Origin of the sequence: Chromobacterium haemolyticum, from assembly GCF_002081825.1 — a bacterium.
GTDB classification, from domain to species: domain Bacteria; phylum Pseudomonadota; class Gammaproteobacteria; order Burkholderiales; family Chromobacteriaceae; genus Chromobacterium; species Chromobacterium fluminis.
The window spans coordinates 1-57,671 of record NZ_MUKU01000022.1; the positions used below are offsets into that span (position 1 = coordinate 1).

Sequence of the window (57,671 nt, forward strand, 5' to 3'; positions counted from 1 at the left end):
AAATACGGGCTCCGGGCGCAAAAACAGCAGCTTCAGCGACGCTGGCTGCGTCAAGTTGCTGAAAATTTTATCTGTGTGAGGGCATGCTTGGTTTTTGATTGCCTGAAGCAGGTTTCTGGAAGTCCCCTTATTGATAAAGCCGGAGAATGTTTATGGATCGCCGCCGTTTTTTGAAAACCTCGCTTGCCGGCGGAGGCTTGTTGTTGGCTGGGCCGGCGCTGGCCGCGCCGGCCGCGCCGGCCGTGGTCACCTCGGACCGGCTGCGCCCGCTGATGAGCTCCGGCATCCAGATCGGCGACGCGGGCGCGGACCGCGCCATCGTCTGGGCGCGTTCGGACCGGACCGCGCGGCTGGTGGTGGAATGGGACCGCAGCGAGCGCTTCGCCAGCCCGCGCCAGGTGCGCGGTCCATGGGCGACCGAGGCCGGCGATTTTACCGCGCGGGTGGATCTGAGCGGTTTGCCGGCCGGCGAGCAGTTGTATGTGAGGGCGCGCTTTGAAGACGCGGTCCATCCACGGGCCTGGTCCGAACCGGTGACGGGCCGCTTCCGCACCGTGGCGGAAAAAGCGCGCGATCTGCGCTTCGTCTGGTCCGGCGACACCGCCGGACAGGGCTACGGCATCAATCCGGACTGGGGCGGCATGCGCATCTATGAAACCATGCGCAGGCAGCAGCCGGATTTTTTCGTGCATTGCGGCGACACCATCTACGCCGACGGCCCGATGGCGGCGGAAACCGTGGTGGAGGGGGGCAAAATCTGGCGCAATCTGTTGACGCCGGAGGTGAGCAAGGTGGCGGAGACCCTGGATGAATACCGCGGACGCTATCGCTATAACCTGATGGACGCCAATGTGCGGCGTTTTGCCGCCGAGGTGCCGCAAATCTGGCAATGGGACGACCACGAGGTGGTCAACAACTGGTCCGACGGCAAGGATTTGTCCGCCGATCCGCGCTACCGCGAGAAGAATATTGGCGTGCTGCAGGCGCGGGCCACTCGCGCCTTTCTGGAGTACGCGCCGTTGCGGCTTCACGGCAACGGCGAGGACGAGCGGGTGTATCGCCATCTGCCGCAAGGGCCGCTGCTGGATGTCTTCGTGCTGGACATGCGCAGCTATCGCGACGCCAACGGCGCCAATCTGCAGCGGGAGGGAGAGCCGGGCGCGAACTTCATGGGCCGGGCGCAGCTGCAATGGCTGTTGGAAGGCTTGCAGGCTTCCAAGGGCGTTTGGAAGGCGGTGATGGCGGACATGCCGCTGGGCCTGCAGGTGGCCGACGGCAAGAACGCGGACGGCAGCGCGCGCTGGGAGGCGATGGCCAACGGCGACCACGGCCGGCCGCTGGGGCGCGAACTGGAACTGGCCTGGTTGCTGCGCGAGATCAAGCGCCGCGATATCCGCAACGTGGTGTGGTTCACCGCCGACGTGCATTACACCGCCGCCCACCACTATCACCCGGCGCGCGCCGCCTTCGCGGATTTCGATCCGTTCTGGGAGTTTGTTTCCGGCCCGTTGAACGCTGGCACCTTCGGTCCCAATTCGCTGGACATGACCTTCGGCCCCAAGGTGGTGTACCAGAAGGCGCCGGAGACGCAGAACTTGTCGCCCTTGGCAGGCATGCAGTTTTTTGGGCAGGTGGACATAGACGCCCGCAGCCGCGCGATGACGGTAAGGCTGAAGGACGTGGCAGGCCAAACGCTGTTCACCCAAGAGCTGGCGCCGGCTTGAGCGCCTGCGTGAACGCGCGGCCTTGCCCGCCGCGCGATTGACGCCGTTTGTTCGAATTAATAAAATACATACGTATGTATTCAATTGAGGAGAGAACGAGTGGGCAAACCCAGATCGATCGATCGCGATCAAGTGCTGGACGCCGCGGAAGACATCATCGAACGCAGCGGGGCGGCCGCCCTCACCATCGATGCTGTGGCCAAGGCCGTGGGTATTAGCAAGGGCGGCGTCCAATCCTGTTTTGGCGCAAAGCACAATCTGGTCAATGCCATGTTGGAGCGTTGGGGCAAGCACTATGACGCGTGCTTCGAGAAAATGGCGGGCGTCGCTGCCGAACAGCTGTCCAGCGTCGAGCAAGTTAAAACCCATGTCCGCATCACCGCGACGGAAGAGGCCTTGATCGCCCGCGCCGCCTGCCATCTGAGCGCCATGCTGGAGTCCAAGGACCAGAAGGATTGGGTGCGGGCCTGGCATGCCGAACGCCTGGGCAAGCTGGACGTCTCCACCGAGGAGGGCCGCCGCGCGCGTATGGCCTACCTGGCTGTGGAAGGGGCTTTCATGCTGCGTTATTTCGGCCTGGCGGATATGAGCGAGCAGGAGTGGCAAGACGCGTTCCATGACATTGAGCAATGGGCGGGGAGCTGAGCGCTTGCTCGCAGTCTCGCCCTGTTTGCGAGACTTTAGACACGCGCCGAGACGGTTTGCGGAGTTTCACGGTTGAAATGGTGAAGGGCGGTTTAAAGATGCTTAGTTGGGTGTTGTTGTTGCTTGCCAGCGGACTTGAGGTGTTGTGGGCCGCGGGCTTGAAGCGTTCGGACAGCGTATTGGAGTGGTTGGCGACCATCGTTTGCATCGTCGGCAGCTTTGCCCTCCTGGTGCTGGCTACCAAAAGAATGGGCGCGTCGACCGCTTATGTGTTTTTCGTGATCTTTGGCACCGTGGGCACTTATTTGCTGGATGTCGCCCTGTTCGGCAAGCCGCTTAGCCTGGCCGCGATGCTGGCGATCGCGGCGATCTTGTTCTCAGTGGTGCAGCTCAAGCAAGTGAAAGATTGATATGGATGGGTTTTATCTGTTGGCGGCGGGCGTGCTTGAAATCCTGGTGGTGGTGGGTATCCGGGACATTGCGTTGAAGCGCTATGCCAGGGGCTGCGCGCTGTATGCGCTGGGCTTGAGCAGCTCCCTGTTTCTTCTCTATCTGGCGATGAAAACCATAGATATGTCGATTGCCTATGCCGCGTATACCGGGATTGGCGTGGTGGGCACGGTGGTGACCGGCATCTTGTTTTGGGGCGACAAAAAGAGCTACAAGAAGCTTGCCTATCTGTCGCTGCTAGTCGCGTCCATCGTCGTGCTCAAGACCGCCGGCTAGCGCACGCTCATGGTTGGGGCCCGGCGTCAGCCCGTCGTCCAGACGAGCCAGAATGCGGTAGGCTGCGCTCACCCGTTCGGCCAGCGGATAGGACTTGTTTGCCAATAGCACGATGCCCAGCCGCTTTTCCGGGATATAGGCGACGTAAGCCGAAAAGCCATTGGTGGACCCGGTCTTGTTGATGAAGGCCCGCGCTTGCGGCGGCAGCGGCGGATCCAGGCGCTGCGCCGGCATGCCTTGATAGATGTAGGCGGGGGAATTACCGCTCAGCAACCGGGGCAGGGCCACCGGATACGGGTATTGTTCCCAGATCAGGCTTTGGGTCAATTCCCCGGCGCGGTAGTAGCCGATATGAGTGTCCTCTAGCGCGGCCTGCAACTTGGGCGCCATGGGCAACAGGCCCATATTGGCGTTGAGGAAGCGGGCCAGGTCTGCCGCGCTGGACTTGACGCCGTAGGCTTCGTCCGCCAACACGGCCGGAGTCAGCCGCGCGGGCCGGTCGTTCTTGTCGTAGCCCTGAGCGTAGTCGCGCATTCTCTGGGAGGGAACGTTGACGAAGCTGCTGTCCATGCCCAGCTTGGCGAAAAGCCTGCCTTCCACCGCCGCCGCGTAGGGCATGCGCATGCTGGCGGCGGCGATCTGGCCCAGGACCCCGATGCCGATATTGGAATAGACCCGCTGGCTGCCCACCGGATGTTTGGGACGCCAGCGCCGCAGGAATCGCCGCAACTGGCCGGCGTTGTCGACGTCGTCCGGCACGAACAAGGGCAGGCCGGAGGTCTGTGTGCCCAGGTTCAGCAGCGTGACGCGCTCCAGGCCGCCGCCGGCCAGCGCCGGCAGGTGCTGGGTCACGGGGTCGGCCAGCGAGAGCCTGCCTTCGGTCTGGGCGTAGCTGGCCAGCGCGGCGGTGAAGGTTTTGCTGAGCGAGCCGATCTCGAACAGTGTGGCGCGCGTCACCGGCCTATGGCCGACTTTGGATGCGACGCCGTAGTTGTAGACCTGGACGCCGCCGTCGACGGCGAGGCCCACCGCCATGCCGGGTATGCCGTTTTTATGCATCAGCGCGGGGATCTCCGCGTCCACGGCGGCCCGGGGCGAAGGCGCGGCGGCCAGAGCGTGGGCGGATAGCGCGGCGCAGAGCAGCGGCAGGACGCGGCGATTCATTAAGGGCATGGCGATGCCTCCTTGTCGATGAGGATGTGGAAGAGAAAGGGCGGCGCGCCGGGCGCGGCGGAGGTCGGGCTGCTGTCGCCGCCTCTACCGTTCCGGCTCGCCTGGGCTGGGGCGTGGAGTTTGTTTACGCGCTAGCGAGCAAGGGCGAGATAAGGCGTTCGCCGACGCGCGGCGGATCGTAAACCGCTTATTAGGAGCGGTTCAGCGCCAGCAGCAATTGATTGACGCCGTCGCTCATGGCCTGGTAGCGCGTCTGTTTGCCGCGGGTCAGCGCCACCCATACCGCCGTCTGCCGTTGTGGATCGATGGCGACATAGCTGAAAAAACCGCCGCCGCCGGCGGTTTTTTGCAGGAAGGGTTGGGCCTTAGGCTGTTCGCGCAAGGCCACCCAGCCCAGGCCCAACGCGTCGGCTTTGCCGGGCACGTCCATGCCGGTAAGGCTGCGCAGATCGGCGCGCTGATAGCGCATCTGGAAGGTTTGCTGATACAGGCGTTTGCGTTGCTCGTTCTGGGGCCGCATCAGGTCTTGCAGCCAGCGTTGCATGTCGGCGGCGGTGGAGTAGACGCCGCCGCTGCCTATGGCCGCGCTGGTATTGACGCAGGGGCTGGTTTCCACGCCGCGCAGCAGACGCGCGCACTGCGCGGGGCTGGGGCTGAAGGTGGTGTCGCGCATGGCCAGCGGCCCGGTGACGGTGTCGCGCAGCAAGGTCGGATAGGGTTTGCCGGCGGCGACTGCCAGCGCGTCGGCTAGATAATCGTAAGCCAGGTTGGAGTATTGGGCGCTCTGCCCCGGCGCAAATCGGCTCTTGGTCTTGGCCAGCCAGCGCCAGCGCTGTTGTTGATTGGGCCAGGCGAACACCGGCGTGTCGCGCGGTTTGACGCCCGGCAGCTCGCGAGGAAAGCCGCTGGTGTGGGTGGCCAGGTGCAGCAAGGTGATGGGCTGGCCGCCCAAGGCCTTGGCCGGCCGGGCGCCGGCCGGGGCGAACTTTTGCAGTGGATCGTCCAGCTTGAGCCGCTGATCCAGCACCATGGCCGCCAGCACTTCGCTGGTCATCAGTTTGCTGAGGCTGGCGATGCGCAGCAGGGAGTTGGCATCCGGCGTCTGACGGCTGCCGGGGCGGGTTTCTCCGTAAAAACGTTGCAGGCTGCCTTGTTTGTCTATCACCACCATCACCATGCCCACCGCCTGGCTGTCTTTGAAGATGCGCTCGGCGTGCTGATTAAGTTGGGCGATGGGCATAGCGGCCTGGCTCGCGGCCGGCAGGGCGGCCAGGGCCAGGCTGAGGAATCCCTTTGTTCTCATTGATAATGCTTCCCTTGGGTGAGGCTGCGCATCGTCGGCGCTGTCGATGGCATGCATTCTATGGGCGGCGGAGGCCGCCGGCATAGCGCGCAATCTGTAACGGCTGTAACTGATTAAGCCGGCCTAGTCCCAAAGTACAGGCGTGTTCGGTTTTTGAGGTGCTATCAATGGCTAGTTGAAGTCCCTATCGCCGCCATTATCGGCCCCGCCTCGTCCGCGCCAAGGCGCCCGCCCCTGATTGACGACTTAGTGGCTGTTTATTCATCCGCTTCGCCCGCGCCGCTGCGCGGGGGAGGAGAGATTCATGCGCCGTCACGCGACCATCATGTTGAACAAGGGGTAGAACCGCTGGCAAAACCCGCTTGAACGTCCAAGCCTGCAGCCCCGCTGCGGCGCGGAGCGTTGTCGTTTGCGCAGGTTTTGCCAGCTGCTGTTGCCGTATGGAAGACGCCGGCTTCGCGTCGGCGTTGGGGCAGCTGACTTACCTTTCGGAGGAAAGCGTCATGCCATCAGTCAATCAGTTTGCTTATGTGCCCAATACCAGCACCTACAAATTCGCCTATGGCGGGTCCATTCCCAATATGGCGATCGCCAATATGCCCAACGACACCAATTGGGCGCGTTGGACCATGCTCAACGACGGCGAGTACTACCGGATGTATTTCTTCAAGGGCAGCAGCGCGGATACCCTGTATCAGGCCGCGTTCAATCCGGCCACGTCCAAGTACGAGTTCGGCTTCCACTCCATCCCGGAGTTGAAGATCACCGGCGCACCGCCGGACGCGGACGCCAGCAGCGTATCCATGCTCTACGACGGCAGCACCAGCACGTATCGGCTGTATTTGCGGCGTTTGGGCGCGCCCACGGTGCTGTACCAGTTTGGCTTCAACCGCTCCACCAACCACTATGAGTACGGTTACAACTCCATTCCCACCTTGAACGTCACCGGTGCGCCCGGGGATACGGATTTCCACCGTTGGTCGATGTTGTTCGACGGCAGCACCTATCGCTTATACGCCTTCAAGGTGGGCAGCGTGGACACCTTCTACCAGTTCGGCTACAACCCGCAGACCCAGGCGTATCAATACGGTCACGATTCCATTCCCATCCTGACCCTGGTGGGCACGCCGGCCAACAGCAATCTGACCAGCATGTCGATGTTGTTCGGCCAGGGCGATTACCGCTTCTATTTCCAGACCTTGTGAGCGGAGCGGGCAAGGGCGGCGGACGGCCGGGATGGCGGTCCGCCGGGGGGCCAACTTGTTCGAAGCCCGTGGATGTTGAACAGGTTCTTAGCTCGCGAGATCGTAAACACGTTCTCAGGCTCGCAGGTCCACGATGGGCGGCGTTTTGCTGGTGATGGGGTCCAGCCGCCATTGCTCCCGCGCCGCCGGTCTGAGCGCGAAGGAGCAGGAGTCCGTCGCCAGGCCCAGCAAGGCCGTCAGGCGCGAGCGCAAGGTGGCCTCCGCTGCGGCGTCCAGCGGTGCGGCCAGCAGCAGGGTCAGCCGCTCGCGGCCGGCTGGGTCGCGGTCCAGTTGGATCTGGAAGCCTTCCTCCGCGCCGGCCAGCCTCGCGAAATCGTCCAGTTCGTAAGTGGTTTCATTGAGGCGGAAGGAGCGGCCGTCGCGACCGCGCAATTCCAGCCAGCGTTCTCCGTCGCGCTCCACCCAGCGGCCGATGTCGCCCACGCAGTAGCGAAACACCGGAAAGCGCCGTCGCCAGGCGTTGCTGACCGCAATGCGGCCGTAACCGGCGGCGTCCGGCTGCAGGATCTCCGCCGCCACCCGCGGCAGCACCCGAAACAGGCCGGGGCGACGGCTGGCGTCGCTCCAGGCCCAGATGCCGGTTTCCGCGCCGCCGTACAGAGACCAGACCTGGCCCGCACCCAAGGCGGCGCGCAGCCGGACCATAGTGGAGGCGTGCAGGGTTTCGCCGGCGTACAGCAGTTGCGGAATCTCCAAGCGCTGGCCCGCGGCCTCCAGGTGGGCGGCGAACAGCGCCAGCCGCGACGGGGTGCCCAATACATGGCTGGGGCGGAACTGCCGCGCTGCGGCCAGGATGTCGGCGTCGGCGGCGTGGGCGCTCATCGGCAGGGTGGTGGCCTGGCAGCGCTCCAGCACATCGTCGACAATGGCGGCGGTGCGGTAGAGGTTGGCGTAGCCAAACAGGTTCAGGGCGATGCTGGCGGGGCCGAACACCCCGTCGGCGCGCAACCGGTCCGCCAGCGCCTGCCGCTGGGCCAGGTTTTCCGCGATATCCACCGGGAAGGTCAGCGCCGCCTGGGTGCTGCCGCCGGAGCGCACCAGATAGAGCCCGGAAGCCTCCCGTTCCGGCGCAAACGACGCCAACGCGGCTTGCAGAGCCGCTTTTTCCAGCGGCTGCGCGGCGTCGACGCAGTCTACGCCGCGGTAAAGCGCTTGGTAGAAGGGGTGGGCGCGGGCCAGCTCGAAACACTCTCGCAACAAGGCTTGCTGACGAGCCGACGCGGAAGGCTGGGTCAGAGGCGCGTTCATGCCGGCAACCTCGCCGCATCCGTTTGCGCTAGCCCCAGCTGGATCAGCAGCGGGCGATGGCGGGCCAGGAAGGCGCGCCGCTGCGCCGCGTCCGGCAGCGATTCCTGCGCATAATCCAGCCAGCGCTGCGCCAGCATGCGAGCCAGGCGCAGCTCGTCCGCGTCCTGGCTGCCGGCATAACGCAGCACGGTGGGTGGGGTGGCCAGCAGCCGCCAATCCCGGCATGGCCGGTGGGACAGGCTGTCCGCCAGAATGCGGAAGCGAATCAGCGGAGCGGACAGCACCCCGGCGCGTCCGCCGTGCGCGACGATCTCCTTCAGCACCCGATACCAGAAATCGATGCCCTCGTTCAAGCGCGCGCCGGCCACGTAGCGCTGCGTCAGCAGCCACTGCCGCCGCGCGGCCACATTGCTGGCCCGGCCCATGAAGAAATCAGGGTGGCCGGCGGTGCGCAGCGGGCGCGGAAGCAGGAAGACTTCGTCCTCCAGGGGCTCCCACTCGGCGCGCAGCGCGTCCGCTTGCGGGAAGCGCTCTTCCTGCGGCGAGCTGTCATAGCCCAGCACCGCCAGGTCCAGCCGGTGCTCGTTCATTTTTTGCTCCAGCAAGCGCAGGCAATCCGGACGGTAGCAGTCGTCGGCGTCCAGAAAGCTCACTAGTTCGCCGCCGGCCCGCGCCAGCCCGGCGTTGCGCGCCGCGCCGGGGCCGCTGTTGCGCGGCAGCCTCAGCAGCACGCTGCGGGTATGAGATAAATCCTGAGCGTGGTGGCGCAAGGCCTGCTCCGCCGCCTCCATGCCGTTGTCGGTGCTGGCGTCGTCGACGATGATGATCTCGTCCGGTGCTTTCTCCTGCGCCGCCAGCGAGGCGATGGTTTCGCCGATATAGGCGCGTTTGTTGTACAGCGGAATAATGACGGAATGCCGCATGAAGCCCCCTGTGCGCGAAACCGGTTCAGGCCGCCGCGGCGGCGGAGTACAGCTTGCCGCGACGTTGGTGCAGATTGATGATCAACTCGTCCGAGCCGCGAAACACTCCGGGGCCGTAGCTTTCCGCATCGCGGCACAGCTGCATGCCCACCAGCCGGATGAGCTGCCGGCTTTCTGGGTCTTCGAACTCGCTTTGTTCAATGTAGTTTTGAAACATGTACTGTGGCCATTGCCCCAGCACCAGTTCGCGCCAGGCGGCTTCGCCGCAGGCGGAGCGCACCATCGAGCCCAGACCGCGGCCGCCGCTGCTGGGCTTGGCGATGAAGTCGCCGGGGAGCGCCAACAGGGCTTCGGCCTCTTCCCGCGAAGCCGGCGCGAAGGAGGGAATCAGAAAGGGGCGAAGGGAGGCGTAATCGTCGGCGTCCAGGCAGTCCCGCATGATGTCCTCGCGGTTCAGGACCGCCAGAGAGCGCTTGTCGTGCACCAGGATCAGCGTGCGGATGTCGTTGAAATAAGCGCCGCCGTCCAGCAACTGGTCCAGCACCGCGTCCGGCAACAGCGGCAGTTCGCTACGGTCCATTTCCAGAATGCAGCGGTCCACTGCGCGGCCGTCCAGCCACAGCTTGCCGTTGCGGACGCTGAGCGCTTCCGGCCGGGCGGACAGAAAGTGAACGCCGTCGCGCCGCAGCGTTTCCGCCAGTAGAAAAATCTCGGTGCCGGGCTCGCGGGCGTGTACAAGGGCCACCACGCAGCCGGGCGGGTGCCATTGACGCAGTGTTTGCAAGAAGGCGTCGTCTCCGGCCGCCTGGCCCAGCCAGTGGCTGATCATCCAACCGTTCATTGGATAGCGCGCGCCCACCTCGCAGATGCGCGGCAGGCCGCGGCGGTCGTAAATGAAGTCCGGACGGTAAAAACCCACGCGGTAAGGCCGGCCGTGAGCGTGCAGCAGCAGCGCCTCCATTGCTTTGGGCAACTGATAAAGCGCTCGGATGCGCGGGTCCAGGAAATAGCGGCCGACGATGGCCCGGAACGCGGCGTCCAGCAGCGCGCTCAGACGGCGCAGGCGGCTCAGATAGCCGGCGGACACCTCCACGCGGGCGCGCGCCAGCTGCTCCGGGGCGAACAGCGGTGGCGTGTCCGGCGGCCAGGAGGGCGGCGCGGCGTCGGCCTGGTCCGCCAGCCGCAAGAGCGGCGGTTCGCTTCCGCTCACAACACTTCCGCCGGGACGTCCTGCGCCACCGTTTCCAGTACTGCCGCCTTTTGTTCCAGGTAAGCGCCGACGATGCCGTCCAGGCTGTAGCGTTCCAAGTCCAGCGCCATGGCCCGCGAATAGTGGCGGATAGCGTTTATGGCGTGAAAGAAGTGGTTTTTCTCGGTGGGGCCGCAGTGCACGCTGATCCAGCCCAAGGTGCGGGTGGCGTCGCGCTCGGCGAAGCCCAGGGTTTGCGTCAGCCAGCGGCGGAACAAAGGCAGGATGAACTCCACTTCGCCGTGAGTGTAGATCTCATGCGTCAGCGTGGTCAGCAGCGCAATGGCCAGGTCCGGCTCGCGCAGCGACTGATGGTCCTTCCAGCTCTTGAAGGCCTTGGCGCTGGGGTGGAGGTAGGCATGGGACAGCCACTGGTCATCTCCGACAATGCCCGTGGCCATGTTGTAGTACATCTGGGCGTGCAGAATCTTGTGCGTGACCGCCAAATCCTCGTCCACGATGCGGTTCAAGCAGACCATGGAGGCAAATAAAGCTTCGCGGTCCGCCACCGGCCGGTCGGTGTGAATCAGCAGGGTCATCCGGTTGCTGATGCCGGCCACCGTCATCGCGCTATTGTTGGTCTGGCTCCAGCTTTGAAAAAAACGGCGCAAGGTTTCAGTGCTCTGTCGCCGCGCGGTCAGGCGCGCAAAGCCGGCTTCGATTGTTTCAAAGTGGCAGCCGTGTCGTTCAAAGGCTTGCAGCAGTTCGCGTTTGAGGTGGGAGGCGGGCAAATCCCGCAATACCGGCATGATGATATGGCTGAGATGATTCATGAGCAGGACCCCTTGCTTGCATTGAGTGCGCGCCACGACGGGCCGGGCGGGGAGGCCGCCGGCCCGTTCCTTTTTTCGGTCGGGCAGAAATCAATATGGTTTAAGGATCAGACTGCCGCTATAGGTACTACCACGATATTGAAAATCCGCATGAATGAGCTAACGGCTCTTGTCGCACGAGTCATTGATTTGGCATGATTTATCTTTTCCCGCAAGCGAGGCAGCGAAAATGCAAACTCAAGTGATGACTGTCAAACAGGCAAGGTTGATTGAATGCTGCGCCGGCGTGGAAAGCCTGGATCAGGCCTTGGAACTGGTGGCGCTGTGCGCGGAGCACGACGCGCCGTGCGTGTTGCTGGCGGAGGAAGCTTTGCCGCCGGCCTTTTTTGACTTGAGCAGCCGTTTTGCCGGGGAGTTTATCCAGAAGCTGATCAACTACCGCCTAGCCGTGGCCGGCGTGTTCGCGGACAGCGCCGCCTATGGCGAGAGATTTCGCGAATACCTGAACGAAGCGCGCCGAGGCCGGCAGTTTCGCGTGTTCGACGATAGGGAGGCGGCTCTGGTCTGGCTGGCGGCGCAGTATTGAGAGCGTAGCGGCTCGGACAGTGAAGACGGGGAAGGGACGCGGAGCAGCCCCTTGCGGGGCTGCTTGCGAGCGGAAGAGCGGGATCAGACCGCGTCTTTGCCGATGCTTACCTGGAAGGAACCGGAGTTGTTGCCGTAGGTGTTGGGCACATCGTTGTAGTACAGCGTGATCTGGCCTTGGGCGTTGGCCGGCGCTTTCCAGCGGAACAGGCCGGTGTTCACCGGGATGAAGCCGCTGGCGCCGATCTTCATCACCAGCGCGCCGCAGTAGGCGTCGCCGCAGATCAGGCCCTGATTGGGGTGGCTCTTGTCGCCCTGAGGGCCCCAGTTGGGCTGCGGGCCGTAGCCTGCCCAACCCGACGCGACAATGGTGATCACATCGCCGGGATTGTAAGTGATGGTGGTGGGTTCCCCGTTGGGATTGTTCGCAGCGACAGTACCGGTCCAAGCCATGGTGAATCTCCAAAATGAAAGTGAGAGAAAGCAGATTCGACGTCGCGCCGACGGCGCGAGGAATATGCTTATTTCATTAAAGTTGGCGATGGGGGTTTTAGCCGCTGATCTTTCGGCGAGGCCGGGGCTGGGAACTTCTGATAGCTTGCCGGAGCTCAGCGGCCTTTATCCAGTTCGCAGGCCAGGCCGGTGCCGGCGAAGCCGCCGTAAAGTTTCATTTGGTCAGGCTGTTTGCGGGTGATGAAGAAGCTGTCCGGCAGCGGCAAGCCGGTGTTGCCGCGTGGCCAGGTCAGTAGTCCGCGCTCATCCATATAACCCTGGAAGCGCTGTCCGCCGCGGATCAACTCCACCGTTTGGCTCTGGCGGCTGAAGTGAAAGCGGGTGGCGTCTGCGCAGTGGTAGCTGGCCTGCATCGCTTGCGGCTTGCAGCCGGCCGTCAGGGCCAGCGCCAAGCTGGCGAAGAGGAAACGGGCAGGGAGGGTCATGGGCGGCGTTTGGGCTTAGGTCGGAAGGCCGCCAATATAGCAAGAGCGGCCGGCGACGGCTAGCCGCGCTCCAGGTGAGGCTGGTCCATTCGCGAGGCAACTGTTAACATGCCGATCGATTTTTTGGCCGTCGATCCCGATGGCGGCCGCAAGGAGGCAAGCATGTTTTCGCGAAAATTGATGCTGACGGTTTTGGGCGCGTTGACGCCGTCTGCCGCGATGGCGGCGGATATCTATATCGGCATGTTGAGCATGAACGAGGGAGCCATGCGCTTGACTCGCTGCAGCATCGGCAAGCCGACCTATCTGCTGCTGAGCCCGGAAGGCCGGCCGTTGGTGGAATGGCCGGGGGTGTCGCCGCAGGCATTGGATGAAAAGGCCAGAACCTCGGCCCGGATCTTGGGCGAGTTTGAGGAGCGGGACGGCAAGCCGGCCTTGCGGGTGGAGGGAATCGACGCGATCCGCTCCGGCGAGTCCTGTCATCTTGACGATTGGCTGGACGAGCAAGCCGCGCCAGGGGCGGAGCCGCGGTGAAACTGAGCAAGGGCAAGGCGGCGCTGACGCTGTTGGCGTTGCTGGGCGGCGTTTACTGGGCGGTCACTCATCTGAACAGCAATTGGAACCGCGTGGTGGGCGAGCCGGTGGACGCGTTCAACGGCGTCGCTGTGTATTACAACGGCGGCGTGCAGAACGTGGAAGGGCGCAACCTGACGCCGGACGGCTACAACCTGGGCTTGCGCTATCAGTGCGTGGAGTTCGTCAAACGCTATTACTACCAGCGCTTTGGCCACAAAATGCCGGTGGACAAAGGCCATGCCCGGGATTTCTTCCAGTCCCGGCTGGACAACGGCGCGCTTAATCCCGAGCGCGGCCTGCTGCAGTACCGCAACGGCGGCGGCGACGCGCCGAGGGAAGAGGATCTTATCGTGTTCGCGCCCTGGGTTTTCAATCGTTATGGGCATGTCGCCATCGTCAGCCGGATCGGGCCGGATTTCATCGAGATTGTGCAGCAGAATCCCGGCCCGTTCGGCGATGCGCGCGAGCGGCTGCCTTTGCTCATGGAGCAGGGCGCGCCGCGGGTGGACCATACGCGGGTGCTGGGCTGGCTGCGCCGCGCGCCGGAGACTTCAGCGCCAGCGGACGAGGCCTGAGGCGCGCGGCAGCCGGCTACTTCATTTTCCAGTTGGTGGCTTTCAATACCGCGACGTCTGCGTCTTTCAGGTCGGTTTCTCCCTGGCTCAGCAGGCCGCTCCACTGTTTGACCCGGTTCTTGCCGTTGGGCGGCTGATTGTATTCATTGGTGTCCACCACCTTGCTGCGCTCGGCGTGGAAACGGGTCATGAAGGTTTTCTCGTCGCCGCCGCCGGAGCGGGACAGCAGCCCCTGCAGCGTGTCGGAGCCGCCGCTGGCGCCCTGGTTCAGCGCGGTGTCCACGAAGGAGCCTATCGTCAGCGCGCTGCCGAAGCCGCGCTGGCGCGCCTGTTGCACGCTGTACTGGATGTAGACCTTGTAAAAGGTTTGCCACATCGCTTCGCGCCAGGCCGCGTTGTTTTGCAGCGCGGCTATCTTGCCGCAGAACACCTTCTCGCTGTCGCTGATCTTGAGCACCGGCCCTTGCATGCCGCCGCGCACCCCGGCGCGCGCCAGCCCGCCGGCGATGGAGGGGTTGCCGGCGCCGCTGGCGGCGTCGAACTCCTTGAACAGCGTCGGGCCGTCCGGCCCCTGGTCGCGGGGGCCGCCGGTGGTAGCGCCGAAAATGCCGATGGTGAAGCCGCGCTCGTCGTCGATGTCCTCGCAATAGCCGTAAAACTTGGGCCAGTCCAGAGAGTCCTGCTCCGGCTTGTTCACCAGTTTCATGATGTTGTTCCACTGCTCTCCGTCCAAGCCGGTGTTGGCTTTCAGGAACTTCAGCGTGCTGGGGGAGAAGTTGGCGTCCGGATTGGCCGCCTTGCTCCTGCCTGCCGGCGCGCAACGCGCTCCTACGGTCCAGGGCTGGCCGATTTCCGCCGCGCCGCTGCTGGCGTCCGGCGTATTGCCCTGGGTCCAATAAACCGCGGTGAAGTTGACGCCGTGATGACTGGCCATGCTGCCGGCCGGGTAAGGCGTGGCGGCCTTCCACGGCGCGGCGCAGACCGCAAGCCGCGCCGCCAACCGGGGGGCGCTGCCGGCGGGCGAGGCCTGCGCCCAGGAGGTGCCGGCGCAGGCCAGCCAGCCGGCGCCGGCCAGTGCCAGTATCGAGAGTGTGCGTTTCAAAGCGGTCTCCAGTAGACAGGGAAAGAAGCGGCGATAGTCGGGAAAACGCACAAAATGCCATAGGGATTTTATTGGCGAAAGAGGCGGATACTGGCAAATGGGACTGTCGGTGTGGACGTGTGTAAGTAGATGGGCTTCCTGTCGGTGTTTCCGGCGAATAGCGTGGCGCCGCGCGCAACAAGCCGCCTAAGCCGAGTCACTTTATGCGGCTCTGAGCGCGGGAAATTCAGGTTCTTAGGTTAGGAGCGGCCGCTAGGCCAGCCGCATCACACTGCTGTCCTTGTCCAACGAGGGATAGGCCAGCGCCAGATAGTCTTGCGCGAAGCCGGCCAGCGCCTCGGCGGACGGCAGCGCGTATTCTCCGCTGTTGGGGTCGAAAAACCGGAAGGCGCGCGCGGCATGATCAACCCTGGCCGCCACGGCGTGGCCGACGCCTTGGGCGGGCTGGATGCCGATGTTGTACAGGCCGTCGCGCTCCAGCGCGAACTTGAAACCCGGGCTTTCGCTGTGGCTGCGAGGAATCAAACCATAGGCGGCGAAGTAGTCTGCGACGGCGTCGGCGTTTTGCCACACATAGCTGTTGACCGCCAGTTCCATCACTTCCTCCCGTCCGCCGGCGGTTTCGATGTCGCGGAAAAAGGCTTCGGCATCGCCGGGCCAACTGCGCTGGCTGGCCAGCCACTTCACGGCCAGCGGGAAGCACACGCCTTGCTCGCCTATCGTTGACCCCTGGATGAACTCCGCCTGCCGGAAGGCGCGGGCTTGCGCGCCGCCGTGAGCCCGCGCGCACTGGGCCCAGGCGTCGTTCGATTGGCGCGCCAGCGCGGCAAGCAGGCTTTTGACCTTGCCGGGCTTGGGCGGGGCGGCCAGATCGGTCTTGCGCAGCTTTCTTTCTGCGACGGTGATCTGTTCGGGCCGGCCGGAGGCTTGAATGCCGGACAGCAATTCGGCGTAGTTGGCTGGCGGGCGCTCGAAAACCACTCCCACCATATTGAAGCGGCGCAACAGCGCTGGCGGCATCGTTTGAGGGAAGGGGGCGTCTGTCTTGACCTCGGGCGGCTGAGCGATGCCTTGTTTGGCTCGAGTCACCAGGCCTGCGTTTTGCAGCATGCTCAGCTCTTCCCGAATCACGAGGTTTTGCTGCCGCAGCAGGCTGCGCAGCAGCAAACAGGAGGCCCTGTCGCCGGCCGGCGGCGGTGAGACGAATGGTGAGGGGGCTGGCTGGCGCAGGCGCAACAGCGTGGACAAGGTGAGCGGGCGCGAGGCGGGGAGTGCTCCCCGGTCGCGGAGAAAGTCCCTGGCGCGGCGGGTCTGGTCCGGGTGCAGCAGATAGCTGCGGCCGGTGTATAGCACCAGCATGCCGTCCTTGCGCATGCCGATGCGGGTGGATTCGTTGATATTCTGGAGGCTGGAGAGGTCGTACTGCGGCGCCCGCAACTGGATAGCGGTTTGAATGGTGCTCATGACGTTTTTCTTCCGGCGAGGTGCTGGTTTAGCGCGGCGGCGACTCGGCGCGCAATCGGAAAGGGATGGCGCCGGCCGCCCTGGGGAGCGAACCCAGGATTGCCGCATGGTTATTTTGGTGGGCGCAGTGTGAAGGCTGAGCTGCGGGAAAGGCTTTCAGAAAACGATTCCGGCCACGGGCCGATGGACGGCTGGCTCAAGTGTAAGAAAACGCCCTTGGTCCGCGACCCATTTACCAGCCTTGGCCCAGCGCGGCACCGATTCGCCTTGTCTTGTTTCGACTCCGCGCGCTTGATTCAGAGCGCGAGGGCGCGCGCCCGGCCATCCACACGAAAAAACCAGGGCTGTTATCATGCCCGCCGTCGCTGCATTGCGCGTATTGATTGGAAAAATATTGGGAATCAGAATGTTGAAAGTCATCGTCTGCGTTTTTGTCTTGTGTTCCGCCATGGCCAGCGCCTCCAGCTGGGATTTCACTTATTTCAACCCCAGCGAGGGCGGGCTGTTGATCGATACCGACAGCATCGCGCAATCGCCTCACGGCACCACCAAGTTCTGGACACTGTGCGCGCCCAGATTCGAGGCGGACAAACCGATGGCGGGCTATGCCTACAGCCAGTCTTTGTATGAGATTCATTGTCGGCAGCGCCTGATCGTGATGCCGATGACCGTGGTTTTCGATGTGAAGGGCGAACCGCGCGAAACCGAGTTTGAGCATGCCAAGATGGAGGACATCCAGCCGGACACGCAGGAGGATTTTCTGTGGACCTATATCTGCAAACCGGAAAAACGGCCGGACATGGCGGTGGCGATGCGGCAGGGCATTCAGGGGTTCTTGAGGGAGCAGCGGCGTTACGCCAGCGAACATCTGGCGTTTCAACGGGATAAGAGCCGCTGAGCGGGCCGGGAACGGTTCGAGTCCAGAAATAGCCCTGCGAGGTCAGGGCTTTTTTGCGCGCGTGGCCGGCGGCGTGATCGTTTTAAGCAAGCTTGCGTTCATGCGTTTAGGCATGCTGCGGCTCATTGAAAACCAATCGATCGCGCCACGGATCACGCACAGGAGCTCACGCCATGCCGATGACTTGCAAACTGGTACCCGGAAAACTGCTAGTGCCCAGGCACTGCGTCCAGCGCGAGGAGGCCCGTCTGGCGGAGGCATCCAGGTTGATCATGAGGTTGCGGCAGTTGCGGCATGATCCCGCCACCTTGTCGCGGGCGGGCTCCGTGGATTCGCTTAGCTTCGACAAGAAGGCGCTGTTCGCGCTGGCGCTGAAAAACCAGGCGGTGCAGGCCAAGACGCCGGCCGCGTCAGCCGGGGAGGGTAAGAGCCTGAACCATATCCAGCGCCTTGTGGTGATAGGCGACAGCCTGTCGGATTCCGAAGGACGCATGCTCAGCAAGAGTCTGGGGGTGATGCCGTCCTCTCGTCAGTACTACGAAGGGCGTTTCACCAATGGCTTCGCCTGGCCGGACTTCCTGGCGTCCAAGGCTTTTCTGGGCAAGCAGGTGGTCAATTACGCCGAGGGCGGCGCGGTGGCCGGCAAGTACTCCAAGTGGAACCCGGCCTTCATGTTCATCTCCCATATGGAGCGCCAGATCAATAAGCACCACTTCCAGCCGGGCGATATGGCGGTGCTGGCCCTGGGCTCCAACGACTACATGACTTTCGGCAAGACCGACGTGGACAAGGTGATCCGGACCTATGAACGGCAGATCGACAAGCTGGTGGCCAAGGGGGTGAAGGACATTCTGGTGGCCGGCGCACCGGATTTGTCGAAAACCGTGAACGCGCGCAAGCAGCCGCCGGAGGAGGCCGCCAAGCTGAAAGACTTGTCGCAGCGGCATAACCGGCAACTGAGCCAGGCGGTGGAGGCGCTGCAAGCCCGCTACCGCGACGCCGGGGTGACCATCCGTTTCTTCGATATCGGCGCCAAGCTGGACTATCTGATGTCGTTGGCGGAAACAGTGGATTACGACACCATGCACAATAAGCACGAGGGCTATATCGACCTGCCGCGCGTGTTCGGCTTTGCCGGCGACACACGGCCGCTGGACAGTTCGCACCGCCACCTGTTCCACGACGAGGTGCACCCCAGCCAGGAGGTGCACCAGATCCTGGCCGCGCACATGACGGACTTTATCCGCGAGCAATACGGCAGGCCGGCCTAGCCTTAAGGCGCGGCCAGGTCCGCCAAGTAGCGCAGGCCGCCGATGCCAGGGAAGAAGCAATACGCGCCGCCGCGGGTGGTGATCATCCGCGAGAAGCCCTTCAGCACGGTGTTGTTCTTGCCCATGCGGCCGGGCGCGGCCAGCGTGAAGCTGCTGTCCGCGGCGTTGTTGACGCCTAGGAACACGTCTTCCCCGCTGATGTTGAACACGGCGTTGCCGGCGTCCGGGTTGCCCGGTTCGGTTGCGGATTTGACGAAGTCGCTGAGCAAATTCCACTGGCCGCTGAGAAATTCGAACTGATTCCTCAGGCTGGCGTTGATGAAATAGCCGATCAGCCCGCGCGCCGCCTGGGTGGGGCGGAGCGGGTCGTAAGCCGGGCCGTAAGGCATGGCCCGACGCACGATGCGGTGATGCGCGCTGTCGGTGCCCACCACCGCGCCGTTGCGCGGATTGTTGCGGCGGATATGCGAGCCTATCGGGCATTTCAGGCCCAGGGTGTCATCCTGGGACGGTTGGCTGTTGACGTAGTTGAAGTCGTTTAATTGATCTGCGGGCAAGGTGGCGCCGGCCTCATCCGGCCGCAGCGTCAGCGGGTTGCCGTTGCGCCAGCGTCCGCAGACCTTGGCCGCCAGCAGCTCGGGGTCTATGCCCGCCTTGGCCGCGTACTCGTTCAGAAACGCGTCGAAGCCGGCCACGTCCTGTTCCAGGATGCGGAAGGCGGCGTAGCTGCCGTTGCGGCTGAGCTGTTCGGGCTTGACCGTGTACACGCCGCCGCTTTGGTTGAGGTAGCCCAGCAGAAACTCCCCGGTGGCGACGACTTCCTGATCATCCGGCGCTTGGCGTTTGCGCGCCGGCGCGCCGGCGATGGTGGGCTGGGCGATGCTGTCGCGATAACCGAAGTGAATCTGGTTGTCCGGCAGCGCTTGCGCGTCGTGGGCGGACAGCTCGCTGAAACCGTCGGCGAAGCCCCGGCGCAGGCGCGCGCTGAGGCTTTCCAGCAACGCCGGGTCCTTGGCCACCCACAGACTTAGCAAAACGTGCACCCGGCCGCCGTCGGCCAGGCCTCCTATCCACTGTGCCGGCGAGCTGTCGCCCACGTCGCCGACGGCGCTGGCGGAGGCCGCATTGGTGGCGCCCAACTGGAAGGCAGGATCGAAGCTGGCCAGCTGTTCCGCGCCGACGCCCAGCGCGGCCAGCCCGGGACAGGTGAAGCCGATGTTCAGAAAGCCGCTGGGTTTTTTCAGCCAGCGTTCCGCAGTGGTGACGCGCGGCAGGCCGTCTTGTCCGGTCACGAGTTTGCGGATGAAGCGGCCGGCGGCGGCCGGATCGCGGATGCTCAGGACGAAGTGCCGGGCCAGGTCCACGCGGTAGCCGCGCAAAATCGTGCCTTGGATATCGTCGTATTGGAGAACGGGGCTGTTCATGGCGGGCCTTTCAGCAAGGGCGGGCGTGGACCGGGCCGCCCGCGCCTGGCGAAGGTGGGTTATCCGAGCGCGGCGAGTATGGTCTGCACGGTGTACGGGTAGGCCTGGTACAAACCGTTGTCGTTCTGAGTGCCGTCGCCGTTGTTGGGCGGTTGCTGGGAGGCGTCGTTCTTGGTGACGAAGGCCTGGAAGGCCGCCACATTGTTGGCCACCGGAATCAGCGCTTTGCCGCCCACCACGAATTGCAGCAAGGCGTCGAAGACGGTGCCCACCTGAGCGACGAAGTCGTTGATGTAGGCGTTGAAGCTGCCGTCGTATTCGGTGATCACCGCGATGACGTAGTTATCGCCGGCTTGGCCGGTGGGCTGCAAATTGGCGGCGGAGCGGTCCAGCAGCAGAGTGCGTGCGTAATGGACTGTGCCGATGGAGGTCAGCGCCTCATGCAGTTTCGGCTGGTATTCCGCCAAGGTGGCGGCGATGGCTTGCAAGCTGGTGCCGGGGACGACCGGCATCAGCAGGGTGAGCGGGCTGGCCATGAAGCTTCTCCCTAAGGGGTTTGGGAATTGAAGCCTAGCAGCGCGACTTTGACTGTCAATACGATTTTATTCGTTTTGCAAATCAAATGCCTTGATTTAGGTATTCGTACTAATGGTTTGCCCGATGGCCGCGTCCGGCATGAACGGAGGCGGCCGGATGCTCATTTCCGGTTGGTCAAGGACACGCCCGCCGCCGCCAGCGCGCCGCCCGCCAGCATGGACGCCAAGATGGGCTCCCCCAGCAGCCCCACGGACAAGATCACGCCGAAGGCGGGCACCAGATTGGTGAACACGGCGGCGCGCGACGGGCCGATTTCCCGGATGCCCTGGTAATACCAGATGAAACCCACCACGGTGCCTATGGCTCCCATGTAGAGCAGGGACAGCCAGATCCGCCAGCCAAAGGAGGCCCATGGAACGGAGCCGATCTCGCCGACCGCGCCCAGGGACAGGAAGGCCAGCCCCCATAGGGTGGCGTAGGTGGTGGCCGCTATCGGGCTCAGGGTTTCCATCGCCTTGCGAGAGCCCAGCGTGTAGGCCGCCCAGCTCAGCACCGCCAGGCTCATCAGGGCTTCTCCGGCGCCGAAGGATTGGCTGAAATCGTGGACTGTGCCGGCAAGATCGCCGCGGGTGACGACCACCATGGCGCCCAGCAAGGCCACGCCGATGCCGGCCCAGCGGCGCAGGCCCAAACTCTCCCGGAAAATCAGGCTGGCGGCCAGCGCGGTCATGATGGGGTTGAGGCTGACGAACAAGGCGGTGCGGCCGGCGGGTAGGCGCGCCAGCGCGCCGAAGAAACAGACGTTGTAGAGAAAGATGCCGGTGAAGCCCAGAAACGCGGTGACGGCGATCTGCGAGCGGTTCAGCCGCGGCAGCCCGCCTTCCAGCCGACAGGCCACCAGCACCAGCAGCAGAGCGGCCACCAGAAAGCGTCCGAAGGCGGCGGTCATCAAGGGCATGGACTGCGCCAGCACTCTGCCGGCGATGAAGGTGCCGCCCCAGAACAGCGCGGTCAGCGTCAGTTTGAAAGTCAGGGCCGGTCTGAGAGCGGCTTGGGCGCGCGCCGGCTGCGCGGCGATGGCGATGGAGCTTGGGTGAGTCATGGTGGGCGCCGGGCAAGAGGTCCGGCCTCCTGATGCTGTGTGGGTGGGCATATACTATTGATTGTTTGAATTCATGTGAAAATGAGCTTTTGCTCATGAGCGGGCGAGGCGGTCATGACCTTTACGCAGTTGGAAATTTTTGCGCTGGTGGCGGAGCTGGGCGGCTTCACCGCGGCGGCGGACAAATTGGGCATTAGCCAATCCGCGGTGTCGCACGCGATCAGGCAATTGGAGAAGGAGTGGGGGCTGACGCTGCTGACGCGCGGCCAGGCCGGCATAGAAGCCACCGAAGCCGGAAATAGCCTGTTGTTGCGCGTGCGCGAGCTGCTGGGCGTGGCCGAGGCGATCCGCCAGGAGGCGTCGGCGGCGCGCGGCTTGAACCACGGCGTGCTGCGCATCGGCTCCTTCGGCACGACGTCGTCGCTGCTGCTGTTGCCGCGCATTCTCGAACAGTTCCGCGCCGCTTATCCGGAAATCGACGTGTTCGTGGAAGAGGGCGAGGACGACGAAGTGGCGCAGTGGGTTAGCGAGCGCCGGGTGGACGTGGGCTTTGTGGTGCTGCCGGACGAGCGCTTCGACACCTTGCCGCTGGTGGAGGACCAGTTCGTGGCCCTGATTCCGGCCGGCCATCCGCTGGCCGGTCAGCCGGCGGTGGAGCTGGCGGATTTGTGCGACATGCCTTTCATCATGACTTTGGCGGGCAACACCACGCTGATTGAGAGACTGTTTGAAAACGCCGGCTTGCGGCCCAGGGTCAAGCACCGCTACGCCCAGATACTCACCATCGTCAAAATGGTGGAAAACGGGGCCGGGGTGTCCATCGTCGCCGATCTCGCGGTGCCGGCGCCCTTGCTGGCCTTGTGTCCCGGGGTAGTGAAAAAGCCGCTGGCGCCGAAGGTGAGGCGCGCGGTGGGCCTGGCGGTGCCCAGCCTGAAGCACGTCAGCCCGGCGGTGGCGGCTTTTCTGCACACGTCTAAAACCATGGCCAAGAGCCTGCGCGACGGTTCGCTGGGCGGTTTGTGAGCCGGTGCGAGGCAGAGCGAGAACAGGCTTTCAACGTCGTATCGCCGTCGCGCGGCAGATTGTGAACAGGCTTTTAGGCCCGGGGCAGGTCAAAGCGGATGTGGCAGCGCTTCTCCAACACCTGGCCGGCGCGCAGCACGGTGCGTTCGTCAAAAGGCCGGCCTATCAGTTGCGCGCCAAACGGCAGTCCGGCCCGGTCCAGCCCCACCGGCACCGTCAGCGCCGGCAGGCCCAGCACATTGGCGGGCGTGCTCAGCCGGATATAGGCGGAAACCACGCTTTCCTCGACGCCGTCCGGCCAGACGAAGTTGTCCTGTCCATGCAGCGGCGCGGTGTGCGGCACCGTGGGGGCCAGCAGCAGGTCGATGTCGGCGAACATTCGCCGCCAAGCGGTCTGCAGCGCGATCCGTGCGCGTCGGGCCTGGACGTAATCGCTGTCCGGTACCAGCATACAGGCTTCCAGCAGCGTCCTCACCTCCTCGCCGTACAGCTGCGGCGCGCGACGTAGCGCGTCCCGGTGATAGGCGGCGGCTTCCGGCGCTATCAGGCCCCATTGGATGGGCAGGATGAGTTCGGCCAGCGGGATGTCGACATCCACCAGCACCGCGCCGGCCGCAAGCAACTCGGCCTGCTGCTCCCGCAGCGAGGCTTGGATCTCCGGCGCGATGCGATCGTAGAAATAATTGCCGGGCACGCCGACGCGCAGGCCGTCCCCCCCTTGGTCCAGACCCTGGCGGTAACTGTCGGCCGACGCGGGCCGCCGGGTGGCGATGGCGTCCAAAAGCGCCGCGGCGTCCGCCACGGTGCGGGTGATGGGGCCGACATGGTCCAGCGAGCCGGACAACGGCACCACGCCTTGGCGGGGCACCAGATCGTAAGTGGGCTTGAGGCCCACCAGCCCGCACAGCGCGGCCGGTACCCGGATCGAGCCGCCGGTGTCGGTGCCCAGCGCCGCCAGCGCGCCGCCGTAGGCGACCGCGGAGGCGGAACCGCCGCTGGAGCCGCCCGGGGAGCGCTCCGGCGCCCAGGGGTTGTTGCTTTGCGGCGTGGTCAGGCCAAACGCGAACTCATGGGTGTGCGTCTTGCCGGTCAAAATCATGCCGGCTTGCCTGAGCCGGGCCGCCACCACGCTGTCGGCTGCGGCGAGGTGATGCCGGCGCACGCGCGAACTGGCGGTGGTGGGCAGGCCGGCCGCGTCTATCAAATCTTTCAGCGTATAGGGGATGCCGTGCAAAACGCCGCGATAGTCGCCGCGGCGTATCTCCAGCTCGGCCTGCCGCGCGTCGGCCATCGCCTGCTCCGCGACGAGCGCGACATAGGCGGACAGTTGGTCTTCTTTCTCTTGCGCCCGTTCCAGCACCGAACGGGTCAGCTCCACCGGCGACAACTGGCCGCTCTCAATCAGCCGGGCGGCGTCCATGATGTTCAATTGATAAGCTTGCACGGCGTTGACCTCCAGTCAGGATCGAAGGGTTGGACAAAGCGCGCGTCGGCGAGGCCGGGCTGGTCCAGCTTGGCGATTTCCGCGCGGATGAAGGCCAGGGTGGCGGCAACGGCCTCCAGGCGCTCGGGATCAAGGCTGAGGCCGGCGGCCTGGGCCTGGGCGGCCACGGCCTGTGGCGTGAGGATGGGAAGGGGCATGGGAAGCTCCTGGGGTTGGGGTCTGTGCAAGGTTTCACACTGCACAGCAGGCATTAGAGCCTGTTCTATGTCTGCTGCGCGCCGTGAGACGTGGCGCGGTGAGTACAGCTTCAGCATGCTCATGTACCACTTGTACATTCCGCTTCTTCAGCTGTTTCCGCCTTGTCTCGCTCTTGCTCGCGAGACTTTGAACAGGCTCTATAGAGTAGCTTGTCGGCAACGGATTAAAGTTGCGCGGGCTAGGGCGCTCCACTTAGCTCGCGAGATCGTAAACACCTTCTCAAAGGAATTGCCAGTCAAAATCTCCGCCGTCCCGGCGCGTGACCCGGCCGGCCGAGGAGCCCGAGAAATGTGCGCTGAACACCAGGGCGCTGCGCTCGGCGGCGAAGTCCAGCAGCCAGTGCCTCGATTTCCGCGCCTCGTCCTGCTCCCGGCAGAAGACGGAATTCCACTCCGGACGGTAGACCTGCATCGGCGTGTGCATCACATCGCCGCAGAACAGCGCCGTCTCGCCGCGGGAACTCAGCGAAATGGACATATGTCCGGCGCAATGGCCGGGCGTGGGGTGGAAGCGGAAACCGTCCTGGTAGTCGCCGCCATCCCGGCCGATGACGCGGGCCTGACCGGAGGCGATCACCGGCGCCACGCTGTCGTCGAACACCATTCGCCGGCTGTCCGCTACCGGCGTGGCGAAGAAATCCAGATCGCCTTGCGGCAAAGCATAGAGGGCCTTGGGAAAGGTGGGCGTCCATTGGCCCTTGATCAGCCGCGTGTTCCAGCCCACATGGTCCGCGTGCAAATGGGTCAGCAACACGTGGTCGACGTCCGCGGGCTGGATGCCCGCGTGGGCCAGGCGTTCCAGAAAGGGCGTTTGCAGCCGGTGGAACAGCGGGTTGAACGCGCGCTCCTTGTCATTGCCGACGCCGGTGTCGATCAGGAAAACCTGGCCGGCCCATTCCACCACCCAGCTGTGCACGCTCAGGGTGAGGCGTGCGCCGTCGGCGTCCAGCAGGCCGCGCAAGCCCGGCTCTTGCGCCAGCAGCGTCTCGTCCCAATCGCGATAGAGGAAGGACGGGGCCAGGCCGTGCAGCAGGGTGTCCGTCACGCGGGTGATCTTGGCGTCGCCAAGTTGATAAGTGGGGCTGATGGTGTCCATTTGGTTCTCTGCGGCTAGGGGGGGCGCCGGTGCGGCCGGCGGCTTGACCGTCACTATCGCGGAAATTATCCATGCTTTCCAATGCCGAATTATTAATTCGTGATAACTTAAAGGCATAGTCAAGCCGAAAGACCCCGCATGGAATTGCGTCATCTTCGTTACTTCGTCGCCGTGGCCGAGCACCAAAGCGTGCGCCTGGCCTCAGAGCGCCTGCACATCACTCAGCCGGCGGTGTCGCGGCAAATCCAGGACCTGGAACAAGAATTGGGCTTGCCCTTGTTTGAACGTTCGTCGCGCGGCCTCAAGCTGACCGCCGCCGGCGCAAGTTATCTGCGCGATGTGCGCAAAGCGATGGCCGCGCTGGACGACGCGGCCGAGGGCGCGCGGCGCGTGGCCGCCGGGCTGTTGGGCCGGCTGCGGCTGGGCTGCGTGGAGAACGCCGGCTGGGACGGACTGGTGCCCCAGGCGTTCAGCCGCTTCCAGGCGGAGGCGCCGGAGGTGGCGCTGGAACTGAGCGTGTTGAACACGCCGCAGCAATTGGGCGCCTTGGCGGAGGGCGCGCTGGACGGCGGCTTCATCTACCAATACGAGCCCCTGCCGGAAGGCGTCGCCGGCATCCCCTTGCTGGAGCACGACGTGGTGTTGGCGCTGCCGCGTTGCTGGGACACCGGCCACGACGAAAACCTCCCCGTTGCGCTGAGCAGCCTGGCGGATCGGCCCTTCGTCACGCTGCCGCGAGAAGCGTATCCCGGCTATTACGATCGCTTGATCGGCGCGTGCCAGCAACAAGGCGTGCATCTCAAGGTGGCGCAGGAGGCGGGCACCGAGACAGCGATCCTGTCCTTGGTCTGCTCCGGCATCGGCGCCGCCATCGTCAACTCGGCCAATCTGGGCCGGCCTCCGGCTCAGGCTCGCTTCTTCCGGCTGCGGGACCTGTCCTTGCCGATGCCGCTGACCTTCGTCAGCCGCCAGGACGCGGTCAATCCGGCGCTGACGCGCTTTCTGACCGCGCTTCAAGGCGTTTGAGCCGCCCAGCGTCGATAGCGCTGAGGCCGGGGAGCGCCGGCGGCTGCCCCGCCTCGCGCTTGACCGCGCCGTCAAGGGCGCGGCGTGGACCGCTTGCCGTCTCGCCATGGGGGGAGAGACGGCGTTCGGCATGCCCGGTCGCGTCATGCGCCTATGTCGGCCAGCGCCCCGACGGCGACGCCCAGCGCCTCTTCGAAAGCCTGGAACAGCGCGTCCGCCGCGGCCTCGCGGCAATAGGCGGGGTCGCAGCTTAGCCGGAATTCGGCGATGTCCGAGCCGTCGTCCAGATGGACGGCGATATTGACGGGGTAGTGGAAGAGATCCACGCCGTCCCAGTCCCGCAAATCCGCTTCTTTCGAATCCCGCGCCCGGAAATTCGTGAAGTTGAAGGTGTAATAAAACTCCCGGCCGGGGCCGCGCGCATCGAAAATCGCGCTGTGCGGGTAGAGCGCGTATTTTTCCTGTAGCAGCAGGCGCTGGTGGATCGCGTCAGCCGTCTCCAGAGGGCACTCCAGGGCCTGAAACGACAGCGGCTGCAAATTCCAGAACAGGCCCACCGCCTCCAGAGGATCGCTCAGTTCCGGCACCCGGCCGTTGACCACCATTCCGATCAGGACCTGAGGGTCCCGGGTCGCGCGCGCGATCGCCTGCCCGGCGGCGGCCAAATACAAGGATCGCGTCTGGATGCGCCGCGCGCGCGCGCAGTGGCCGACGCGGGCCACCAGCCGGGGCGCGATGCGTTTTTTGTGTTCCATCATCCCGGTTGGAGGCGCTCTCCTTCGCTCAACCGTCTGTTTTCCGGCAAACGGCGCTCGCCGCCAGTATTCAATCGCCGCCGGGTCCATGGTCATTTGCTGCTGGAGGGCGACATATTCGGAAAACACATCCGCGCAGGCCATCGGCGCGACGGCGTCATGGCGCCGATAGCGCTGGAATACCGCGTCGAAAAAGCGTTGCTGGCCCCAGCCGTCGTCTATCGCGTGGTGGATGCTTAGGAAAACGACGCAGCGGCTGTCCGTGGTTTGGAAGAAACGCAGCCGCGCCATTTCGCTGGCCGCTTCAAACGGCTTGAACGGCGCATGCAGGTCGGCGCGCGCGTACTCGGCAATCCGCGCCTGCCGCCGCGATGGGGCGTCGCGCCGGATGTCGACGGCGTCCAGACGCACCCGTTCCCTCCCCGCGTCGATGCGGAGAATCGCGTCGCCGTCGCGGACGAAGAGGGTGCGGAAGACGGGATGCCGGGAGAACTCCAAGCGGAAGGCTTCCATGAGCCGCGCGATGTCGAGCGTCCGGTTTTCGCAGTCAAACCACTGCTGCACATGATAGACGCCAAGTCCCGCAGGGGCCGCCTGATACTGCTCCAGCATGACGCGCTGCATATCGGACACGGCGTTTGCCCGTTTCGCCGGCGTCGGCGGCAAACCGGTTTCGCCCCGCAGGCTGCGGTCGTTCAGATCCCGGACATTCGGCGAATGAAACACGTCTTCCACCGTGGCGGCCCAGCCGGCGCGATTCAGCGCCATGATCAGTTCCACGGCGCGGATCGAGTCCCCGCCCAAGGCGAAGAAGTCATCGTTAGGACCAAGACGCTCCACGCCGAGCACCCGGCTCCAGATCGCCGTCATGTCGGCTTCATCGGCCGAGGCCGGCGCGTCCGGCGGGCGTTCGTCGCTCAGGGCCCGCGCCATTTGCGGCAACCGGCTGCGATCGATCTTGCCGTGAGCGGTCAGCGGCAGGCTGTCGATGCAATGAAAGTGGTGCGGCATCATGAAACCGGGCAGTTTTTCCGCCAGCGCCTGGCGGAGTTCCCGCAAGCTCAGCGGCGCGGACGCGAAGCGGAGATAGGCCGACAGCAGATCGCGCCCGTCCTCGGACGAGGCCTGGACTACCGCGTTGGCGACGCCGTCCAGCTCGCAGAGCGCGGACTCGATCTCCGCCAGCGAAACCCGGAAACCGCGGATCTTCAGGTAGCCGCCCTTGCGCGCTTCGTAAACCAGCTCGCCGTGCGGATCGATCTTCGCCAGATCCTGGGTTTTGTACATTCGCGCGCCTTCGTGGCCGGGGAAGGGGCAGGGAATAAAGGCCTCGGCGGTGAGGCCGGGCCGGCCGTGATAGCCGCGCGCCAGCCCTGGGCCGGCGACATACAGCTCGCCGACATCGCCGGCCGCCACCGGCTTCAAGTCCTCGTCGAGAAGGAACAGCGACAAGTCCGGCAAGGCCGAGCCGATGCCGGCGGACTTCCGGTGTTTCGTCTCGTCGGCGTCGACCACATGCAGGGTGACGTGCACGGTGGTTTCGGTAATGCCGTACATATTGACCAGCACCGGGCCCTCGTTGCCCATGGTTTTGAACCAGGGTTTGAGCTGGATCAGGTCCAGCCGCTCGCCGCCAAACACCACGAAGGCCAGCGACGCCAGGGCCTCGCGCTGTTCCGGATGTTCGCTCAAATACAAGGCCAGCTGATAGAAGAAGGACGGCGTCTGATTGAGCACCGTGGCGCCATGCCGCCGCAAATACGCCAGCAGCGCGGAGGGGTCTCGAATGATGGCCAGGTCCGGGACCAGCAAGGTTCCGCCATGCAAGAGCGCGCCGAAAATTTCCCAGACCGAAAAATCGAAGGCGTAGGAATGCAGCAAGGGCCAGACGTCCTCCGGCCCAAAGTCGTAATAGGGCTGGGACTCGGTAAACAGCCGCAGCACATTGCGGTGGGTGATCAGGCTGCCTTTCGGGCCTCCGGTCGAGCCCGAGGTATAGATGACGTAAGCCAGCTTGTCGCGATTCGGCGCGCCGTCTGCGGGCGTCTCTGCGTGATCGTCGCGCGATGGGGCAAAGGCGTCCAGATCAAGCTGCGGGATGCCCTTGGCGGACGCGGCGGCGGCCAGCCTTTCCCGCGATGCCTCATCCAAGACGATGAGCTTGGGCCGGGCGTCGCCGATGAGATAGTCCAGCCGCTCGGCCGGATACTCCGGGTCCAGCGGAAGGTAGGCGCCGCCGGCTTTCAGGATGGCCAGCATGGCGACGATCAGATTGGACGATCGGCGCACGGACAAGCCCACCAGGGTTTCGGCGCCCACGCCCATGACGCGGAGCCGGCGGGCCAGGGCGTCCGCCCGTTGGTCCAGCTGTTGGTAGCTGAGCGAAGCCGCCGCGCATTGCACGGCGATGCGGTCGGGAAAGCGCTGGACCGAGCGGGAGAAAGCCTCGGCAAGCGTTTGGCAGGCGCTGAGTTCTGTTGGATGAGTCATTGGTTTTTCATGTCCTGTCGGCAAGGGCGCTTTGCACCCTCCGGCGGTTGGTCTGTTGTCGGCGCTTGACATGGGGTCAAGTCGCGTCCGCCGCCAAGCCAGCGTTCCCGGCGCCGGCCGGCTTGGGTTTTCTCAGCAGCTTGGGCGCGGCGCGCGGCACTTCCCCGGCGACGTTCGCGCCGGCGGCTTGCCGCAGCGGCGCGTCGAAGCCCCACACGCACTGGGACAGCAAGGCCGATAGTTCCGCGCCCATGGTTTCAATCGACGCTGGATCGAACATATCGGTCGCGTACTCTATGCGGACGCAACTGCGCGCGAGGTTGAAGCCGAAGGCCAGGTCGAACTTGGCGATAGGGTTGCTGCCCGGCAGCAAGGTCACGGACAGGCCGTCTTGCGTCCAGCCGTCGAAGTCTTGATCGGCGGTGACCACCACCTGGAAGACCGGGTGTTGGCCGGGAACGCGCTCCACGCCAAGCTGATCGACGAGGGAGGAGAACGGCACCCGGTAGCCGGCGTAACTCGCCTGGGCGGTTTGGCGGATTTTTTCGATGATGTTGCGCGGGGTGTCGGCTGTCTCTATCCGCACCGGCATGGCCAGCAAATTGACGAAATTGCCTATGGTGTCTTCAATCGCGCCTTCGCCGCGTCCGCCATGGGGGAAGCCCATGCAGACGTCGGCCTGATGGCCGCGCGCGGACAGATAGGCGGCGAGCAGGGCGGCGACGGCCATGAACGGCGAGGCGCCAAGCTGGGCGGCGCGCTGGATGTGCTCGCCCAGCAGCGCCTGGGGCAAGGCGCACTCCAGGAAGGCCCCGGCGTAGTCGCGTCTCAGCGGGCGCGGGCGGTCCGGCCTGAGATTGAGCGGGGTCGCGGTTCCCGCCAGGCGGTCTAGCCAGCGGCTCAATTCCTTTTGATAGTCGCGGCTGCGCTGCCAGGCCCGCTCCTCGGCGGCGGCCTCCCTCACCGTCGTCGCCGGCCCCACGGCGGGCAAGGCGCCGCCTCGCAGCAGGGCTCGCAGATCGCGCAGCCATATCTGCGCGGAATGGCCGTCAAACGCCATGTGGTGAAACACCATCAACAATACCCAGTGTTCGCGGTCGCGGCGTACTAGGCAAAAGCGGAAGAGCCGGCCGGCGGCGAGGTCGAAGGCGGTGGAGCTGAAATCCCGTTCCAGGCTGGCGAAGCCGGCGTCGCGGCTATCCTGCGGCTGTTGGCTGAGATCCGCGGTGTCGAGCACGCGGGAGGGCGGCGCGCCGATGTCCTGACGCAGGCCGGACGGCGTTTCCACAAAGCGCGTGCACAGGGCTTCATGACGCTTCAGCAACTGCTCCAGCGCCGCCTCCAGGCGGGCGGGGTCCAGTTGGCCACGCATCTCCAGATGCAGCGGGACATTGTACAAGGCGCGGTCCGGGGCCAGTTTCTCGAAGAAATACAGGCTTTGCTGATTGCTGGACAGCAGGCCGAGCCGGTCGTCGGCCTGGGGCCGCGCCAATGCCGCGGACGCGCCGGTGTCCCGCTCTTGCCCGCTGCTGGAGAGTTCTTGCCCATCAGCCGCCGACAAGGCGTCCAGCCGGCGGGAAGGATCAGCCAGGCAATGCGCGGCGAAGCGGACCAGCCCGTTCAAGAGCCGCTGGGCGGCCGAGGCTTCGAACAAGGTGCCGGCGTACTCGAGCGCCAGCCAGAGGCCGTCGTCGCGTTCGTCCAGGACAAAGCTCAAATTGTGCTTCGCGCCTCCGGCATGCGCCGCCTGCTCGGCCAGCCGCAGGCCGGAGAGACGCCAGAGCGGGCGTTTTTGCACCCGCGCGGCGACTTGAAACCCTGGCGGCGCCAAGGCGGCGGAGGATTCAAGCGCCATGTCCCGGTTCTCGAGTCCTTGCACGGCCAGCGAGCGGACCTGGTCCAGCATTTCCCGCAGATTAGGCTTGGCGTCCAGCCTCAAGCGCAGCGGGAGCGGGGTTTCGAACAGGCCGATGATGTCATTGGTTTCCGCGTGGCGTCGTCCCGGAACGGACGCGCCGATGAGGATTTCATCCCGGCCGCTTTCCGCGCCCAGGAAAAGACCGAGCAAGGATGAGAAAACAAGCAGCAAGGCGTCTCCCGTTTCCTGTTGAAGCCGGCGCAGCTGTTGCTCCTGAGCGGCGGGGAGCTTGAGCGTCAACTCCGCGCCGTCCGTCAATACCTTGGCCGGAAACGGGCCGCCCGCGCTCAATAGTGAAAGCCGGGGCGCGCCGGCACGCCATTGTTCGCGCTGCCAATGAGCGAAGTCCGCGTAATCGAGCGCATTGGGCGCGAGCTCGACGTTGCCGCCGTTCAAGGCCGCGGCGTAAGCCGTTTCCAGGTCCGTCGCCAGAATGCCGGCCGACCAGGCGTCGAAAACGGCCTGATGGAACGTCATGATCAGGCGCGCGTCTTCATCCGCCGGCTGAAGGAGAACAAAGCGGAACAAGGGCCCCGTTGCCAGATCGAAGGGGCGGCGGATGATTTCCCGGACGGCAGCGGCCAGGCCGGCGCTGTCTCCGCTCGCCGCTTCTAGGGGCTTCAGCTGGAGCAAGGGGCCGGGCCAGGCATGCCGCGTCGAGCAACGCAGCTCGTCGCCGTCGAAGGCCATTGTCGTGCGCAATGCCTCGTGTTTGGCCACGACCGCGGCCAGGGCCGTCTCCAATGCCGCGGCGTCCAGCGCGCCGCTTATCCGCAGCACGACGGGAAACGAGCATGAGGCGGCGTCCGGCGCCAACTGGTCAAGGTAGAAAAGCTGTTCCTGATGCGAGGACGCAAGCCAGCCGTAGCCGGCATCGAGTGAAAATTTCATAAGCGAATACCTTGGGTTGGCAATCTGTCGACAAGAGAAAGCCTTTATTCAGCCCCGCGCCCCAAGCCGGCGACGGCTTCCTGGCAGCTTTTACGGCGCGCGGCAGAGATTGAACAGGCTCTCAGCAGCTGAAGCTGCTGCAGCCGTACAGCCGTTCCGCGCTCAGGCCCGCGGCGCGGCAGCGCTCGAGAAACTTGTTCGACTCGACGATCTGCTTGCTGTCGGCCGAATACTCCAGGCCGGTGACGAAGCGCATCCAGGGTTCTTGCCCCATCGCGTAGACGTAGATCTTCTTACAGTCGAACTCCTCGACGATGCTCCAGGCGTGTTCGCAGTCCGAGCCGGACAAGGTGCGGGATTCGTCGTCGCGCCGGCTGAGCGGGCTGCCGGTGTACGGGCCGTACAGCCAGCTGAGCGGCGCGCCGTCGCACTCCATGCCGATGAACAGCGTGTCCGCCTTGCCCAGGCGCTCCACGATGCGGCGGTACAGGGCGCGGTCCTTGCAGTCCGAGTCCGCCAGGAACAGGAAGCGGCGGTTTTTCAGCCGCAGGAACATGCCATGCTTGCTTTCGATGTCCAGGTCGGCGTGCTCGCCGTAAAACGGCAGGCTGACGATTTCGCCGTCGTCGAAGCGCACGCTTTCCATCGGCTCGAGTTCGGACACGTTGCGGAAGCCGAGCGCGCGCAGCGTGAGCTTCATCGATGGATCGGCCAGGCTGCGGCTGTTGTGGCGCGGCACCAGGAGGCGGCCGATGCGGCCGCGCAATTGCAGCAGCAGTTCCGGGCTGAAGTGGTCCTGATGGTTATGGGTGATGAACACGTAGTCGATATGGTCGGGCAGATCGTCGAAGGTCAGCCGCTGCGGTTCTCCGTCCCGGTCCCAGGTGACGAAGGGGTCGATCAGGACCGAGGTGGACGCCGTTTGCAGCAAGACGCAAGCGTGGCCGAAGTAACGGATGCGGACATCGCCGCCGTGATACTCGGGCTGGTTGCGCTGCGGCGCTTCGGTGTCGAAGAAGCCGCGGAAGCGGGCTTCCTGTTCCTCAGGCACCTTCAGCGCCTGCTTCAGTTCCGCGTAAGGGACGGCGCGTATCCGGCTGGCGGCGAGCGCTTCGTGATGAGGCGCGGCGAAGGGCAGCGGGAGCACCAGCCTGGCGTCGCCGTCCAGCCGGGGCGTGTTCAGAAAGAAATGGCGCTGCTCGTCGCGTTCGGTGCTGAAAGCCAGCGCCTGCCGGTCCGCGTCCGCGGCGTCCGGATAGCTCAGCAATGGGTCCAGCACGCGGAGGCCGGGGTGATGGTTGAGGTCGTAGCTGACTTCGATCAGGCCGGCCAGCGTGGGCGGCAACTCGGCGTAGACCGCGTCCAGGCTGTGGCCGCTGGCGGTTTGCTGCAGCTGGCGGTTGAGCTTTTGCAGGTCTTCGGCGAAGCGGAGCAGCGGCGCCGCGTCCTTCAGCGTGTCCTGCAGCAGGCGGCGCACCGCGGGCAGATCGCTGGCCGGCAGTTCCAGGAAGGGGCCGCCCAGCATCTGGGGGTTTTTGGAGGCGGCGATGTGCACATTGGGGTTGGCGATGAAGGAGCGCAGCAGCGGAATCTGGCGGAAGGCCAGATTGATCGCCTGCTGGACCGGCGACACCAGATGACTCCAGGCGTACCAGCGGTGGAACAGCGGTTCCAGTTTGACGCCGCTTTTCAGGTGGACGGCCGCGTCGGGATGGGGAGTGTTCATGCTTGCTCCAATGTCGTGGAAGAGGGGGTGGAATGGCGCGAAGCCGGCGTGTCGGACGGGGCCGTCGCCTGGCTGAGTTCTGCGCGCGACGCGGCGTAGTCCGCGTAGTCGGCGTATGGCCGCGGCAGCGGCGTCCAATCGGGGGCGCCGCCGTCGGCGCGAGCGGCGTAAGCCTGGGCCAGCTCCCGCAGCAGCGGCGCGATCGGCGCGCCGGCGCCGCTGTCCGCGGCCTGGCGCAGCGCGGCGGGCAAGGCCTGGCCGTTGGCGGTGTTGATCGTTGCCCCTGTTTCGGCCGGCGCGTTCAGGGCGGCGTGACGGCGGCCCAGCTCGCGCAAGGCCTGGCGCAAGGCCGGCAGCTCCAGCTCCCCGTCGCAGCGCAGCGAGACCGGCGCGCCGTCTTGCTGGCTGACGGTCAGCCAGAACGAGCGGCCGCCGGCCGCCGACGAGGATTCGTCCGGGCGGCCAAACGCCGGGCGTCGCGCCAATTCGGCGACGCTGGGGGCGAGGAAGAGCTGTTCCATCGACAGTCTGACGCCCAGCTTGCCGCGGATGCGGGCGGCCAGCCGCATTGCCAGCAAGGAGTCGCCGCCCAGTTCGAAGAAGCCGGCGTCCAGATCCACGGCCGGCAAGCGCAGCGTTTCCGCGAACAGCTCCGCCAGCGTCTGTTCAAGCGGCGTGGCCGGCAAGCGCTGCGGCGCGGCCGCGAAGACCGGCGCCGGCAGCGCGCCGCGGTCCAGCTTGCCGTGGGCGTTCAAAGGCAGCGCGGGCAAGACCGTCACCGTGGCGGGCACCATGTAGTCGGGCAGGCCGGCGGCCAGCTCGGCGCGCAGCCGCGCGCCGTCCAGGCTGGCGCCGGCGCGCGGGACGGCATAGGCGACCAGGCGCTTGCGGCCATCGTCGTCGACAGGCAAGACCACGGCCTGGGCCACGCCGGTTTGCGCGAGCAGCGCGGCCTCGATCTCGCCCGGCTCGATGCGATAGCCGCGCAGCTTGATCTGCTGATCGAGGCGGCCGAGGAATTCCAGCTGGCCGTCGGCCAGGCGGCGCGCCTTGTCGCCGCTGCGGTACAAGCGGCTGCCGGGCGGGCCGTAGGGATTGGCGACGAAGCGCTCGGCGCTGAGCGCGGGGCGGTTAAGATAGCCGCGCGCCAGGCCGGCGCCGGCCACGTACAGCTCGCCGGCGACGCCGACGGGCACCGCTTGCAAGGCCTCGTCCAGCAGATAGACCTGGCTGTTGAGCACTGGCCGGCCTATGGGCGGCGCGCCGTTGGTCAGGTGGTCGCTCAAGGTGGCGCAGATAGTGGATTCGGTGGGGCCGTAGGCGTTGATCATTCGGCGGCCGCGCGCCCATTTGGCCACTACCTCGGCGGGGCAGGCGTCGGCGCCGACCAGCAGCGCGCCGGGCAGCAGGTCCGGCGCCGGTTCCAGCATGGCCAGCAGCGCCGGGGGCAGCAGCGCGTGGCTGACGCGGGCGGCGCGCAACGTGCCCACCAGGCTGTCGGCGTCCAGCTGTCTGGCGTTGGCGGGCACCAGGCAGGCGCCGCCGGCGAAGGCCATCAGCATTTCCAGCACCGAGGCGTCGAAGCCCGGCGAGGAGAACTGCAGCACGCGCGCGGACGCGTCCAGCGCGCAGCGCTCTTTCAGGTCCTGCGCCAGGCTGGCCAGTCCGGCGTGGCCGACCGCGACGCCTTTGGGCCGGCCGGTGGAGCCGGAGGTGTAGATCACGTAGGCCAGATCGTCCGCCGTCAGCGGCCGCAGCCTTTCTTGCTGGGCGATGTCGCCGTCCGCGAACAGCTCGTCGTCGGCCTCCGGCGCCAGCATCGGCCCGGCGGTTTGCGGCAGGCGGGCGGCGGAGCCCGCGTCGCTCAGCACCAGGGCGGGGCGGGCGTCGTCCAGCATCAGCGCCAACCGCTCGGCTGGGTAGTTGAGGTCCAGCGGCAGATAGGCGGCTCCGGCTTTCAGCACTGCCAATTGCGAGACGAGCAGCGCCGCCGATTTGGGCAGCGCGACCGCCACCAGCCGGCCGGGGCCGATGCCCGCGGCGATCAGCCGCCGGCCCAGCCGGTTGGCCCGGCGGTTGAGCTCGGCGTAGCTCAAGGTTTCGCCGTCGCAGTCCAGCGCCGGCGCGTCCGGCGCGCGGCGGACTTGCCGCTCGAACAGCTCGCACAGCGGCAGCGGCGCGATGTCGCGGGCGCTGGCCCGGCCATCCAGCAGCAGGCGGCGCTCGTCCTCGTCCAGCAGGTTCAGGCGGCGTACTGGGCCGTCGGGATCGCCGGCCAGCTGCGCGAGCACGGCGGCGTAGCAGCGGGCGTAGCGCCGCAACGCGTCGGCGTCATGGGCGTCGCGGTGGGCGGTCAGGCTGCCGACGATGCGCGCGCCGTCGGGGCGGAAATTGATCTGCAGCGTGAAGCTGTTGTCCATTGCACTATCCTGCTGGCGCCAGTCGGCCAGCGCTTCCAGCGCCTGGAAATGCGTGTAGTTGAAGATGGCCTCGCCAGCGTCGCGCAGGCCGGCGTCGCGCAACATGGTGGCCAGCGGATAGCGCCGGTGCGGCAGCAACGCCCGTTCCGCGTCTATCACGCGGCCTATCAGCCGGGTCCAGGATTCGCGCTGGATGTCCATGCGCAGCGGCACCGAGTTCAGGAACAGGCCCACCATATGCTCCGCGTCCGCGGTTTCCGGCCGGCCGTTGGTGACCAGCGCGGTGCAGGCGCCGCCCTTGCCGGTCAGCATGGCCAACGCCGCCAGGTGGGCGGCCAGCAGCACCGATTTCAGCGGCGCGTTCAAGCGGCGCGCCAGCGCGGTCAGCGCCGTCGAAACTGGCTCGTCTATGGCGATGTCGGCGTGGATCTGCAGCGGGCCGTCGGCCGCCACGGCGGTGTTTTCCTCCCGCGCGAGCAGCGCGGGGGCGGCTTCGTAACCGCGCAGCTGTTCCCGCCAGAAATCCCGGCTGGCCGGCGAGGCCATTGCCTGACGCTCCAGCGCGATGTAGTCGCGGTAGCGGCTGGACAGCGCGGGCAGCCGGCAGGGCTGGTCGGCCAATTCGGCCTGGTAGAGCTGGGCGAGTTCGACGATGAAGACCGAGTCGCTCCAGCCGTCGAGGATGGCGTGGTGGATGCGCAGTGTCAGATGGAAGCGCCGCTCGTCCAGCCGGTGGGCGTGGGCGTGCAGCAGCGGCGCGGCGCCGGGATCGAAAGCTTGTTTCGACCAGGCGGCGATGAAGGCGGCAAGGGTGTCTTGCTGGGCGGCGGGCGGCAAGTGGCCGAGATCATCTTCTCCCAGTGGAATGGCGGCCGTCGCCAATACCAGTTGCAAGGGTTCGAGATAGCCATCCAGCGCGAAGCGGGTGCGCAGCAACTCGTGCCGCCGGCACAGCGCGTCCAGCGCGCGGCGCAGCGCGGCGGCGTCGTAAGGCTGGGACACCGCCAGTCCAACGATGTTGTGGTACAGCGTCGAGCCATCGCGGAAGGCGCTGTGGAACAGCATGCCCTGCTGCAATTGGCTGAGCGGGTAGGCGTCCACCACGTCCGGCGGCAACCGCCGGCGGTCGGCGGGGTCCAGCAGGGAAAAGGGCTCCGCCGGCGCGGCGGCGGCGGTCGCCTGTTCGGCATGGGCGGCCAGCAGCGCCACGCTGTGGTGTTCGAACAGGTTGGCAAGCTCGAAGGAGACGCCGGCTTTGAGCGCCAGCCCCTTCAGCCGCAGCGCTAGCAGCGAATCGCCGCCGAGGTTGAAGAAGCTGTCGTCCAGGCCGACGCGCTCTAGACCCAGGGTTTGGGCGAAGGCCTCGGCCAGCAGCTTCTCTTTCTCTGTAACCGGCTCGCGGTGCTCGGCCAGCGCCAGCTCCGGCGCCGGCAAGGCGCGGCGGTCCAGCTTGCCGTTGGGGGTGAGCGGCAGCGCATCCAGCACCACCCAGGCGGCAGGCACCATGTAGTCGGGCAGGCGGGTGGCCAGCGCGTCGCGCCAGCGCGCGACGTCGGCCTGGACGCCGGCGGCGGGCACCGCGTAGGCGACCAGCCGGCGCTGCCCGGGCGCGTCCTCGCGGATCAGGAGCACGGCCTGGGCGACGCCGGGCTGGTCCAGCAGCGCGGCTTCGATCTCGCCCAGCTCGATGCGCAGTCCGCGCAGCTTGACCTGATGGTCTAGGCGGCCCAGGTAGTCCAGCGCGCCGTCCTCGCGGCGGACGACGCGGTCGCCGGTGCGGTACAGCCGCTGGCCGGCGGCGAAGGGATGGGCGACGAAGCGTTCGGCAGTCAGAGCCGGACGGCGCAGATAGCCGCGGGCCAGGCCGACGCCGCCCAGATAGAGCTCGCCGGGGATGCCGGGCGGTAAGGGCCGCAGCATGGAATCGAGCACGAAGAGCTGGGTGTTCCAGATTGGGTGGCCGATGGGCACCGAGCGGCTGTCGCTTGCCGGATCGCAGGTCCAGGCGGTGACGTCGACGGCGGCTTCGGTGGGGCCGTAGAGATTATGCAGCGGGCAGGGCAGCGTCTGGGCGGCGCGGGCCAGCAGCGGCGCGGGCAAGGCTTCGCCGCTGCACAGCACGCGGCGCAGGCTGGCGCAGCCGGCGCTGGCGGGCTCCTGCAGGAAGGCGTCCAGCATGGAGGGGACGAAATGCAGGGTGGTGACGCCGCGGCGGCGGATCAGCTCGGCCAAATAGACGGGATCACGATGGCCGTCGGGTCGGGCCAGCAGCAGCGAGGCGCCGGCCATCAGCGGCCAGAAGAACTCCCAGACCGAGACGTCGAAGCTGGACGGGGTTTTTTGCAGCACCACGTCGTCGTCGGCCAGCGGGTAGGCGTGCTGCATCCACAGCAGGCGGTTGACGATGGCGCGGTGGCTGTTGACGGCGCCTTTGGGGCGGCCGGTGGAGCCGGAGGTGTAGATGACGTAGGCCGGATGCCTGTCGTCGCCGGGGAGGTCCAGCGGCGCATCGGACAGGATCTCGAGCGCATCGTGGAGCTGGTCCAGGCACAAAGCGCGTTCGATGGGCAGGCCGGCCAGCAGCTCGGAACGGGACAGGACGATGGCGGGCTGGGCGTCGGCCAGCATGAAGGCGATGCGTTCGGGCGGGTAGTCGAGATCGAGCGGCAGATAAGCGCCGCCGGCCTTGAGCACGGCGAGCAGGGCCACCACCAGATCGATGGAACGGGGCAGCGCGACGGCGACCAGGGTCTCGGGGCCGACGCCGTCGGCGCGCAGTCGGCGGGCGAGGCGGTTGGCGCGTTGGTGCAACTGGCGGTAGCTGAGGGCGACATCGTCGAAGCGCAGCGCCTCGGCGTCGGGGCTGAGTTCCGCCTGGCGTTCCAGCAACTGGGTCAGGGTGGCGGCGGGCAGCGGGGCGTCGGTGCGGTTCCAGGCGGCGAGCGCGTCTTGTTGGGCCGGCGTGGCCGGCGGGATGCGGGCGAGCGGCAGCTCGGGCTGTTCGGCGATCAGGCGCAGCAGTTCCAGCAATTGCCGGGCGATGCCGTCGACGGCGTCGGCGGAGAAGAGATCGGGCCGATAGCCGAAGCGTAGCTCGAGCGCGGGTCCGGGGACGGCGCACAGGCTGAGCGGATAGTGCGAGGTGTCGGCGCCGTCGCCGCCGAGCGGAATCAAGGCCAGACCGTCGGCTACCTTGCCGTCGGCCGCGCCGGGTAGAGCCGGATAGCTTTCGAAAACCAGCAAGGTGTCGAACAGCTCCGTTCTTCCCGCCGCTTGCTGGATTTCGGCGAGGCTGAGGTGCTGGTGCTCGATCAACGCGGCCTGCTGGGTTTGCAGGCGTTGCAGCAGGGCGGCGAGGGTTTCCTCGGGCTGCAGGCGCAGGCGCAGGGGGACGGTGTTGATCAGCAGGCCGACCATGCGTTCGACGCCGGGCAGCTCCGGCGGGCGTCCGGAGACGGTGACGCCGAAGACGACGTCGTCGGCGGCGGAGAGGCGGGCGAGCAGGATGGCCCAAGCCGCTTGCAGCAAGGTGTTGAGGGTGACGCCCAACTGGCGGGCCCGCGCCTGCAGAGGGGCGGTTTCGGTTTGCCGGGACAGGATCAACTGGCGCTCCCCCGCGGCGGCGGAGGCCAGTTTGGCCGGTTCGTCCAGGGCTTCCAGGCTGGCGGCCCAGGCGCGGGCGGCGGCGGCCTTGTCCTGTTGTTGCAGCCAGGCCAGATAATCGCGGTAGGGCGCGGCGGGCGGCAGCGCGGCCGATTCTCCCTGGCGGTAGAGCGCGAACAGCTCGTCCATCAGGATGGGCATGGACCAGCCGTCGAACAGCAGGTGGTGGAAGCTCCACAGTAGCTGATGGCGCTCCGCGTCGAGCTTGACCAGGATGAAGCGCAGCAGCGGCGGCTTGCCCGGATCGAAGCGGCGGCGCAGGTCCGCCTCCAGCAGCGCGTCCAGCGCGGCGGCGTCCCGGCCGGACAGATCTTCCTCACGCCAATCCAGTTCGAATTCGCGGGGCACCACCTGACGCGGCTGCGCCAGCCCCTTGTAGACGAAGGCGGCGCGCAGATTGGGATGGCGTTGCAGCAGCGCCTCCGCCGCGCGCTTGAGCCGGCCGGCGTCCAGGACGCCGCGCAGCTCGAAGCGGTTGCGGACATGGTAGGCGTCCGCCTCGCGTTCGTCGTACAGCGCGTGAAACAGCAATCCTTGCTGCAATGGAGACAGCGGCAGGATTTCGGCGATCTTCGACATTGTTAACCTCGCAATGGGCGGTCGCCGTCGGCGGCCGCCCGGAAAGTATTTGGAACCGGTTCTTAAGAGAGTGGTTACGATCTAGCGAACAAGAGCGAGACAAGGCGAAAACGAGCGAAAAAGCGGAGTGTACAAAGGGGTACATGAGCATTTTGAGCTTGTTTTTAACGCTGTATCGCTGGCGCGCAACAGGTCGTAAAAAGGTTCTTAGAAGCCGGCTTCGATCAGGTCTATCTCCTCCTGCGACAGCCCGCCGGCCAGGGGATGATCGGACGGGGTGCTGCCGCCGGCGTCCGGCGCGCGGCCCAGCCTGGCCAAGGCGCGCAGCGCGTCGAACCAGTCTTCCGCCAGCTTTTCAATCTCCTGCCGGTCGAACAGGCGGCCGGCCCACAGCCAGGTGGCCACCAGTTCCGGCCCGTCAGGGCCATCGTGGGTGGCGGCGTTGAGCTCGATCGCGTGGGATAAAGGCACCGAAGGATCGCTGTTTCCGTCCAGCCCGGCCGCTTCCGGCGCCGGCATCCAGTCGCCGCGGGCCGGCGTGGAGAAACGTCCCAGATAGTTGAAGCCGAGTTGCGCCGGCGCGGCGCCGCTCAGTTGGGCGGCGGTCTCCGGATTGAGATAGCGCAGCAGACCGTACCCCAGGCCCCGGTCCGGCAGCGCGCGCAGCTGCTCCTTGACCCGCTTCAGCGCCGCGCCCAGCACGGCGTCGTCGTCCAAGGCCGACGCGCCGGGATCGAGGCAGACGGGGAACAGGCTGGTGAACCAGCCCACGGTGCGGGAGAGATCGCAATGCTCGCCCAGCTCCTCGCGGCCGTGGCCTTCCAACTCCAGACGAACCGCCGTGCCGCCGTCCTGCCCCCGGCCTTGCCGCCAGCGCGCCGCCGCTAGCGCGAAGCCGGTGAGCAGCACGTCGTTGATGCCGGCATGGAACAGCGCCGGCACCCGGGTCAGCAGATCGGCGGTCACGGCGGAAGGCAGCGCCACGCTCAGACGCCGGCTGGCGCCGGCCGTGTCCAGCGCAGGGTCCAGCGGGCAGGGCGACAGCAGCGGATCGGGCTGGTTCTGGATACTTGCCCACATTGGTACTTCGGCCGCGCGGGCGGGGCGGACGGCGTCCTCGTTCAGCAGCAGCGCCCAGCGGCGGAAGGAGGTGGCCACCGGATCGAGCCGGATGGGCTGGCCGGCGCGGGTATCGCGCCAGGCGGAGGCCAGGTCGGGCAGCAGAATGCGCCAGGAAACGCCGTCCACCGCCAAGTGATGGATGCCCAGCCACAGCCGGCCCGGCGCGTCCGGGCCGGCGTCCAGCCACAGCGCCCGCAGCATGGCGCCGGAGGCAGGGTCCAGCTGCCGCGCCGCGGCGGCGATGTCGGCCGGCGGGATCTCCAGATGCGCGTCCGCCGGGATGCGGCGCAGGCAATCCTGCGCCGAGGTCGAGCCGACCGGCGGCACGCTCAGGCCGTTGTCGGCATCCAGCCGCATGCGCAATGCATCGTGTTTGTCCAGCAGTGCTTGCAGCGCCTGCAGCAGATGGGCTTGTTCCAATCCGGCGGGGGTTTGCAACAGCATGGATTGGTAGAAGCCGCTTTGCGGGCCGCCGCGCTCCAGCCACCAGCGGATGATGGGCGTCGCCGGCAGCGGGCCCTCCGCGGTGTCCTCGGCCGCGACGGCGACGACCGGCCGGGCGACAGCGGCCAGCGCCTCCACCCGAGGATGGAGGAAGACCTCGCGCGGGCTGAGCAGCAAGCCTTGCCGCCGCGCGCGGCTGACCAGCAGGATGGAGGCGATGCTGTCGCCGCCGAGATCGAAGAAGCCGTCGTCCAGACCGACTTCGTCCAGGCCCAGCAGCTCGGCGTACAGCCCGGCCAGGATGCGTTCGGCGTCGCTGCGCGGAGGCCGTTGCTTGCCGGCCTGGAAATCGGGCGCGGGCAGCGCGCGGTGGTCCAGCTTGCCGTTGGGGGTCAGCGGCAGCGCGTCCAGCGCGACGACGGCGGCCGGCACCATATAGTCCGGCAGTTGCGCCGCCAAGGCTTGTCTGAGCGTGGACGGGTCGATGTCGGCGCCGGGGTGGAGCGCGACATAGGCGAGCAGCTGGCGCGGCGCGCCGTCCGTCTCGCGCAGCACCGACCGCGCCTGGGACACGGCCGGGTGTTCGCACAGCCTGGCCTCGATTTCGCCGAGTTCGATGCGGAAGCCGCGCAGCTTGATTTGTTGATCGGCGCGGCCGAGGAATTCCAGCTGGCCGTCGGCGCGCCAGCGCGCCCGGTCGCCGCTGCGGTACAAGCGGCTGCCGGCGGGGCCGAAGGGGTTGGCCACGAAACGCTCGGCGCTGAGCGCCGGCTGATCCAGATAGCCGCGCGCGAGGCCGCTGCCGGCCAGGTAGAGTTCGCCGGGCGCGCCTGCTGGCAGCGGGCGCAGCGCGGAATCGAGCACATAGGCGCGGGTATTGTCCATCGGCGCGCCTATCGGCAGCGGCGCAGTCAGCGTCTGATCGCGCGGCAGCGGGTAGCAGGTGGCGAAGGTGGTGGTCTCGGTGGGGCCGTAGACGTGGACCAGCTCCAGTTGCGGATAGCGTTCCCTCACCCGCTGGAAGGCGCGGAGCGAGGCGGCTTCGCCGCCGGTCCACAGCGTGCGCAAGCTGGCGAAGCATTCTGGCCGCTCCTCGGCCAGCAGGTTGAACAGCGCGGTGGTCAGGAAGGCCGCGGTGACGCTTTCCCGCTGCAGGACGTCCGCCAGCGAGTCGATGTCGTTGTCTCCCGGCGGCGCCAGCGTCGTCTGGCCGCCGTGCAGCAAGGGCGCCCACAGCTCGTAGGTGGAGGCGTCGAAGGCATGCGGAGAGTGCAGCAGCACCTTGCTCTGGGACGCGCCCTCCCAGCGGCGGTCCAGCGCCAGATCCCTGACGTTGGCGTGGCTGATGCCTATGCCCTTGGGCACGCCGGTGGAGCCGGAGGTGTACATCACATAGGCCAGCGCGTCGGGGGTCAGCTCCAGGCGGGGCGGGTGCTCGGCGCTGTCGGACGGGCCGTCTATCCGCAGCACCGGCAGGCCCGGCGGCAGCATGGCCGACGCCGGGGCCTCGTCGGCCAGCAGCAGCGCGGCGCGCGACTGGGTCAGGGTCCAGGCTCGCCGCTCTTCCGGCTGAGCGGTGTGTAGCGGGATATAGCAGCCGCCGGCCTTGAGCACGCCGAGGATGGCCACTGGCAACAGCGGGCCGCGTTGCAGCCACAGTGCCACCGGTGTTTCCAAGGTCACGCCGGCCGCGCGCAAGCGGTGGGCCAGCGCGTTGGATTGCTGGTCCAGCTGCTGGTAGCTCAGGCGAACCTCGCCGGCGCAGACCGCGACGGCGTTCGGCGTCAGCTGGGCCTGCCGGCGGAACAGCTCGGGCAGCGTCGCCGGCGCGGCGGGACGCGCGGTGGCGTTCCAGCCGTCCAGCTGGCGGTTTTCGGCCTCGTCCAGCCAGCGCAGGCTGGCCAACGGCAGGTCGAGATCGCCGGCCAACGCCTGGAACAGGCGCGTCAGGCTGGCGAGGAGGCACTCCGCCGCGGCCGGCGGGAAGGCGTCGGCGCGGCAGCCCAGCCGGAGTTCCAGCCTTTCCCCCGGCACCACGCAGAGGCCCAGCGGGTAATGCGACACGTCGCCGCCCAAGCCGTCGACGGGACGTACGCTCAGGCCGTCGTCGGCGCGGTTTTGCCGCAGCGCGTCGAGCTGCGGATAGTTTTCGAACACCATCAGCGTGTCGAACAATGCCTCCATGTCCGTCAGCTGTTGGATGTCGCCGAGTCCGAGATGCTGATGCTCCATCATCGCGGCCTGGCGCGATTGCAGGTCGTCCAAGAAGCCGGCCAGCGTGGCCGACGGCTCCAGTTTCAGGCGCAGCGGCACGGTGTTGATCAGCAGGCCGGGCAGCCGCTCGATGTCTTCCAAGGGCGCGGTCCGCCCGGACACGGTGATGCCGAACAGCAGATCGTCGCGGCCGGTCAGGCGCGCCAACAGCAGGCCCCACGCGGCCTGGGTCAGGGTGTTGAGGGTCAGCCCCCGGCACCGCGCCTGGGCGGCCAGCGCGGCGCTGAGCTCCGCCGTCAGCGCGACGGTGTGCAGATCCGGCCGCCGTTCGGCGGCGGGGAGACCGGGCGCGACCAGGGTGGGCTCGTCCACGCCGCGCAGGTAGTCGCCCCAGGCCTGGCGGGCGGCGGCCTGATCGCGGCTGGACAGCCATTGCAGGTAATCGCGATAGGCCGGCGCGGGCGGCAGCGCGGCCGATTCTCCCTGGCGGTAGAGCGCGAACAGTTCTTCCAGCAGCACGGGAAGGGACCAGCCGTCTAGCAGCAGATGATGGAAAGTCCAGAGCAGGCGATGGCGCTCCGGCGCCAGCCGGATCAGGGTGAAGCGCAGCAGCGGCCCGCGGTCCGGCGGCATGCTCTCCCCATGATCGGCCGCCTGCATGTCTTCCAGCCGCGCGCGCGCCTCGTCGTCGCTGAGCGCCGACAGATCGGCTTCCCGCCACGGCGCGGCGCTGTCCAGGCTCAGCGCCTGCATCGGTTGCAGGGTGTCCTCGTGAATGAAGGAGGACAGCAGATGCGGGTGGCGGCTCAGCAGACGTTCGACGGCGTGGCGCAGCGCTGTCCCGTCAAGCGCGCCGTCCAGCTCGATGCGCATCTGTACCACATAGGGGTTGGCGGCGGAGTGGTCGTACAGCGCGTGGAACAGCAGGCCTTGCTGTAGCGGCGTCAGCGGCAGCAGCTCGGCGAGGCCGGGACGGCGGCGGCTCAGGCGCTCGATTTCGGCCGGCTCCAGCCGCAGCAGCGGCGCGTCGGCGCGCGCTTCAACGGGTCGGGCCGAGGCCTCGGTCGCAACTTGGACGAGGCCGCGGACGCTGGGGTGTTCGAATACTTGGCGCGGCGTCAGGCTCAGCCCCCGTTTGCGGGCCAGGCTCACCAGTTGGATGGAGCTGATGCTGTCTCCGCCGAGATGGAAGAAGCTGTCGTCCAGGCCGACGCGCTCCAGGCCCAGGGTTTGGGCGAAGGCCTCGGCCAGCAGTTTTTCTTTCTCGGTGACCGGCTCGCGGTGCTCGGCCAGCGCCAGCTCCGGCGCCGGCAAGGCGCGACGGTCCAGCTTGCCGTTGGGGGTGAGCGGCAGCGCGTCCAGTGCCACCCAGGCGGCGGGCACCATGTAGTCGGGCAGGCGGGTGGCCAGCGCGTCGCGCCAGCGCGCGACATCGGCTTGGGCGCCGGCGGCGGGCACCGCGTAGGCGACCAGCCGGCGCTGCCCGGGCGCGTCCTCGCGGATCAGCACCACGGCCTGGGCGACGCCGGGCTGGTCCAGCAGCGCGGCTTCGATCTCGCCCAGCTCGATGCGCAGTCCGCGCAGCTTGACCTGATGGTCTAGGCGGCCCAGGTAGTCCAGCGCGCCGTCCTCGCGGCGGACGACGCGGTCGCCGGTGCGGTACAGCCGCTGGCCGGCGGCGAAGGGATGGGCGACGAAGCGTTCGGCAGTCAGAGCCGGACGGCGCAGATAGCCGCGGGCCAGGCCGACGCCGCCCAGATAGAGCTCGCCGGGGATGCCGGGCGGTAAGGGCCGCAGCATGGAATCGAGCACGAAGAGCTGGGTGTTCCAGATTGGGTGGCCGATGGGCACCGAGCGGCTGTCGCTTGCCGGATCGCAGGTCCAGGCGGTGACGTCGACGGCGGCTTCGGTGGGGCCGTAGAGATTATGCAGCGGGCAGGGCAGCGTCTGGGCGGCGCGGGCCAGCAGCGGCGCGGGCAAGGCTTCGCCGCTGCACAGCACGCGGCGCAGGCTGGCGCAGCCGGCGCTGGCGGGCTCCTGCAGGAAGGCGTCCAGCATGGAGGGGACGAAATGCAGGGTGGTGACGCCGCGGCGGCGGATCAGCTCGGCCAAATAGACGGGATCACGATGGCCGTCGGGTCGGGCCAGCAGCAGCGAGGCGCCGGCCATCAGCGGCCAGAAGAACTCCCAGACCGAGACGTCGAAGCTGGACGGGGTTTTTTGCAGCACCACGTCGTCGTCGGCCAGCGGGTAGGCGTGCTGCATCCACAGCAGGCGGTTGACGATGGCGCGGTGGCTGTTGACGGCGCCTTTGGGGCGGCCGGTGGAGCCGGAGGTGTAGATGACGTAGGCCGGATGCCTGTCGTCGCCGGGGAGGTCCAGCGGCGCATCGGACAGGATCTCGAGCGCATCGTGGAGCTGGTCCAGGCACAAAGCGCGTTCGATGGGCAGGCCGGCCAGCAGCTCGGAACGGGACAGGACGATGGCGGGCTGGGCGTCGGCCAGCATGAAGGCGATGCGTTCGGGCGGGTAGTCGAGATCGAGCGGCAGATAAGCGCCGCCGGCCTTGAGCACGGCGAGCAGGGCCACCACCAGATCGATGGAACGGGGCAGCGCGACGGCGACCAGGGTCTCGGGGCCGACGCCGTCGGCGCGCAGTCGGCGGGCGAGGCGGTTGGCGCGTTGGTGCAACTGGCGGTAGCTGAGGGCGACATCGTCGAAGCGCAGCGCCTCGGCGTCGGGGCTGAGTTCCGCCTGGCGTTCCAGCAACTGGGTCAGGGTGGCGGCGGGCAGCGGGGCGTCGGTGCGGTTCCAGGCGGCGAGCGCGTCTTGCTGGGCCGGGGAGGCCGGCGGGATGCGGGCGAGCGGCAGCTCGGGCTGTTCGGCGATCAGGCGCAGCAGTTCCAACAACTGCCGGGCGATGCCGTCGACGGCGTCGGCGGAGAAGAGATCGGGCCGATAGCCGAAGCGCAGCTCGAGCGCGGGTCCGGGGACGGCGCACAGGTTGAGCGGATAGTGCGAGGTGTCCACGCCCTGGCCGCCCAGGTAGCCGATGGACAGTGTGTCGTCCACGCGGCGATCGTCATCGGCGATCGGGTAGTTTTCAAAGACCAGCAGGGTGTCGAACAAGTCGCCAAGGCCGGCGGCCTGCTGGATCTCGGCGAGGCTGAGGTGCTGATGCTCGATCAACGCGGCCTGCTGGGTTTGCAGGCGTTGCAGCAGGGCGGCCAGGGTTTCCTCGGGCTGCAGCCTCAGGCGCAGCGGGACGGTGTTGATCAGCAGGCCGACCATGCGTTCGACGCCGGGGAGCTCCGGCGGGCGTCCGGAGACGGTAACGCCGAAGACGACGTCGTCGGCGGCGGAGAGGCGGGCGAGCAGGATGGCCCAGGCCGCTTGCAGCAGGGTGTTGAGGGTGAGGCCTTGCCGGCGGGCCAGCCGCTCCAGCGCGGCGTAGACGGCGGGCTCTGCCGTCACATTGTGGTTGCGCGGCAGCTGCTGGCTTTTTTGCGCGCTGGGCGCCAAGCGCGCCGGCTGCTCCAGCCCGGCCAGATGCTTGATCCATTGGCGTTTGGCGGCGTCGCGGTCGCGGTTGTGCAGCCAGGCCAGGTAGTCGCGGTAGGGAATGGCGGGCGGCAGCGCGTCGCCGCGGTAGAGGGCGAACAGTTCGCGCAGCAGCACCGGCACCGACCAGCCGTCGAACAACAGGTGGTGGAAGCTCCACAGCAGCTGGTGGCGCTCCGCGTCCAGCTTGACCAGGGTAAAACGCAGCAGCGGCGCGCGCGCCGGGTCCACGCCAGCGGCGTAGTCGTCCTCGCGCAGCCGCTCCAGGACTCGCAACTGTTCATCGGCCTGATGCGCGGATAGGTCCAGTTCGCTCCAAGGCGTCTCCACGCGCTCCAGTACGATTTGAGCCGGCTGTTCCAGCCCGTCCGCGGCGAAGGCGGCGCGCAGATGGTGATGGCGTTGTAGCAAGCCTTCGGCGGCCGCCCGCAGCTTGTCCGCGTCCAGCTGGCCGTCCAGCTGGAAGCCCATCTGTATCAGGTAGACGTCGCTTTGACCCTCGTCGTACAACAGATGGAACAGCAGGCCCCGCTGCAGCGGCGACAAGGGCAGCACCGCGCTGACCGCCGGATAGCGGGCGCGGATGCTTTCCAGGTCCGCGGCGCTGGCCGGCGGCAATTCGCCCGCCGCCGCGTCGGGCTCCGCCGGGCGGACCCGGAGCGCCAGACGCTCGATGCTGGGATGGTCGAAAACATCCTGCGGGCTGAATTGCAGGCCGTGGGCGCGGGCGCGGCTGACCAGCAGAATGGCGCTGATGCTGTCGCCGCCCAGGTCGAAGAAGCCCTGGCCCAGACCCACCCTGGACAGCCCCAGCACTTCCGCGTACAGCTTGGCCAGCGTTTTCTCCAGCCAGTCCCGCGCCTCGCCGGCGTCGGCGTTTTCGAAATCCGGCGCGGGCAGCGCCTGTTTGTCCACCTTGCCGTTGGGGGTCAGCGGCAGGCGCTCCAGCGGCACCACCGCCGCCGGCACCATGTAATCCGGCAGTTGCTCGGCCAGCGCCGTGCGCAAGGCCGCGCCGTCGGCTTGCAGGCCGGCGCGGGAAACGACGTAGGCGATCAGCTGCTTGATGCCGGGCAGGTCTTCGCGCAGGCGGACCACGGCCTGGCTCACGCCGGCTTGCTGGGTCAGCAGATGCTCGATCTCGCCGGGCTCGATGCGGTAGCCGCGCAGCTTGAGCTGTTCGTCCGCCCGCCCCAGGTAATCCAGCGAGCCGTCGGCGCGCAGCCGCGCCAGGTCGCCGCTGCGGTACAGGCGGCTGCAGGCGGGGCCGAAGGGATTGGCGACGAAGCGCTCGGCGCTCAGCGCCGGCCGGCCCAGATAGCCGCGGGCCAGCCCGTCGCCGGCGAGATACAGCTCGCCCTCGACGCCCGGCGGCAGCGGTTGCAGGGCATCGTTCAGCACGTAAGCCTGGACGCCGGGCAGCGGCGCGCCGATATCGGCGGGCTCGTCGTCCCGCATCTGGCCGCTCATCGTCGCGCACACGGTGGCCTCGGTGGGGCCGTAGGCGTTCAGCATGGTCCGGCCGGCGGACCAGCGCCGCGCCTGGGCCGCCGGGCAGGCCTCGCCGGCGACGATCAGGCCGCAATCCTGCGGGATGCCGCCGTCCGGCATGAGGGCCAGCGCGCTGGGAGGCAGGGTCAGATGGCTGATTTTCTGGCGGGCGAGCAAGTCCGCCAGCGCCGCGCCCGGCGTCAATTCCTCCGCTGGCGCGGTGACCAGGCAGGCGCCGGAAAGCAGGGTCATGGCGATTTCGGAGAAGGCCGCGTCAAAACTGGAGGACGCGAATTGCAGTACGCGGGCGCCGGGGCGGATGCCGAAGCGCCGGCTCTGGGCGCGCGCCAGAGCGCCTATGCCGCGGTGAGTCACCGCCACGCCCTTGGGCTGGCCGGTGGAGCCCGAGGTGTAGATCAGATAAGCCAGCTGGTCCGGGGAATCGAGAAGCGGAAGCGCCTGTTCCGGCTGCGCCTGCCACATCGGCTGTTCGGTATCCAGTTCCACCACCCGCGCCCAGTGGACCGGCAGTTGCTCGGTCAGCGCGGCCCGCGTCAGCAGCGCGGCCGGCATGGCGTCGTTGAGAATGTAGGCCAGCCTTTCCCGCGGGTAGTCGGGGTCCAGCGGCAAATAGGCGCCGCCGGCCTTGAAAATGGCCAGCATGGCGATGATTTGTTCGGGCGAGCGGTCCAGGCACAGTCCCACCGGCGTTTCGCGGTCTATACCCAGTTCCCGCAGATAATGGGCCAGACGATTGGCCTGGCCGTCCAGCTCGCGGTAGCTGAGCGCGCGCGCGCCGTGTCGCAGCGCGATGGCGTCGGGATGGTCCGTCGCGCTTCGGGCGAACAGGGCGGCGAAGGTTTCGGCGGGAGCGGCCGCGGTGTGCGGATTGCGGGAGGGGAAAACGGCGTTGTCGTTCATGTCGCACCTTGGATGGCTTGCGGTACAGGCGTGAGGCCGCAACCTTCCGCGCATGCGCGGCCGGCCGGCGATTTTTTTTCGATGTGGAGCGGGATGGCATAAGAGGAGCCGCGGCGAGCGCGCCGCCGCAATACGGGAAGAGAAGCGCCGCGCTTTGTCTTCAAAGCGGGCGCGTCCCAGCATGGCCCCCTTGAGCCGGGGCGGGAATCAGCCGGTAGAGAGCAAGGCGTCCTGAGCGCGAGCCAGACTGGCGGGCCGCATGTCTATCCAGTTTTGTTCGATATGCTCAAGGCAGGACTGGCGGTCGGAGGGGCCGAAACAGGCTTGCCAACCCTCCGGAACAGGAGCGAACTCGGGCCAGAGCGAGTACTGGCCCTCATCGTTGATCAGGGCGAAAAAAACGCCTTCCTTATTGTCGAACGGGTTCGCCATGACACTTCTCCCTGTGACTGTCTTATGAGATTTGTCTGCATCAAAGTGCAGAAATATCTGAGAAGCATATCAATACAAAATGAATATGTCATTAAATAAATATGGTTTTATCGCAATAAATGAACTATGGCGAGGTGGAACCAGCAAAAACGAAAGGGGCCGACGGCTCTCATCCTGCAAGCGGTTCAAAGTCCGGCGAGCCGGTGCGAGGAAGGATGTAAAGCCCTGGGGGAACGGAAAGCGCATGCGGCACAAGAGGGGCTCATCGTGCAATGCCGACGGCTAGCCCGCCATGCGCTTCATCACGCGTTCGATTTCATCCTGCAGCCGGACAACGTCTATGGGTTTGGTCATGAACCCATCCATGCCGGCGGCCATGGCCGCTTCGCGATCCTCCTGAAACGCTCCGGCCGTCAAAGCGATGATGGGCGTGGCGCGCTTGTCGCTGTCGGGGTCCACCTGACGGATGAATTTGCAGGCGGTGATGCCGTCCATTACCGGCATCTGAATATCCATCAAGATGAGGTCTATATCATGGTGCTGCCACGCGTTGATCACTTCTTTCCCGTTGGAAGCGGTGTAGATCCGGTGCCCGTGTTTTTTGAGCAGAATGGTGACGATGTCCAAATTGATTAAATCGTCATCGGCCACCAGGATGTTCAAGGGAGACAGGGGGGCGGACGTGAGTTCCGCATCGGGCGGCTCCAGGCAGGGCAAGGCGTCAAGCGGCGCAGGGCGCAAGGGAAGGTAAACCTGAAAGACGGAGCCTTTGTTGAGGGTGCTTTGCACCTCGATCCGGCCGCCCATTTTCTGGGTCAGTTGCAAGGCGATGGTGGTGCCCAGGCCGGTACCGCCAAAGCGGCGGGTGGTTGAGGCGTCCGCTTGGGAAAAGGGTTCGAACAATTTGGCCAGGGTGTCCTGGCTCATGCCAATGCCGCTGTCCCGGATAATGACGACCACGTATTCTTCCGCGGACAGCACCGTCAGCCAGACCCCGCCCTGGGCGGTGAACTTGATGGCGTTGCCCACCAGGTTCATCAAGATCTGCCGCACCCGGAAAGCGTCGCCGATAAAGGCCTGCTGGATAATGGCCGGGTATTTCAGCTGCAAGGTGATGCCTTTTTTACTGGCGCTCAACCGCAGGATGTCGATCACGTGCTCCGCCACCTCGCGCAATGAAAAGGGCGCTTCCTCCAGTTCCAAGGCGTTTTGTTCGAGCTTCGCGGTGTCGAGGACATCGTTGAGCAGGCCCAGCAAGCTTTTGGCGGAGTGGTTGACGGTTTTGAGCATGCTTTTTTGCTTGTCGTCCAGCTCCGTGTCTTGCAGCAAATCGGTGTAGCCGATGATGGAGTTCATCGGCGTTCTGATTTCATGGCTCATATTGGCCAGGAAGGCGCTTTTGGATTTAACGGCCGAAAGCGCGCGGTTTTTGGCTTCAATCAAAGCGAACTCCGCCGCTTTTTTCTCCGAAATATCCAGGATCACCCCGTCTATCAAGCGCAGCGCGCCGTTGTCGTTGTATACGCCGCGGGCGCTTTCCAATACCCAGCATTCTTCCTGATTCAGGCAGAGCAGGCGGTATTCGACGACATAAAGCTGATGCTGCTCCAAAGCGTAGCGGATGGTTTCGCGCACCCTTTCCTTGTCTTCCGGATGAATGATGTCCAGTAGCTGAATACGGCCGTCCAGGAAAGATTTGGCGGGCCAGCCGCATAGTTTTTCTATGTCTTCGCTGATGAAGATGGTTTTCCACGGTTCCTGGGAATGGCTGCGAAAGGCGACGCCGGGGATGTTGTCGATCAAGGTGCGAAACTGGCTTTCACGCTCTTCCAGCTCCTTTTGGATGCGGTGGCGCGCGCTGATGTCGCCGATGAAGCCGACATAAATCACTTGCTCGGGCAGCAGCACCTTGCCTATCGATAGGCGGATGGGAAACTGGCTGCCGTCCTTTTTGAGCGCCACCTCCTCGCGTTCCCTGCCTATCAATTTCTCGATCTGGGTTTCCATATAATCGGCAAGAAAGCGATCGTGTTTGGCGTGGTGCGGCTCCGGCATCAACAAATTGATGTTCTTGCCCAGCAACTCCTCCATCTTCCAGCCAAACAGCCGCTCCACCGCGGGGTTGGCGCTCAAAATGCGGCCCTTCTCATCAATGGTGATGATGCCGTCCAGCGAAGTGTTGAACGTGGCTTGCAGCTTCAGCTCGTTGCTCAGCGTTCTTTGATACAAGGGGCGGTAGCGCAACAACACATTGCCCACGAAAACGATATTGCCAAGCAGGAGCACCGTGATGGCGATGGCGACGGCCAGGTTTTCATTGTCTTCAAAGGCGCTGCGGAAAGCCGGGTCCGGCGTGCCGATGAAACGGGCGGCCTCCATGCCGAAGTAATGCATGCCCGCAATGGCGACCCCCATGACCCCGCCGCTGAGCAGCGTCATCCCTCCCTTGCTCATTTTCTTATTGTCCAGACCAAAACGTATCCATAGCGACAAGGTGCTTAGCAGCACGGCGAGCAGGATGGAAACGGCGAACCACGAGGGATCGTAGCGCAGCAGCGGCGTCATGCGTATGGCCGCCATGCCGGAGTAGTGCATGGTGCCGATGCCGCTCCCCACCAGCACCCCGCTGATCAAAAGCTGTTTTCCGTCGATTTTGGGCTGAGACAGCAAGTGAAGGGCAATCAGCGAGGCGGCGACGGCGGGCAGCATGGACAGGAGAGTGGGAAGCAGCGCGTATTGGATTGTGCTGCAAATGCTGAAGGCCAGCATGCCGACAAAGTGCATGGCCCAGATGCCGCCGCCCATCGCGCAAGAACCGGTGGCAAGCGCGATCCAGCGCAGCCAGCGCTCACTAGCCTCGCGGGCCAGGCCGGCTATTTGCAGCGCCAAACAAGAGGTAAAAATGGCCACCAGAAAGGAGAGCGCCACCAGCCACAAGTTGTATCTGGTTGGCAAAAACAAATAGGACTGGTAAGCGTCAATGAAAAACGAGCTGAGCATGACCTCCCCATTTTCAATAGCTTCTTCACGCTGTGCCAATTAGCCGCAGGGGCTTTCCTCCGGTATAGACAATGGAGACATTGTCGCGCCAGCGTTGTGCAGGAAGGTTATTCCAGCCGCCACCCCGCGCAATGCGGGAATCTAGCGCTGCCTTGGCAACAGCAGCGACTAGATTTTGCCCGCGGAGAGTGAATATCGCCAAGACCGATATCTGAGGTGCCTACGGAAGCCGGAGCAGTCCAAAACCTCTACCCGAAGTCTTGTTTTACCGGGGCGGACTTTACTATCTATAGAAGATATCGATGGGTGTACGCATGCCGGGGTGGATATCTTGCCAGACCGATTTGAAGCCAAGTTGCGAGTTGCCATTGCCGTTTCCATGGTGTTTGTAGCCGTGCTGTCGCTTTCCATCTGGAAGGTTGTTGACAGCGCTAAGCAAGCAGCACACTGGCTGACGAACAGCGTGATGGTCGCGGACCAGTTGGCGCACATCCGCGGTTTTACCGTGCATGCGGAAATCAGCACCCAGAACTTTCGTCTGACGGGTGATGAAGCCAATCTGAAGGAACGCGATAGGGCAATTGAGGCACGCGAGGCATTGCTGACGCAGATCCGCACACGAATCGGCGACAACCCCAGGCAGCTTGATCGCTGGATGGCCCTGCGCCGGGTCGTCACTCAGCGGGTGGCAATCTCTCGCGAGGTGGAGCGCTTGTACCGTCAGTATGGTGGAGCCGCGGCCAGCGCCTACGTCACGAGCGCACCGCTACGCGCCACCCGCACGCAGGTGTATAGCTTACTGGACGAAATGGACCATGAAGAGCATCGCGTGCTTGAGGGGCGGCTGGTCGATTACGAGCATTCGCAGCAGTGGCAAATATGGTGGAACAGCCTGAGCGGTATCACGCTCTTCTTGCTGCTGGGCGGGACTTATTTCATGGTGCGGCGGCAATGGCGGGCGCTGAGCGTCAGCCAAGGGGCCCTTGTGTCCAGCGAGGAAAATCTGGCCGCCACGCTGCATTCGATTGGGGATGCGGTAGTCTCCGTCAACGCCAATGGCTTGATTACTCGTTGCAACCGGGTAGCCGAATTCCTCACCGGTTGGCCTGCCGCCGAGGCTGTCGGCTTGCCATTATCACAGATATTGACCGTGAGGCGGGATAAAGACGATCAGCCTATCGATTTGTTTACATGCGGTACAAGAATGGGAGCGCAGGCCCAGTACATGCCGGAGTCCTTGCATGGGGAACTGGTGGCGCTGGATGGCCAACAATGTCCGATCAGCTACACCGTAGCGCCGATTATCGCCGGTAGCGACTTGCTGAACGGCGTGGTGGTTGTCTTCCGCGATTCCACTGCCGAGCGGGACGTCCGACTGACCATCCTTGCGCAAAATGCCCTGCTTACCGAAAGAGTCCAGGACCGGTCCTTGCGTTTGCTGGAAAGCGAGGCGCATTTGGACGCCATTCTCAGCGCAGTGCCGGTGCTGATTGCCTATGTCAATGTTGATCGCCTTTACGTGTATGTCAATGAGCAGTATCGGCTACGCTTTGCGCCTGATCATGCGAACATCACCGGCTACGCCGTGAGCGAGATACTAGGGGCGGAGCGCTACGCCATAGCCTGTCCGCACATTGACAAAGTACTGGCCGGTGAGCCGCTGAATTATGATTGGCAGCCTTTCCCCGGGGTTTGGCAGAACATCCGCTATGTGCCCAAGCGCAACGAACTGGAGGAGGTGATCGGTTATTACGTGCTGGGCATCGACGTCACCGAGCGCAAGGCGGCGGAAGAGCATATCCAGTTGCTCAACAGCGAACTGTCTCAGCAAGTGCGTGAGCTAGAGCATGTTTCCCGCGCTCTGCGTACCCTGAGCGCCGGGAATCGCGCCATGTTGCGCGCAAGGGATGAGCGGCAATTGCTGGATAGCAGCTGCCGGGCCATTGTTGAGGCCGGCGGTTATAGCACGGCGGTGATTTGGTATGGCGACGGGGATGCGCAAGAACTAAAGCCGATGGCTCAATGCGGCTTTGCCGGTGGGCTGAGCGAGCTGGCAGGTATCGTTCTGGGCAGGGCGGACGCCGCCGGCGGCATCAGCATCACGCCCACTGCCGTGCGTACCGGCAAGGTGCAACTGGCGCGCGATATGCAAAGCGACAGCCGGTATGAGGCGCTGCGGGCCATGCTGCATGGGGCGGCATCCGGCTTGGCCTGCCCGTTGCAGGTGGATGGCCGCGTTATCGGCGCATTGACCATTTACGACAGGCAGGCGGATACCTTTGACGATGATGAGATTGATTTGCTGATCGAGGCCAGTGCCGACCTGGCATTCGGCATCGGCTCCTTGCGGGCACAGAGGGAACGAGAGCAGGCCCGCGTCGCCATGCAGCAAATGCTGCGCCATGATCAACTGACTGGCCTGCCCAATATGTTGCAGTTTGAAGAGGCGCTGACGTTGGAGCTAGTGCACGCAAGCCAGGAGGACCGCACGCTGGCCGTGCTGCAGTTCAATATCGAGCGTCTGGGAGAAATCAACGAGGTACTTGGCTTTGCGCAGGGAGATCAAGTATTGCGTGAGTTTGGCGCTCGCCTGAGGGCCTGCCTGCCGACTGCCGCATTGGCCGCGCGCGTGCGAGGCGACGAATTTGCGGTACTGCTTCCCGGTGCGGACGGACAGGAAGCATTGGTGCTGGTCACTGCGGTCAATTGGGCGATGACTACCGCTTTTGAAGTGGCGGGGCTGACGCTGGATGTCGCCGTAAGAGTGGGCATGGTGCTGTTCCCCCAACATGGGAGGAACATACACGATTTGTTGCGCCACTTGGACAAGGCTACACAGCAGGCCAAGCAGCGAGGGGTGGCGTATTACTTGTACGAGCCGGGCAAAGCCGAGACGCAAGCCGAGCGGCTGGTGCTGGCCAGAGAGCTACGCCATGCCATAGCGCAGGGCGAGCTGCGGCTATACCTGCAGCCCAAGGTCAGCCTGGCCGATGGCAAGGTCTGCGGCGCCGAGGCCTTGGTGCGCTGGCTGCATCCACAGCACGGCTTGTTGGCGCCCAGCGCCTTCATCGATATCGCGGAACGGTCCGGGCTAATCCACCCATTGACCGAGTGGGTTGTGACGGCAACGCTGGATTTACTACAAGCTTGGCAGGGGCAGCAGCTCATGCTGCCCATCGCGGTGAACCTATCGGTGCGCAATCTGCAGGACGACACCTTGCCGGACAAGCTGCGACTTTGGCAGGAGCAGCGTTCGATTCGCACCGGTTTGTTAGAGCTGGAAATCACGGAAAGCTCCATGATGTTGGATCCGGAATTGGCGCTGGCCTTGCTGAATGAACTACGATGCGCTGGCTCCGCATTGTACGTGGATGATTTTGGCACAGGCTATTCATCGCTGAGCTATTTACAAAAATTACCGGTGGATTACATCAAGATTGATCAGTCTTTTGTAATGAATATGTCCCAGGACAAAGACTCCGCCATGATCGTGAAATCCACCATCGAACTTGTGCACCATCTGGGACGGCTGGTGGTGGCGGAGGGCGTTGAGTCCGCTGCGGATTGGCAAAGCTTGCGAGAGATGGGATGTGATTATGCGCAGGGGTTTTTCATCGCCTCGCCAATGCCGGCAGAGGAGTTTGCCGCCTGGACTAGCTCTTTCCGGGCGCCATAGTGTCGGGAGACTGCGGGTAGG

General features: G+C 65.7%; 35 protein-coding genes and 1 pseudogene. 13 read left to right on the top strand and 23 right to left on the bottom strand.

Features of this window, described 5'->3' with window-relative positions:
* Positions 1-152 precede the first annotated feature (152 nt).
* The 4 genes from B0T39_RS15950 to B0T39_RS15965 all read left to right on the top strand — a co-directional run bounded on the left by B0T39_RS15950 (position 153) and on the right by B0T39_RS15965 (position 3,095).
* A complete protein-coding gene (locus B0T39_RS15950) occupies positions 153-1,724 on the top strand; it encodes an alkaline phosphatase D family protein (RefSeq protein ID WP_081548264.1) in 1,572 nt (523 codons plus the stop codon).
* Positions 1,725-1,823: 99 nt separating this feature from the next.
* Complete coding sequence (locus B0T39_RS15955; RefSeq protein WP_081548265.1) at positions 1,824-2,369, top strand: TetR/AcrR family transcriptional regulator; 546 nt, start codon at positions 1,824-1,826, stop codon at positions 2,367-2,369.
* A 98-nt stretch (positions 2,370-2,467) separates the two neighbouring features.
* Positions 2,468-2,779 (top strand): DMT family transporter, encoded by a 312-nt coding sequence (locus tag B0T39_RS15960; protein ID WP_081548266.1) that lies wholly within the window; start codon positions 2,468-2,470, stop codon positions 2,777-2,779.
* Position 2,780: 1 nt separating this feature from the next.
* Positions 2,781-3,095: a DMT family transporter gene (locus B0T39_RS15965; RefSeq protein WP_081548267.1), complete on the top strand. Its 315-nt coding sequence runs from the start codon at positions 2,781-2,783 to the stop codon at positions 3,093-3,095.
* 36 nt (positions 3,096-3,131) lie between these two features.
* Here B0T39_RS15965 and ampC read toward each other — a convergent pair.
* Together ampC and ampH are read right to left on the bottom strand one after the other, a co-directional pair.
* Positions 3,132-4,268 (bottom strand): annotated as a pseudogene (gene ampC, locus B0T39_RS15970) (class C beta-lactamase); the annotation flags it as partial.
* Positions 4,269-4,458: 190 nt separating this feature from the next.
* A complete protein-coding gene (gene ampH, locus B0T39_RS15975) occupies positions 4,459-5,571 on the bottom strand; it encodes a D-alanyl-D-alanine-carboxypeptidase/endopeptidase AmpH (protein WP_081548271.1) in 1,113 nt (370 codons plus the stop codon).
* 503 nt (positions 5,572-6,074) lie between these two features.
* Here ampH and B0T39_RS15980 point away from each other — a divergent pair.
* Positions 6,075-6,776 carry a hypothetical protein gene (locus tag B0T39_RS15980; protein WP_043631225.1) on the top strand — a complete coding sequence of 234 codons (702 nt, stop codon included), beginning with the start codon at positions 6,075-6,077 and terminating at the stop codon, positions 6,774-6,776.
* Between the two features lie 114 nt (positions 6,777-6,890).
* Here the strand turns inward: B0T39_RS15980 and B0T39_RS15985 are convergent, their stop codons facing one another.
* The 4 genes from B0T39_RS15985 to B0T39_RS16000 are packed head-to-tail and all read right to left on the bottom strand — an operon-like array spanning position 6,891 to position 11,029.
* The gene (locus B0T39_RS15985; RefSeq protein WP_081548273.1) at positions 6,891-8,084 is read right to left on the bottom strand and encodes an AMP-binding protein; all 1,194 of its coding nucleotides are present in this window, start codon (positions 8,082-8,084) and stop codon (positions 6,891-6,893) included.
* Positions 8,081-9,007, bottom strand: coding sequence for a glycosyltransferase family 2 protein (locus B0T39_RS15990; RefSeq protein ID WP_081548275.1), 927 nt, complete (start codon positions 9,005-9,007; stop codon positions 8,081-8,083). The genes B0T39_RS15985 and B0T39_RS15990 overlap by 4 nt, the downstream gene beginning before the upstream one ends.
* Positions 9,008-9,032: 25 nt before the next feature.
* Positions 9,033-10,217: a hypothetical protein gene (locus tag B0T39_RS15995; RefSeq protein WP_081548277.1), complete on the bottom strand. Its 1,185-nt coding sequence runs from the start codon at positions 10,215-10,217 to the stop codon at positions 9,033-9,035.
* Complete coding sequence (locus B0T39_RS16000; protein WP_081548279.1) at positions 10,214-11,029, bottom strand: hypothetical protein; 816 nt, start codon at positions 11,027-11,029, stop codon at positions 10,214-10,216. Before B0T39_RS16000 ends, B0T39_RS15995 begins: the two co-directional genes overlap by 4 nt.
* A gap of 229 nt (positions 11,030-11,258) precedes the next feature.
* Here B0T39_RS16000 and B0T39_RS16010 point away from each other — a divergent pair, with 229 nt between their 5' ends.
* Positions 11,259-11,615, top strand: a complete 357-nt coding sequence (locus B0T39_RS16010; protein WP_081548283.1) for a DUF4180 domain-containing protein — start codon at positions 11,259-11,261, stop codon at positions 11,613-11,615.
* An 83-nt stretch (positions 11,616-11,698) separates the two neighbouring features.
* On the opposite strand, the gene B0T39_RS16015 is transcribed toward B0T39_RS16010, so the two are convergent.
* Both B0T39_RS16015 and B0T39_RS16020 read right to left on the bottom strand, forming a co-directional pair.
* Positions 11,699-12,067: a LecA/PA-IL family lectin gene (locus B0T39_RS16015; protein ID WP_019100806.1), complete on the bottom strand. Its 369-nt coding sequence runs from the start codon at positions 12,065-12,067 to the stop codon at positions 11,699-11,701.
* A 155-nt stretch (positions 12,068-12,222) separates the two neighbouring features.
* Positions 12,223-12,552: a hypothetical protein gene (locus tag B0T39_RS16020; RefSeq protein ID WP_081548285.1), complete on the bottom strand. Its 330-nt coding sequence runs from the start codon at positions 12,550-12,552 to the stop codon at positions 12,223-12,225.
* 162 nt (positions 12,553-12,714) lie between these two features.
* Between B0T39_RS16020 and B0T39_RS16025 the strand changes: the two genes are divergently transcribed.
* Together B0T39_RS16025 and B0T39_RS16030 are read left to right on the top strand one after the other, a co-directional pair.
* Positions 12,715-13,086, top strand: coding sequence for a hypothetical protein (locus B0T39_RS16025; protein WP_141111260.1), 372 nt, complete (start codon positions 12,715-12,717; stop codon positions 13,084-13,086).
* Entirely contained in the window at positions 13,083-13,703 is a 621-nt protein-coding gene (locus B0T39_RS16030; RefSeq protein ID WP_141111261.1) for a CHAP domain-containing protein, read from the top strand. The genes B0T39_RS16025 and B0T39_RS16030 overlap by 4 nt, the downstream gene beginning before the upstream one ends.
* A gap of 16 nt (positions 13,704-13,719) precedes the next feature.
* On the opposite strand, the gene B0T39_RS16035 is transcribed toward B0T39_RS16030, so the two are convergent.
* Positions 13,720-14,805 carry a chitosanase gene (locus tag B0T39_RS16035; RefSeq protein WP_254894571.1) on the bottom strand — a complete coding sequence of 362 codons (1,086 nt, stop codon included), beginning with the start codon at positions 14,803-14,805 and terminating at the stop codon, positions 13,720-13,722.
* Positions 14,806-15,057: 252 nt separating this feature from the next.
* Positions 15,058-16,269 (bottom strand): hypothetical protein, encoded by a 1,212-nt coding sequence (locus tag B0T39_RS16040; protein ID WP_081548289.1) that lies wholly within the window; start codon positions 16,267-16,269, stop codon positions 15,058-15,060.
* 406 nt (positions 16,270-16,675) lie between these two features.
* On the opposite strand from B0T39_RS16040, the gene B0T39_RS16045 reads away from it, so the two are divergent.
* Together B0T39_RS16045 and B0T39_RS16050 are read left to right on the top strand one after the other, a co-directional pair.
* The gene (locus tag B0T39_RS16045; protein WP_081548291.1) at positions 16,676-17,167 is read left to right on the top strand and encodes a surface-adhesin E family protein; all 492 of its coding nucleotides are present in this window, start codon (positions 16,676-16,678) and stop codon (positions 17,165-17,167) included.
* A gap of 173 nt (positions 17,168-17,340) precedes the next feature.
* Positions 17,341-18,438 carry an SGNH/GDSL hydrolase family protein gene (locus B0T39_RS16050; protein WP_254894572.1) on the top strand — a complete coding sequence of 366 codons (1,098 nt, stop codon included), beginning with the start codon at positions 17,341-17,343 and terminating at the stop codon, positions 18,436-18,438.
* A 2-nt stretch (positions 18,439-18,440) separates the two neighbouring features.
* Here the strand turns inward: B0T39_RS16050 and B0T39_RS16055 are convergent, their stop codons facing one another.
* The 3 genes from B0T39_RS16055 to B0T39_RS16065 form a co-directional block, all read right to left on the bottom strand.
* Complete coding sequence (locus tag B0T39_RS16055; RefSeq protein ID WP_081548293.1) at positions 18,441-19,862, bottom strand: Dyp-type peroxidase; 1,422 nt, start codon at positions 19,860-19,862, stop codon at positions 18,441-18,443.
* Positions 19,863-19,921: 59 nt separating this feature from the next.
* Positions 19,922-20,398 (bottom strand): hypothetical protein, encoded by a 477-nt coding sequence (locus B0T39_RS16060; protein WP_081548295.1) that lies wholly within the window; start codon positions 20,396-20,398, stop codon positions 19,922-19,924.
* Positions 20,399-20,559: 161 nt separating this feature from the next.
* A complete protein-coding gene (locus B0T39_RS16065) occupies positions 20,560-21,501 on the bottom strand; it encodes a DMT family transporter (protein ID WP_081548297.1) in 942 nt (313 codons plus the stop codon).
* A 114-nt stretch (positions 21,502-21,615) separates the two neighbouring features.
* Here B0T39_RS16065 and B0T39_RS16070 point away from each other — a divergent pair, with 114 nt between their 5' ends.
* Positions 21,616-22,524: a LysR family transcriptional regulator gene (locus tag B0T39_RS16070; RefSeq protein ID WP_081548299.1), complete on the top strand. Its 909-nt coding sequence runs from the start codon at positions 21,616-21,618 to the stop codon at positions 22,522-22,524.
* Positions 22,525-22,597: 73 nt separating this feature from the next.
* Here the strand turns inward: B0T39_RS16070 and B0T39_RS16075 are convergent, their stop codons facing one another.
* From B0T39_RS16075 to B0T39_RS16085, 3 genes are all read right to left on the bottom strand, one after another.
* On the bottom strand, positions 22,598-23,968 hold the full coding sequence (locus tag B0T39_RS16075) for an amidase (RefSeq protein WP_081548301.1): 1,371 nt from the start codon (positions 23,966-23,968) through the stop codon (positions 22,598-22,600).
* Positions 23,950-24,165, bottom strand: coding sequence for a hypothetical protein (locus B0T39_RS25160; RefSeq protein ID WP_141111262.1), 216 nt, complete (start codon positions 24,163-24,165; stop codon positions 23,950-23,952). Before B0T39_RS25160 ends, B0T39_RS16075 begins: the two co-directional genes overlap by 19 nt.
* Before the next feature lie 280 nt (positions 24,166-24,445).
* Positions 24,446-25,321 carry an MBL fold metallo-hydrolase gene (locus tag B0T39_RS16085; RefSeq protein WP_081548305.1) on the bottom strand — a complete coding sequence of 292 codons (876 nt, stop codon included), beginning with the start codon at positions 25,319-25,321 and terminating at the stop codon, positions 24,446-24,448.
* Between the two features lie 138 nt (positions 25,322-25,459).
* Here B0T39_RS16085 and B0T39_RS16090 point away from each other — a divergent pair, with 138 nt between their 5' ends.
* Positions 25,460-26,347: a LysR family transcriptional regulator gene (locus B0T39_RS16090; RefSeq protein WP_081548307.1), complete on the top strand. Its 888-nt coding sequence runs from the start codon at positions 25,460-25,462 to the stop codon at positions 26,345-26,347.
* A 143-nt stretch (positions 26,348-26,490) separates the two neighbouring features.
* Here the strand turns inward: B0T39_RS16090 and B0T39_RS16095 are convergent, their stop codons facing one another.
* The 7 genes from B0T39_RS16095 to B0T39_RS16125 form a co-directional block, all read right to left on the bottom strand.
* The gene (locus B0T39_RS16095; protein ID WP_176219575.1) at positions 26,491-29,592 is read right to left on the bottom strand and encodes a non-ribosomal peptide synthetase; all 3,102 of its coding nucleotides are present in this window, start codon (positions 29,590-29,592) and stop codon (positions 26,491-26,493) included.
* A gap of 76 nt (positions 29,593-29,668) precedes the next feature.
* Positions 29,669-32,401 (bottom strand): condensation domain-containing protein, encoded by a 2,733-nt coding sequence (locus B0T39_RS16100; RefSeq protein WP_081548311.1) that lies wholly within the window; start codon positions 32,399-32,401, stop codon positions 29,669-29,671.
* A 121-nt stretch (positions 32,402-32,522) separates the two neighbouring features.
* Positions 32,523-34,127, bottom strand: coding sequence for an MBL fold metallo-hydrolase (locus B0T39_RS16105; protein ID WP_081548313.1), 1,605 nt, complete (start codon positions 34,125-34,127; stop codon positions 32,523-32,525).
* Positions 34,124-40,789: a non-ribosomal peptide synthetase gene (locus B0T39_RS16110; protein WP_081548315.1), complete on the bottom strand. Its 6,666-nt coding sequence runs from the start codon at positions 40,787-40,789 to the stop codon at positions 34,124-34,126. Before B0T39_RS16110 ends, B0T39_RS16105 begins: the two co-directional genes overlap by 4 nt.
* A gap of 207 nt (positions 40,790-40,996) precedes the next feature.
* A complete protein-coding gene (locus B0T39_RS16115; RefSeq protein WP_176219576.1) occupies positions 40,997-50,542 on the bottom strand; it encodes a non-ribosomal peptide synthetase in 9,546 nt (3,181 codons plus the stop codon).
* A gap of 207 nt (positions 50,543-50,749) precedes the next feature.
* Positions 50,750-50,974 (bottom strand): MbtH family protein, encoded by a 225-nt coding sequence (locus tag B0T39_RS16120; RefSeq protein ID WP_081548319.1) that lies wholly within the window; start codon positions 50,972-50,974, stop codon positions 50,750-50,752.
* Positions 50,975-51,256: 282 nt separating this feature from the next.
* On the bottom strand, positions 51,257-53,974 hold the full coding sequence (locus tag B0T39_RS16125; RefSeq protein ID WP_081548321.1) for an MHYT domain-containing protein: 2,718 nt from the start codon (positions 53,972-53,974) through the stop codon (positions 51,257-51,259).
* A 322-nt stretch (positions 53,975-54,296) separates the two neighbouring features.
* Here B0T39_RS16125 and B0T39_RS16130 point away from each other — a divergent pair, with 322 nt between their 5' ends.
* Positions 54,297-57,650, top strand: a complete 3,354-nt coding sequence (locus B0T39_RS16130; protein ID WP_254894573.1) for an EAL domain-containing protein — start codon at positions 54,297-54,299, stop codon at positions 57,648-57,650.
* Positions 57,651-57,671: the final 21 nt, after the last annotated feature.

Bases quoted from the DNA above. Each gene is read 5' to 3' on its own strand.
- B0T39_RS16050 (WP_254894572.1), top strand. From the start codon at position 17,341: ATGCCGATGACTTGCAAACTGGTACCCGGAAAACTGCTAGTGCCCAGG.
- B0T39_RS15980 (WP_043631225.1), top strand. From the start codon at position 6,075: ATGCCATCAGTCAATCAGTTTGCTTATGTGCCCAATACCAGCACCTAC.
- B0T39_RS16120 (WP_081548319.1), bottom strand. From the start codon at position 50,974: ATGGCGAACCCGTTCGACAATAAGGAAGGCGTTTTTTTCGCCCTGATC.
- B0T39_RS16105 (WP_081548313.1), bottom strand. From the start codon at position 34,127: ATGAACACTCCCCATCCCGACGCGGCCGTCCACCTGAAAAGCGGCGTC.
- B0T39_RS15965 (WP_081548267.1), top strand. From the start codon at position 2,781: ATGGATGGGTTTTATCTGTTGGCGGCGGGCGTGCTTGAAATCCTGGTG.
- B0T39_RS16100 (WP_081548311.1), bottom strand. From the start codon at position 32,401: ATGAAATTTTCACTCGATGCCGGCTACGGCTGGCTTGCGTCCTCGCAT.
- B0T39_RS25160 (WP_141111262.1), bottom strand. From the start codon at position 24,165: ATGCCCCTTCCCATCCTCACGCCACAGGCCGTGGCCGCCCAGGCCCAG.
- B0T39_RS15950 (WP_081548264.1), top strand. From the start codon at position 153: ATGGATCGCCGCCGTTTTTTGAAAACCTCGCTTGCCGGCGGAGGCTTG.
- B0T39_RS16055 (WP_081548293.1), bottom strand. From the start codon at position 19,862: ATGAACAGCCCCGTTCTCCAATACGACGATATCCAAGGCACGATTTTG.
- B0T39_RS15985 (WP_081548273.1), bottom strand. From the start codon at position 8,084: ATGAACGCGCCTCTGACCCAGCCTTCCGCGTCGGCTCGTCAGCAAGCC.
- B0T39_RS16000 (WP_081548279.1), bottom strand. From the start codon at position 11,029: ATGAATCATCTCAGCCATATCATCATGCCGGTATTGCGGGATTTGCCC.
- B0T39_RS16025 (WP_141111260.1), top strand. From the start codon at position 12,715: ATGTTTTCGCGAAAATTGATGCTGACGGTTTTGGGCGCGTTGACGCCG.
- B0T39_RS16085 (WP_081548305.1), bottom strand. From the start codon at position 25,321: ATGGACACCATCAGCCCCACTTATCAACTTGGCGACGCCAAGATCACC.
- B0T39_RS16060 (WP_081548295.1), bottom strand. From the start codon at position 20,398: ATGGCCAGCCCGCTCACCCTGCTGATGCCGGTCGTCCCCGGCACCAGC.
- B0T39_RS16070 (WP_081548299.1), top strand. From the start codon at position 21,616: ATGACCTTTACGCAGTTGGAAATTTTTGCGCTGGTGGCGGAGCTGGGC.
- ampH (WP_081548271.1), bottom strand. From the start codon at position 5,571: ATGAGAACAAAGGGATTCCTCAGCCTGGCCCTGGCCGCCCTGCCGGCC.
- B0T39_RS16065 (WP_081548297.1), bottom strand. From the start codon at position 21,501: ATGACTCACCCAAGCTCCATCGCCATCGCCGCGCAGCCGGCGCGCGCC.
- B0T39_RS15990 (WP_081548275.1), bottom strand. From the start codon at position 9,007: ATGCGGCATTCCGTCATTATTCCGCTGTACAACAAACGCGCCTATATC.
- B0T39_RS16045 (WP_081548291.1), top strand. From the start codon at position 16,676: ATGTTGAAAGTCATCGTCTGCGTTTTTGTCTTGTGTTCCGCCATGGCC.
- B0T39_RS16020 (WP_081548285.1), bottom strand. From the start codon at position 12,552: ATGACCCTCCCTGCCCGTTTCCTCTTCGCCAGCTTGGCGCTGGCCCTG.
- B0T39_RS16015 (WP_019100806.1), bottom strand. From the start codon at position 12,067: ATGGCTTGGACCGGTACTGTCGCTGCGAACAATCCCAACGGGGAACCC.
- B0T39_RS15960 (WP_081548266.1), top strand. From the start codon at position 2,468: ATGCTTAGTTGGGTGTTGTTGTTGCTTGCCAGCGGACTTGAGGTGTTG.
- B0T39_RS16110 (WP_081548315.1), bottom strand. From the start codon at position 40,789: ATGTCGAAGATCGCCGAAATCCTGCCGCTGTCTCCATTGCAGCAAGGA.
- B0T39_RS16115 (WP_176219576.1), bottom strand. From the start codon at position 50,542: ATGAACGACAACGCCGTTTTCCCCTCCCGCAATCCGCACACCGCGGCC.
- B0T39_RS16040 (WP_081548289.1), bottom strand. From the start codon at position 16,269: ATGAGCACCATTCAAACCGCTATCCAGTTGCGGGCGCCGCAGTACGAC.
- B0T39_RS16090 (WP_081548307.1), top strand. From the start codon at position 25,460: ATGGAATTGCGTCATCTTCGTTACTTCGTCGCCGTGGCCGAGCACCAA.
- B0T39_RS16010 (WP_081548283.1), top strand. From the start codon at position 11,259: ATGCAAACTCAAGTGATGACTGTCAAACAGGCAAGGTTGATTGAATGC.
- B0T39_RS16095 (WP_176219575.1), bottom strand. From the start codon at position 29,592: ATGACTCATCCAACAGAACTCAGCGCCTGCCAAACGCTTGCCGAGGCT.
- B0T39_RS16125 (WP_081548321.1), bottom strand. From the start codon at position 53,974: ATGCTCAGCTCGTTTTTCATTGACGCTTACCAGTCCTATTTGTTTTTG.